The sequence below is a fragment of the Paenibacillus sp. TAF43_2 genome (genome assembly GCF_052113545.1).
Classification (GTDB): Bacteria; Bacillota; Bacilli; order Paenibacillales; family Paenibacillaceae; genus Pristimantibacillus.
Genome location: NZ_JBFRDK010000028.1, coordinates 1 through 47,172, shown reverse-complemented (window position 1 = coordinate 47,172; position 47,172 = coordinate 1). Strand labels below are relative to the sequence as shown.

At 45.7% G+C, this 47,172-nt stretch carries 27 protein-coding genes and 1 rRNA gene; 2 read left to right on the top strand and 26 right to left on the bottom strand.

The annotated features are described in order from the left end of the window. The 10 genes from AB4Z17_RS08770 to AB4Z17_RS08725 all read right to left on the bottom strand — a co-directional run. A 16S ribosomal RNA gene (locus AB4Z17_RS08770) occupies positions 1-351 on the bottom strand; the annotation flags it as partial. A 419-nt stretch (positions 352-770) separates the two neighbouring features. Continuing rightward, positions 771-2,771, bottom strand: a complete 2,001-nt coding sequence (gene ligA, locus AB4Z17_RS08765; RefSeq protein WP_441959305.1) for an NAD-dependent DNA ligase LigA — start codon at positions 2,769-2,771, stop codon at positions 771-773. Between the two features lie 63 nt (positions 2,772-2,834). Further along, positions 2,835-5,234, bottom strand: a complete 2,400-nt coding sequence (gene pcrA, locus AB4Z17_RS08760; protein WP_441959304.1) for a DNA helicase PcrA — start codon at positions 5,232-5,234, stop codon at positions 2,835-2,837. A gap of 234 nt (positions 5,235-5,468) precedes the next feature. Continuing rightward, a complete protein-coding gene (locus AB4Z17_RS08755) occupies positions 5,469-6,164 on the bottom strand; it encodes a heptaprenylglyceryl phosphate synthase (protein WP_430057042.1) in 696 nt (231 codons plus the stop codon). Positions 6,165-6,253: 89 nt separating this feature from the next. Next, a complete protein-coding gene (locus AB4Z17_RS08750; RefSeq protein ID WP_441959302.1) occupies positions 6,254-7,717 on the bottom strand; it encodes a hypothetical protein in 1,464 nt (487 codons plus the stop codon). Between the two features lie 5 nt (positions 7,718-7,722). Next, the gene (locus AB4Z17_RS08745; RefSeq protein ID WP_441959300.1) at positions 7,723-8,064 is read right to left on the bottom strand and encodes a hypothetical protein; all 342 of its coding nucleotides are present in this window, start codon (positions 8,062-8,064) and stop codon (positions 7,723-7,725) included. Then, the gene (locus tag AB4Z17_RS08740) at positions 8,048-8,623 is read right to left on the bottom strand and encodes an RNA polymerase sigma factor (protein WP_441959298.1); all 576 of its coding nucleotides are present in this window, start codon (positions 8,621-8,623) and stop codon (positions 8,048-8,050) included. The genes AB4Z17_RS08745 and AB4Z17_RS08740 overlap by 17 nt, the downstream gene beginning before the upstream one ends. A gap of 140 nt (positions 8,624-8,763) precedes the next feature. Beyond that, a complete protein-coding gene (locus tag AB4Z17_RS08735) occupies positions 8,764-11,295 on the bottom strand; it encodes a DUF3656 domain-containing U32 family peptidase (protein ID WP_441959296.1) in 2,532 nt (843 codons plus the stop codon). 164 nt (positions 11,296-11,459) lie between these two features. Next, the gene (locus AB4Z17_RS08730; protein WP_441959295.1) at positions 11,460-13,385 is read right to left on the bottom strand and encodes a stalk domain-containing protein; all 1,926 of its coding nucleotides are present in this window, start codon (positions 13,383-13,385) and stop codon (positions 11,460-11,462) included. A gap of 56 nt (positions 13,386-13,441) precedes the next feature. After that, the gene (locus tag AB4Z17_RS08725; RefSeq protein ID WP_441910244.1) at positions 13,442-14,557 is read right to left on the bottom strand and encodes a S1C family serine protease; all 1,116 of its coding nucleotides are present in this window, start codon (positions 14,555-14,557) and stop codon (positions 13,442-13,444) included. A gap of 309 nt (positions 14,558-14,866) precedes the next feature. Between AB4Z17_RS08725 and AB4Z17_RS08720 the strand changes: the two genes are divergently transcribed. Beyond that, entirely contained in the window at positions 14,867-15,835 is a 969-nt protein-coding gene (locus AB4Z17_RS08720; RefSeq protein ID WP_441910243.1) for a sugar phosphate isomerase/epimerase family protein, read from the top strand. Between the two features lie 64 nt (positions 15,836-15,899). Here AB4Z17_RS08720 and AB4Z17_RS08715 read toward each other — a convergent pair whose 3' ends face one another. From AB4Z17_RS08715 to AB4Z17_RS08655, 13 genes are all read right to left on the bottom strand, one after another. Continuing rightward, a complete protein-coding gene (locus AB4Z17_RS08715) occupies positions 15,900-16,115 on the bottom strand; it encodes a hypothetical protein (RefSeq protein ID WP_076266151.1) in 216 nt (71 codons plus the stop codon). 297 nt (positions 16,116-16,412) lie between these two features. Then, positions 16,413-20,198, bottom strand: a complete 3,786-nt coding sequence (locus AB4Z17_RS08710) for an S-layer homology domain-containing protein (protein WP_441959293.1) — start codon at positions 20,196-20,198, stop codon at positions 16,413-16,415. A 31-nt stretch (positions 20,199-20,229) separates the two neighbouring features. Then, positions 20,230-21,183: a hypothetical protein gene (locus tag AB4Z17_RS08705; protein ID WP_441959292.1), complete on the bottom strand. Its 954-nt coding sequence runs from the start codon at positions 21,181-21,183 to the stop codon at positions 20,230-20,232. A 712-nt stretch (positions 21,184-21,895) separates the two neighbouring features. Then, the gene (locus AB4Z17_RS08700) at positions 21,896-23,011 is read right to left on the bottom strand and encodes a glycoside hydrolase family 88 protein (protein ID WP_441959291.1); all 1,116 of its coding nucleotides are present in this window, start codon (positions 23,009-23,011) and stop codon (positions 21,896-21,898) included. A gap of 9 nt (positions 23,012-23,020) precedes the next feature. Then, positions 23,021-24,871 (bottom strand): DUF2264 domain-containing protein, encoded by a 1,851-nt coding sequence (locus AB4Z17_RS08695; protein WP_441959290.1) that lies wholly within the window; start codon positions 24,869-24,871, stop codon positions 23,021-23,023. 16 nt (positions 24,872-24,887) lie between these two features. Next, the gene (locus tag AB4Z17_RS08690) at positions 24,888-26,492 is read right to left on the bottom strand and encodes a response regulator transcription factor (protein ID WP_441959288.1); all 1,605 of its coding nucleotides are present in this window, start codon (positions 26,490-26,492) and stop codon (positions 24,888-24,890) included. Beyond that, the gene (locus AB4Z17_RS08685; RefSeq protein WP_441910237.1) at positions 26,467-28,272 is read right to left on the bottom strand and encodes a cache domain-containing sensor histidine kinase; all 1,806 of its coding nucleotides are present in this window, start codon (positions 28,270-28,272) and stop codon (positions 26,467-26,469) included. The genes AB4Z17_RS08690 and AB4Z17_RS08685 overlap by 26 nt, the downstream gene beginning before the upstream one ends. 110 nt (positions 28,273-28,382) lie before the next feature. Then, on the bottom strand, positions 28,383-29,741 hold the full coding sequence (locus AB4Z17_RS08680; RefSeq protein ID WP_076266158.1) for an ABC transporter substrate-binding protein: 1,359 nt from the start codon (positions 29,739-29,741) through the stop codon (positions 28,383-28,385). Between the two features lie 121 nt (positions 29,742-29,862). Beyond that, positions 29,863-30,687 (bottom strand): carbohydrate ABC transporter permease, encoded by an 825-nt coding sequence (locus tag AB4Z17_RS08675; protein ID WP_339205323.1) that lies wholly within the window; start codon positions 30,685-30,687, stop codon positions 29,863-29,865. Between the two features lie 21 nt (positions 30,688-30,708). After that, positions 30,709-31,617, bottom strand: a complete 909-nt coding sequence (locus AB4Z17_RS08670) for a carbohydrate ABC transporter permease (protein ID WP_441959286.1) — start codon at positions 31,615-31,617, stop codon at positions 30,709-30,711. A gap of 241 nt (positions 31,618-31,858) precedes the next feature. Then, a complete protein-coding gene (gene uvrA, locus AB4Z17_RS08665; protein ID WP_441959285.1) occupies positions 31,859-34,741 on the bottom strand; it encodes an excinuclease ABC subunit UvrA in 2,883 nt (960 codons plus the stop codon). A 19-nt stretch (positions 34,742-34,760) separates the two neighbouring features. Next, a complete protein-coding gene (gene uvrB / locus AB4Z17_RS08660) occupies positions 34,761-36,761 on the bottom strand; it encodes an excinuclease ABC subunit UvrB (protein ID WP_441910236.1) in 2,001 nt (666 codons plus the stop codon). A 224-nt stretch (positions 36,762-36,985) separates the two neighbouring features. Then, positions 36,986-38,146: a response regulator gene (locus AB4Z17_RS08655; protein ID WP_441959283.1), complete on the bottom strand. Its 1,161-nt coding sequence runs from the start codon at positions 38,144-38,146 to the stop codon at positions 36,986-36,988. 445 nt (positions 38,147-38,591) lie between these two features. On the opposite strand from AB4Z17_RS08655, the gene AB4Z17_RS08650 reads away from it, so the two are divergent. Continuing rightward, a complete protein-coding gene (locus tag AB4Z17_RS08650; RefSeq protein ID WP_441959282.1) occupies positions 38,592-43,766 on the top strand; it encodes a SpaA isopeptide-forming pilin-related protein in 5,175 nt (1,724 codons plus the stop codon). An 85-nt stretch (positions 43,767-43,851) separates the two neighbouring features. On the opposite strand, the gene AB4Z17_RS08645 is transcribed toward AB4Z17_RS08650, so the two are convergent. From AB4Z17_RS08645 to AB4Z17_RS08635, 3 genes are all read right to left on the bottom strand, one after another. Continuing rightward, a complete protein-coding gene (locus tag AB4Z17_RS08645) occupies positions 43,852-45,147 on the bottom strand; it encodes a PDZ domain-containing protein (RefSeq protein WP_441959281.1) in 1,296 nt (431 codons plus the stop codon). A 105-nt stretch (positions 45,148-45,252) separates the two neighbouring features. Beyond that, positions 45,253-46,710 carry a S41 family peptidase gene (locus tag AB4Z17_RS08640; protein WP_441910232.1) on the bottom strand — a complete coding sequence of 486 codons (1,458 nt, stop codon included), beginning with the start codon at positions 46,708-46,710 and terminating at the stop codon, positions 45,253-45,255. 182 nt (positions 46,711-46,892) lie between these two features. Continuing rightward, on the bottom strand, positions 46,893-47,172 hold a 280-nt coding region (locus AB4Z17_RS08635; protein WP_441959280.1), incomplete at its 5' end, for a M23 family metallopeptidase.

The following is a 47,172-nucleotide window of genomic DNA, read 5'->3' as shown; positions in this document are numbered from 1 at the left end:
GAGTCTGGGCCGTGTCTCAGTCCCAGTGTGGCCGATCACCCTCTCAGGTCGGCTACGCATCGTCGCCTTGGTGAGCCGTTACCTCACCAACTAGCTAATGCGCCGCGGGTCCATCTRTAAGTGATAGATTGCTCCATCTTTCCCGATTCAGTCATGCGACCATATCGCGTATCCGGTATTAGCATTCGTTTCCGAATGTTATCCCAGTCTTAYAGGCAGGTTACCCACGTGTTACTCACCCGTCCGCCGCTAAGTATCAGAGGTGCAAGCACCTCATCAACTCCGCTCGACTTGCATGTATTAGGCACGCCGCCAGCGTTCGTCCTGAGCCAGGATCAAACTCTCCAAATTGGTGTTTGACTTGCTCAATACTTAACTAGCTATTTTAAAACATTATCGGATCGACGTGATCCATTTGTTCAGTTTTCAAAGAACTTGTTTGTCACATTTTGTCGTGACAAGAAATGATATTATCATCTTCGTCCAACGTTGTCAACCGTTTGTTTCACAAATGTTTGTGAGTCAATCAATTGTTTGTCCGTGTCTCAGAAGCGACAAGAAATAATATATCACTTACGCAAACAGAATACAAGTTGAAAAAAATTACAATTACAATTTATTTTAACGCACTCATTATTCTGATTTATGGATAGTAATCCATCATCATTTTACTAAAAACAAAAGGAGCTATTCCTCAAGGTCTATAACCTTAAGGGACAGCTCCTTCTTATTAAAGCATTCAAAACAATGCTTTGAATAACGTCTTATTACTATATAACGGTTTCACCCAAAAGGCGCATTAACTCTGCTTCCTCTTCTATAACAGTAATACCAAGCTCGCGAGCTTTCGTCAGCTTGCYTCCTGCGCTTTCGCCTGCAACAACAAAATCTGTTTTCTTAGATACACTGCCTGAGATTTTGGCTCCGCAAGCTTCGAGCAGCTTCGCAGCTTCATCCCTAGACATCGTCGGCAGCGTACCTGTAAGTACGACTGTCTTCCCGCTGAATACACTATCATTCCTCGCAACCAGCTGCTGTTCCGCTTCAGCTTTCACACCTAGCTCGCGCATTCTGGCAATACTCGCAATAATAATGGGATCTTGAAAAAATCCAACGATGCTCTCAGCAACAATACCGCCAACATCCGGAAGCGTAATAAGCTCTGCAGCTTCCGCCTGCATAATAGCATCTAGATTTCCATAATGATCAGCCAGCATTTTCGTTGTTGCTTTGCCTGTGTTCGGAATGCCTAGGGCAAATAAGAATGACGCAAGCTCTCTATCCTTGGACTTTTCAAATGCGGCAAGCAGCTTGAGCGCCTTCTTCTCACCGAATCGTTCGAGTCCAATCAGATCATCGTAAGCAAGAGCGTACAAATCAGCAGGATCACGTACTCCGCAATCTTTGTATAGCTGTTCTGCTGTCATGACGCTGAACGTATCGATATCCATTGCATCCCGAGACGCAAAATGAGTGATCCGGCCGATAATTTGCGGCTGGCAGCCCAGCTTATTATTGCAGAATAGGTGAGCTCCCCGCTGCTCGAGCTCCGTTCCGCATGATGGACATACGGTTGGGAACACAATTTCTTCACCAGGCACATCATCTGCCTTGCCCAATATTTCTGGAATAACATCATTTGAGCGGCGAATCGTAACAAGTGTCCCTAGTGCGAACTTGAGGTTTTTGCGTTCAATATCGCCAATATTATTGAGCGTACAGTTTTGTACAGTAACACCAGCGAGCTCAACAGCCTCGACGCGCGCGACTGGGGTTATTTTGCCGGTACGGCCAACCTCCCAAGACACGGCTTCGAGTACTGTTGCTGCTTCCTCCGCTTCGAACTTAAAGGCAACCGCCCAGCGAGGGAATTTATCCGTATAACCTAGTGCTTCCCGTGTCCGCATATCTACAACCTTGATTACAGCACCATCAATGAGGAAATCCAGCTGCTCCCGTTTTTCTGTTACACGCAGCAGCTCTTCTTGAACCTCTTCGATCGTATTTTGATACGTTACATATGGATTCACCTTAAAGCGGTTGTCGTTCAGAAACTTCTGCATTTCATGATGATCTGCAAAAGAAACTCCGTCAGCGTAGCCGACATTATAGAAAAATGCGTTCAGCTTCCGCTCGGCTGTAACCCGCGGATTAAGATTGCGCAGCGCGCCTGCAGCGGCATTCCGTGCATTTTTGAGCGGTTCAGCTGCCGTTTCATTATATTTGGCGAGCACCGAAAGCTGCATAATGCCTTCTCCCTGCACTTCAACAATACCATCAGCCCAAGGAATTGTGAGCGGAACAGAACGTATTGTTCGAACCTGCTGCAATATCCCTTCGCCAATCGCACCGTTTCCGCGCGTAGCTGCTTGAACCAGCTGTCCATCCTCGTAGGTCAGATTCAGGGTCAAGCCGTCAAACTTCAGCTCAACGACATAAGTAGGCTGCGGCAAAGGCTCTTCTTCCGGATGTTTTGCATTATAATCGGCGACTGCTTTAAGCAATCTTGTATTCCACGAAAGCAGGTCTTCCGTATTTTGAGCTTTGTCCAAACTCCATAAACGAGCACGGTGTTTGTACGGCTCAAAACCTTTGAGCAAATCGCCGCCTACTCGCTGTGTCGGCGACTCAGGCAAAAGCACGCCCGTCTCCTTCTCCAAAGCGACAAGCTCATCATAGAGCCTGTCATAATCCGTGTCATTTATTGTAGGCTGATCAAGCGTGTAGTAGCGATAATTATGCTCTGCAATGATCGCAACAAGCTGCTGCATTCTCTCTAATTGAGCGTTCACGGAAGGCTCCTCCTTCTAATCGTCAAAAATGGCTGATCAACCTTATACTTTTGTTATCGGGGCAAAGCCGGCAAGCAATCGCTTGATGCCAACCGGAGCCGGGAATGCGATGTTAAGCTCCATATCCTTGCCCGTTCCTTTGACGGAGACGATAACCCCAATTCCCCATTTGCCATGCGACACGCGATCGCCTGACGCAAATGTTCCAGGCGCGGCATCGCCCGCCGCGCTGCTGCCCTGAGCCGCCCGAGCGGCTTCTTGCAGCGGCGTGCTGACACGCACGCCGCCTCCTCTGCCGCCCATCGCGGCCGAGCCCGTTCCCCCCATACCTGGGGAACGGCTGCCTGCACCGGGCGCACCGCCAGCTGGCGCGCGACCGGCAAACCCGCGGCTCGCGCCTTGCGCAGCCGCACCAGTACCGCCCGTGACGCTAACGCCGCTGCGAGTGCCCACGCTTCCACGTGAATAACCGCCGCTGCCGCTCGAAGCGCCTTCTCTTACGCTCTCTGGTATTTCCTGCAGGAAACGCGAAGGCATGTTGCTGCTCGTACGGCCAAACAAAGTCCGCATCCGCGCACATGTCAGATAAAGCCGTTTCTCCGCGCGGGTAATCCCTACATATGCAAGGCGCCGCTCCTCTTCAAGCTCTTCATTATCAGCAAGAGCACGGCTATGCGGAAATACGCTCTCCTCCATGCCGATAATGAAAACGACAGGAAACTCAAGTCCTTTAGCACTATGCATGGTCATCAGTGTAATCGCATCTTTGTTCTTCTCTGCTTCTTCTTCATCCTTGTTCAAGGAATCGATGTCGGCTATGAGTGCCAAATCAGTTAGGAACGCCACGAGCGTCCGATCCTCATTGCGCTTCTCAAAATCCATCGTCACCGACAGAAACTCATCGATATTCTCAAGACGCGCCTTCGACTCCAGCGTGTTCTCTTGATGCAGCTCCATCCGGTACTGCGACAGCTCCAGCACCTTCTCTGTAAGCTCCGTTACCGATAAATATTCAACCATCCGTGTAAGATTGTCGATAATCTCATAAAACTCGCGCAATAGCGTCCGTGTCCGAGCATTCACCTCAACCTCTCCGAGGTTGTTCAATACACGGTAAATGGAAGTGCCTCTTCTCGCAGCTTCATCCGCAAGCTTGCCAACCGTTGTATCCCCGATCCCCCGCTTCGGCACATTAATGATACGCACCAAGCTTATATCGTCATCCGGGTTGGAAACGAGCTTCAAATATCCGAGCAAATCCTTAATCTCTTTGCGATCATAGAACTTAATGCCGCCAACGATTTGATAAGGAATATCCGATTTAATCAAAATTTCCTCTATCACCCGCGACTGAGCATTGGTACGGTATAATATCGCATGATTGGCAAATTTATAGCCGTTATTCACATTTTTGCGAATTTCCCCCGTTACAAAATATCCTTCATCATGTTCAGTATCTGCTTGATAGAGTGCAATGAGATCACCCGCGCCTTGATCCGTCCATAGCTTCTTCGGCTTGCGCCCTGTATTCAGCTTAATAACCGCGTTTGCTGCATCGAGAATATTTGCTGTTGAACGATAGTTTTGCTCCAGCATGATCGTCCGCGCCTCTGGATAATCGCCCTCAAAATTCAAGATATTCGTAATGTCAGCTCCGCGCCAGCGGTAGATGGACTGATCGCTGTCGCCTACTACGCATATATTATGATGTTTATCCGCAAGCATGCGGGTCAGCATATATTGTGCTCTGTTCGTATCCTGATACTCATCCACATGAATATATCTGAACTTGTTCTGATAAAATTCAAGCACCTCTGGTACATCTTTAAACAGCTGAATCGTCATCATAATAAGATCGTCAAAATCAAGTGAGTTATTGCTTCTCAGCTTTTTCTGGTATTTCGTAAACACTTGGGCAACGATGCCCTCAAAATAGTCGCCGACCTTTTGCTCGAATTGCTCCGGCGTGATCAGCTCATTTTTCGCTCCGCTTATTGCAGCTTGAACCGCCTTCGGCTCAACCTTCTTCGTATCGATGTTCATATCCTTCATACAGCCGCGGATTACCGACAACTGGTCCGAAGAGTCCAAAATAGAGAAGCTGGATGTAAAACCGATCCGATCGATATCTCTTCTGAGGATACGCACGCACATCGAGTGGAAGGTAGATACCCAAATGTCCCGCCCTGATGGTCCAACAAGCGCACTGACCCTTTCCTGCATCTCTCGTGATGCTTTATTCGTAAAGGTGATGGCCAAAATACTCCATGGCGCGACACGCTTCTTTTCTATTAAGTAAGCAATTCGATGTGTCAGAACGCGAGTCTTGCCGCTGCCCGCTCCCGCCATAATCAAAAGCGGCCCGTCAGTCGCTTGAACAGCATCACGCTGCGGCGGGTTCAGCTTCTGTACCGCCTGCTCGATACTCATATAATTCAACATGCTCAGACTCCTTTGTTCGCATATGTTCGCCTCTCACCAGTGTAGACAACGGCTACCGCTGTGTCAATTTGAGAATATAGGAATTAGCTTGAATTATGACAGAAAGTATGTCAACGCTATAAACAAATAAAAGCATCTGCCGTTCTGTCCCATTGTCAATTAAGTGCAACTGGATCAGATACAGCGAATGCTTTTTTTCATTGAGACCATGGCTATAGGTAAAACAGGAACAACTCAGACATTCTTAACAGCTGCCACTGTCGATAACGCTGCTTCAAGATCGCTGTAAATAATGTTTCCTACAACGACGGTATGAGCAGCTTCTGCCGCTTGACGAGCTTTGTCTGCATTGTCAATTCCGCCGCCATAAAATACCCGTGCTTGCGTGGCTGTCATTCTTGCCCGTTTCACCAGCTGCATATCGCCGAATCGTCCGCTATATTCCAAATAAACAACCGGCAGGCGCATCAGCCGATCAGCCATTCGCACATGTGCGGTGAGCTCTGCTTCTGTCAGCTCCGTTTGCGCACCCGTAACTTTTGCAGCAGTAGCCTCTTCATTCAAAATAATATAGCCTTGCGCCGCCGTTTCTTCCCAAGGAACGAAGGAGCCATATTCTATTAGCCCTTCGGTTTGCCGTCCGGTAATCCATTCTGCTCTGCTCGTATTAAGGACAAGCGGTACAAAATAGCCGTCGAAGCCGGGAACCGCCCCCTCTAAAGTAGAAACCTCTAATGCACAGTCCACCGCATACCTGCGAATTCGTGCCATAAGATCCACTGTATTCTCAAAAGTAACGCCGCTGGAGCCTCCGACAATAATCGCATCGGTACCCGAGGTACAAATCGCGTCAAGCTGCTCATCGGAAATTTCTCGATCAGGGTCGAGCTTAAACACATGCCTCCAGCTTGAAAACCAAACCTCATTCATGAATGATCACGCCTCGCTTTGTCATAAATCAATTGTCGCATAATTGCTTTCCTTCTATGCTATGCCAGCGAGAAATCCGTGTCAAACAGTTACTCTCCTTCAAGCTTCTCTTTCATTTGCTTCATCAGGTCCTTATCGCTAGCATTGGGAACCCTTACCCGCTCTAAATAAGTCAAGGCTTCCGCTGGATCGCCGTCTGCCTTCGTAATGCCATAATAAATCAGTCTAGCTAGCGGACGCAGTGCGTCATCGTTATCCCCTTCTGACTTGTAAGACGCGATGGCTTCCTCATATTCCCCTTTAATGACCAGCCTGTCTCCAGCAAGCATCCCTTCCTCTGGCATCGTGAAAAACGGGGTTTTCTGGACTAGAGACGTGTAATAGCCGCTAGAGCTCGATATTTTGCGCCCGCCCGCATCATAAGCATCAACTGACCATATGAAATCTCCCCCGGGATAAACCGCGCCAAGCACTCCGATATTAGACAAAGCAACATTTCCTCCCGAGTCCATGCTTTTGCCAAATCCCAGCGTATTTCCTCTGAGTTCCTTCAAGCTGTACTCCGCTGTCGTTCCTTTAAAGCGCTCATCCGAGAGCTGTACTGTATTAGCGCCAACAGTATTACCATCTTTAATACGGAAAATGGACGTTATCGAAAGCGTATAGTAATCCGCACCCGGATAGGCATTCCATTCGAATTGCAATTTATCCCCGGTTAGCTGCTCTTTATTAACTGGTGATATAACACTTACTTGCGGTACAAATTGAAAATCGTATGTTTCTGTTTTGCCTTCTAGAGCGCTCACATACTCTCGGTCAGACTGCGTTAAGTAATATCCATTTACCTCAGCAGGGGTGACACCGACTCCAACCTCATACTTATTAGCATCCACGTCATAAAAACGATAAACACCATGCTCATCTGTAATGGCAACCGGGTAATGAAGATAAGGCGGCGTGCTCCATCCGCTTGCATCCTTGCGGTGCAATATAACAAACACATTCGCAGCCGGTTTTTCGCCAATCTTAACTTTCCCTGTTATAGCAGCCTGCTTATCAGGTATCGCCGTTCTTGTACTCAAAATCGCTTGATAGGTTCGCAGCTCCTCATCCGCATGAAATGTACCGGTATTCACATTTGCTTCAAGCTCTGCAAAAAGCCGTTCTGCTTTATCCCACTCCTTGTTCCACATATAAAGCTTGCCCAAATTAAATTTAACCCCATAAATATATGACGACGTTGAATATTGCTCCACCAAATGTTCGAGCCGGTTTATCTCGCGCATACGTTCCTCTGCCGTTCGTTCTCCTCCGCTGGAGGAGCTGCTGCTCGGGAAAATAAATATACGATCGTCGCCGCTCGAATCCGTAACCAGTTCGGACGCCTCAGACGCTAATAAAAGTGCAGATTCCGCACTCTCGGTTCGAGGAAACCACTTCCACAAAACATCGTATTTCTCCGTATGAAAAAGGAAAAAGGGAATTAGAAAATAGCAAGCTCCCGCTACAATCATAAGAAAAGCGAGCAGCATGGCCATCGTTTTCACTTTCATTCGTATCATTTTTCCTTCGGCCACCCTTCAAGCAGCTCTGATTCATAATAAACGCCGCCTGCGATCATAATTAACCGATCGCTGCCTTCAAGTTCGGGCTTGGCTGCCATCGTTTGCGGAGAATATACGGATGAAGTTAAACGCTGCCAGCCGATTACGGGTACAACGATACACATGCATAGAACTAAAACGACAGCAATCCCAGGTATACGCAGCTCCCGATTCCAAAATGAAGGAGGGCATGCTCGGTCTAAAACAGTCTTTTGAAGCTGTTCAGTGAACTGAACACCCGCCAGCTCTATATCCAAATTTTCACGAATGCTTTTTGCATCATGCTCTTGTTTCATCCTGCCAGTCTCCTTCCTCTAATKGCTGCCTGAGCTGTCGCCGTCCTCGCGCAAGCTTACTCTTAATGGTACTTTCCGGCTCACCGAGCACCTGCGCGATTTCTTTAATGGTCAGCTCTTGATAATAATAAAGAACGATGACCTCACGATATTTGAAAGGCATAACCTCAATGGATTCACGAAGCGATGAGGCCAGCAGCCATTGTTCAACTCCCGCATCGGTCGGCGCTTTAAACATCATGTTATGCACGCTCATTTCTTCTCCTGTTTCGGCTCGAAACAGCAGCCTTTTCCAAGAAGCGAGCCGCATCTTGCTGCGGCAGCGATTAATCGTCATTTGCAGCAGCCAGCCGCGCAGGCTTCCATCGCCGCGGTATTGTTTTATTTTTTGAAAGGCGGTTATAAATACCTCCTGGCTCACATCCTCTGCCAAGTGATGATCCTTTAGCAGCAAGGCGGCTGTACGCAAAATATCGTTGCCGTACTGCTCCATCAGCCACTTCAGGGCGGAGCCGTCACCGCCTATCAGTCGTTCAATCGCTCGTTGCTCCGCACTCATCCATTCACCTGCTCTCTCTATAAGTAAAGATGCGGTTTGAAGCGCAAAAGGTTGCAAATGCGCCTTTTTAAAATTTCACAGCAAAAAAATACCGCCCTCCCATTCGCAGAGAAGACGGTATTGCTTGAAATTTGTTAGATTTATTTGACCAGTTGACCACGCGTCACGCCAAGCTGGTTAATGGCTTTCAGGCTGCGCCATACTTGCGTACCGCTAATACGGCCATCAAGCGCATCACGGTAAAGAGACAACACTTCAAGCACTTTCTCCGGCGTTTCTTCTAGAAACTCGACACGGAAATTGGATACGCCCATTCCTACAAAATTGCGAATGTACTCAGCGCCCGATTGCTCGATTGCATTGTACACGGTATTGCGGCAGCCTTCGTCTACGCGTACAGGATGCGCCATGCCAATACGATCCTGCAGGGAAGCACGTTTCTCCTCACAAGGACGTCCGCAGTTTGTGAAGTCAGTTCCTTCACTCATAAAGGTGCAATATACGCAATGCTCCGTGTGGAACATCGGCAAATGCTGATGGATAACCATTTCCAGCATCGACGTATCTGAGTTTTCCAGCAAGTCAACCATCTGCTGAATGTTCAAATCATACGACGGTGTAATCAGATCAAGACCAACCTCGGTAAACAGCTTCACTGCCTTATGATTGGCTACGTTCAGTGAGAAATCGCCAATCAGCTTAGGAAACGGCTTGTCCGGATTAGCTGCACGGGCGCGCAAGTAGTAATAAAGCGCTCCAGTGTTCCGAACAAGTACGGCATCGGGCTGCAGCTTCAATATATTCGCATGGTAGCCATTTTCGCCAGGCATGTGAATGCGCGGCGTAGCCAGAGCAATCGGCTTGCCTGCTTCACGGGCAGCGGCTACCGCTGCAGGGAATTGTTTAATAAACTCAAAATCGGCGTATACATAAGCGACGTCGGTTTTGACTGCTGCCTGCACCTGCTCCAAGGTGCGGCATAGTGCGATCAAGTTTGCATCTTTTCCGCTCTGAGGAGCCAAAATATCTTTTTTCGCCACATCAGCCAAAACAGCGTCCTCGCTTGCATAAATTGCATTCTTCACATAGACAGGCGGCTTCGGACGCTCGCCTGCAAGCAGCTCTACCGCTTCACGGCGCAGTCTGTTCAGCTCACGGATCGGTACGATCAAATCGCCTTGCAGCTCTACCTCGAGCTTCTCAAGCTGATAAACCGTTCCGCCCAGACGGCCCAGTTGATCCTCAAGCAGCGCTGCATCCATCGGACGCTTCTGTGCCTGCTCCAAATCAATCTCTGACGCGACTTCAACCGTCGTTCCCTTCTGCACATCTGTCCACCAGGTACGCATCGGCTGACCAAGCGCGCCCGTCACTCGAACATGAAGCGGGAATACGCGATATGGCTTTTCTGTTTCAAAAGAAGCTCTGAGGCGTCTGTCCAGCGCCGGATCGTTCGTTTTCCACACACGGTCGCCTACATGAACCTTGCGCAAATCAACATCATTGCGTCCAGCAACCAGTTCGATCAATATGCCTTCCTGCGCTTCGCCCTCGATCTTCACGCCTTGACGGCGAATATCGTAAACGCGGCCGCCCTCTTCCTTTTTCGTCGGGTCGCCTGCATCAAACACAATGCCATCTCCGCGCTTAAGCGGCGCTTCGATCTTCAGCGTAACCGCATCGCGCATAATGCGCTCTACTCGGCCGAGGTAGACACCGCGGCTTTTCGGGAACGTACCCTCAACAAGCATCTTGTTGTTTGTTCCCGACAGGAAACCATGCGTGAAGCCGCGCGAGAAGCTTTGCTGCAGCTCACGCACATCCTCCACAGACGGCTTCGACAAGTCGCCGTCAAAATATTTATCGATCGCGCGCCGATACTTGCTCACGACATTCGCGACATATTCCGGACTTTTTAGACGTCCTTCAATTTTAAACGAGGTTACGCCCGCTTGGATGAGCTCCGGCACAATATCAATCGCCGCCAAATCCTTCGGCGACAGCAAATACGCAATGTCTCCCATCGGCTGTACCTCGCCATCGACCATCAAATCATACGGCAGCCGGCAAGCCTGCGCGCATTCACCGCGATTGGCCGAGCGTCCTCCCCACATCTCGGACGTGAGACACTGGCCCGAATACGATACGCATAGCGCACCGTGCACGAATACCTCCATTGGCAGCTTCGCTTGCTCGCCAATGGTACGAATTTGCTTCAAATTATTTTCGCGGCCTAGCACGACCCGCTCAAGACCAAACGGCTTCGTAAACTCGACAGCCTCTGGCGATGTGATCGTCATCTGAGTAGAGCCGTGAATTGGAAAGTCTGGCGACAGCTCGCGAATCAGCTTCACAAGTCCCAAATCCTGTACAATTACCGCGTCCACGCCTGCATCGATACACATTTCGATTAACTTTTGCGCGTCTCTCAGCTCATCCTCAAATACGAGAATATTAAATGTGAGGAAACCTTTTACCCCGTACGTATGCAAAAATGCCATAATTTCCGGCAGTTCCTCACTGCGGAAATTGTTCGCGCGTGCGCGGGCATTAAATTTCTCCACGCCAAAAAATATCGCATCCGCGCCATTTGCAACAGCCGCTCTCATGCAATCCCAATCGCCAGCCGGAGCCAGCAGCTCTATGTCCGATCTCATTATTGTATCTGTCATATTAACTATCAATCCCTCTCATTCTTGAAACCTGCTTCCACTATCTTAACAAACCACGGACATCTATACCACTACACAATACTGGCATCTCGCTAGCATTCACGTTTGACGCCTCATTTAAATGAAAAAAAGACCGATTCCCAAATAAGGGAACCGGCCTTCTACTAATTAAAACGAATCGATTGCACGGCGTCGTTAATGATTTTGAGGTTGCTTTCTGTAGCACGCACATCGTTGTAGTAGAAATTAAATACTATATTTCCTTGTGCTGATTCAAAAATATAAAACTCTTCTGTATACGGAATATCATCTTTTGGCTTAGAGGTATGGATAACGACATGCTGTGCTGTTTTCCCATTGATCGTAACCGTATTGGATTGCTTCGTCGTACTTCCCTCCGCGCTGCCTTCCGCTGAATTCACATATTGCAAAAGCGAGTTTACAACGCTAGCCGCTGGTGCATCCGACTCAAAAATATTTAAGCTTCCTGCACTAAACGAATACAAAACATCATCTTCGTTAAAGTTTTTCTGAATTCCATACCAGTAGGTTGGGAGTTCAATAGAATAACCATAAGTAGAGCTGCGTTTTGTTGTTTTTGTGCTGCGGTCAGCCAAATCATAGCTTTCCTCGACATTGCCAAAGTTTTTCTCAATTAAAGCAGTATCAATATCTACGGAAGCCAAAACTTGATTGTACGTAAGCTTGCTCTTCGCGCTATTAGCGGTAGGATACATATAAACTAATGTATAACGGTAATTTCCTGAAAATAAAGCAATCTCATTATAGGTAAACCATGCGTCCTCACCTAACGAAAGCTCATAGCTCAGCGCTACCGCCTTGCCATCAATCAAAGTTACTGGTGTAGTAACGAAGTTGCGAACACTTGAGTTAACAAAATCCTCACGAATTCTCGCTTCCCTCTTTTGTGCCCAATTGTCCATCGTAACGCCTGCTGTTAATGAAGTGAGAGAAAAGAAGAAAAGTTCCTTACCGTTTTGGAACGATGGTGTCGTGCTCTCATAATCTTTGTTCCAATCCGTTGGAAGCTTAACAGTGAGCCCGTAATCCTCGTCTTTGAAGGTGATTACGCCATCTTTTACCTTCGTAACATCCTTAAGCGATTTATCTGCTGTATTAAAGGAAGGAGTAAAGCTGTTTAAGAATGTATCATAGCTAGTCAAAACGGACTTATTCGCACCTTTAGCGCCTACAATAACAATGTAGTACTTATCGCCTTTTTGAATACCGCGATACTCGTAGTTCATTTTTGTTTGCTTAGCGTAGCTTATCACCTTCTCGAAGGTTAAACCGCCTACTGTGATCGTGCGTTTGTCTACTGTAATCTCATCTTGATCATAATAGGAAATCATAAGCTCTCTCTGCTCTTCGACAGACAGCAAGTCATCGCCTACACGTTCCGTAATCACATTCACTTGCGCAGCAACCTTGGAATCATCGGCAGTATCTGCCCAAGTAATAAATTCGCCGTTATCGCTTTGATCCACTTGAATCAAGCCTGCTGGATAATTTAATGACCAGCCATGGTAGCTGTCGCCAATTTTTGTTTTGCCAAATTCGGAATCAATAGATGTGCCGCCAGTAGCAGACGATTGCGCACGCACACCAATAATAATGGTTTCTTTAGTCGCATTGTCAGCTGTAATTTTTGCGCCAAAAGCTTCTACAATAACGCGCAGCGGCACCATTGTTGAGCCTTTAACCGCAACCGGAGCAACAGCTACTGCTTTAACTGCACCGTTCACTTTTACCGTTTTGCTGCCAAAAGTTAAAACAATCTTGCGGTCATTGTAAGTAAGTGTGATTACATTGCCGTTTTCCAATTTAAGTCCTGCGCCAAAAGCATTTGTAATGACTTTTAGCGGAACCATCGTTGTTCCGTTGCTTACAAAAGGAGCCTCTACCGTAGTAGCTTTCCCATTAATTTTGACCGTTTTGCTGCCCGCCTTCAAGCGTACTTCAACCTTATTGTCTGCCTCTGCTGCGAATGCAGCTACCGGCAGCATCGCTAAAACAAGCAAAACCGGCAAGAGCATGGTTAACATTCTTTTAAACATATTTAATCTCATAAACTATATCCCCTTATAATTAAATGATAGCTTTGTTCTAAATTTAACTCTGCCGCCTAACCTTCTACTAATGTCAACTTGCGGGTAACAAGGTCGCCGTCGATCTGCAGCATTACCTCTACTTGTTGACCCGGCAAATAACTTTTTAGGAGCTCATTAAGCTCCACCTTTGCGGATACTTGCTTGCCTGCAACTTTATAAAGCAAATCGCCAGCTTGGATACCTGCTTTTTTGGCGGCTGCCGATGTCACCGATTTGACTGTTAACGGGTCGGAGGTCGGGATTCCGATGAGCGCAGACCAGCTTTCCTCAAGTCCAAGGCCAAGCGAGGCGCGTTTCACATGTCCGTATTTGAAAAAATGACTCGTTACGTACTGTACGGTATCCGCAGGAATAGAGAACCCGAGATTATCGACTCCTACCTCTACAAATTTTAAAGAATTAATGCCGATGACCTCGCCTTTCATGTTGACAAGCGGCCCACCGCTGTTGCCTGGATTTATCGATGCATCCGTTTGGAGCAGGTTGTATGCCGAAGAAACACTCCGATTCATGCCGCTCAGGATACCGCTTGTTGCCGTATTGCGAAGGGAGAACGATACAGGTGTGCCGATGGCTACAACCGTCTCACCTACTTGAACCTTGAGCGGTGACGGGGCAAGCTTCGCGATTGGGAGCTTCGATGCCTTAATCTTAACTAATGCAAGATCACTCGCCTCATCGTGATGCGTGCGTTCTGCATCGTATTTCTTGCCGTCTGCTGTAACGACAACCAGATTGGTCATATCCTCAACAACATGCGCATTCGTCACGATCCAGCCATCTGTGCGAATAATAACGCCGGTTCCATGCGCCAATGCATACCTAGGATCTGCCGAGCCAATATCCTTCGGCTTGCCGATAATCGCGACGACGGAAGGCGATACCTTCTTTACAACCGATGGAATGTCGACTGGTGTATACGCGTACGTGTTTGTCTTGGAATCAAACGTACCCGTTCCGCCTAGAGCATTTGTTAATGAGCTTGCTTTGACATAAACCTCTCCATTAATTTTCGCAGCATTCAGCGTATGTGTAGCTGTGTTGCCTGCACCAGCACCCCATACCGTTCCTGCTGCAACAATCGCTCCTAATACAATGAAGCTGCAGACACGTAGCAAGCTGCTTTTCATGAAGCCACTCTCCTAATTTTTGTTCATGCACACCATTCTCTTAATGAAGAAACTATGCTGCATGAAATAGTAGTAATCCGTTGTAATATAGCATAATTTCCCATATACAACAATGAAAATCGGTAGACTTGTTCTCCCAAAAAAATACTAATTATTAATCTCGATTCCTCGTACTGCGCTTGTTTTGTTTAGTTATTATGCGATTTTGCCAAATATGATTTCGGTTATGTGTTCTGAGAATAGAAGTGTTATACTAGATGGGACTACTAAATCAATCCATATCGATGGATTCGGGAGGTAAATGAACAAATGAAATTAGGAGTATTTAGCGTACTTTTTGCACAAAAGCCGTTCGAGGAAGCACTTGACTACATCGCATCCAAAGGACTTGATGCCATTGAAATCGGAACTGGCGGATACCCTGGGAACGCACACTGTGACCTTGATGGTTTGCTTGCCGATGAAGGAAAACTGAAAGCGTTTAAACATGCAGTAGAATCACGCGGTTTGATGATCAGCGCACTTAGCTGCCACGGTAACCCTTTGCACCCTCAGAAAGCGATTTCGTCTGAGCATGATGAGGTTATTCGTAAAACGATTGAGCTTGCTAACCGTCTTGAAGTTTCCGTTGTAAATACTTTCTCCGGCTGCCCTGGCGATCACGAGGATGCAAAATATCCGAACTGGCCGGTTGCACCTTGGCCAAACGATTTCCAAGAAATTTTGAACTGGCAATGGGAAGCGAAAGTTATTCCATATTGGTCTGAGATCGGCAAAATTGCTACAGCTAGCGGTGTGAAGATGGGCCTTGAGCTGCATGGCGGTTTCTCCGTTCACAGCCCGGCTACTATGCTTCGCCTTCGCGAAGCGGCTGGCAATGCAATCGGCGCCAACCTAGACCCGAGCCACATGTGGTGGCAAGGAATTGACCCTGTTCAAGCGGTACATATCCTTGGACGCGCTGGAGCTATCCATCACTTCCATGCTAAGGATACGACAATCGATCCGATTAACGTAAATCACCACGGCGTAACGGACATGCAATCGTATGCCCTTATGCTTGACCGTGCTTGGCAGTTCCGTACAGTTGGTTATGGCCATGACCTCAAAACATGGGCAGACATCCTTAGCGCGCTTCGTCTAGTCGGCTACGACTATGTTGTGAGCATCGAGCATGAAGACGGCCTAATGTCCGTTGATGAAGGCTTCACGAAAGCTGTTCAAAATCTTCAACAAATTCTTATCCGCGAGCCGCTTGGCGAGATGTGGTGGGTTTAATTTCTAGCAACAAAGAAAAAGGTCTGCCGGACTTGTCCGGCAGACCTTTTTTCTATGTATGCTATTACGCCATCCAAACCTTTGTGATCATAATGAAATCAATCAACAAAAACAATGCGAGTGAAACGGTTGTAAAACCGATCGCAAAAATGTTTTTCTTCGGACGAGCGGTCAGTAGTCGAACCAGTCCGATTGCGATCAATACGGTAAAGGCCAACATAAACCAATCGAAAGTTCCAATTTTACTTGCTGTTTGAGCTGCTGCTTCTGCCAAAAACATGAAGGGACCTCCTTTTTTTCGCACGTAACCTATTTTACTATATGTTAGCTTTTTGTGGCTCAAGGCGCAAGTCCGAATCTTCATTCGTAACAACTTTGTCACGATTTACTAAAAAAAATGAATCTTTAGCTTAGAGCCGGCATTTTACTAATAAGCCCTCATCTATAAATTGTCCATCTCTACCAAGATCTATAACAGCATTTTGACGATACTGAATGAGTCTACACCCTTGATGAAATAATAAAATAACTAAAAAAGGAATCGGGAAGTATTTCACTCTTCCCGATCCCTAACGAGCTACTTGCTATTCAGCAATGCTATAATTAAAGTCACCGCTTCTGCCCTTGTTGCCTGATCCGCAGGAGCGAATATGCCGCCATCTCTGCCTTGAAGTAGTCCCGCTTTGAATGCTGCTGCCACATAAGGTTTTGCCCAATTTGGGATTTGATCAGCATCTTTAAACGATAGCTCGGCATTGTTCTCTAGAGGCAGCTTCTTCGCACGGACGATCATAGCTGCCACCTCTGCGCGCGTAATCGCTTGAGCCGGACGATACGTGTTATCCTCGAACCCGCTTGCGATACCTGCGTTCACTACACTCGCAATATAAGGTCTTGCCCATGCAGGAATCATGTCGATATCTGCAAAATCAGCGTCGCCTTTTTCTTCTAGATGCAGAGCTCTTGCCAGCATTGCAGCAAATTCTCCGCGCGTTACACTTGCATTTGGACGGAAGGAATTGTCCGTATAGCCATTAATAAATTTAAGCTTAACCGCTTGCTGTATGGCATCCGATGCCCAGTGTCCTTCGATGTCCGTTAGTACAATGTCCGTTGTCGGTTTCTCAGGATCTTTTCCACCTGGATTCACCGGGTCAGGATTGGTTGTACCGCCTCCAGGTGTACCACCCGGCGATGATGTATCCACGTTCGTTTTCACGACAACACTTGGACCATCCTCACTCCACTTGCCGCCTGCGTTGCCCGCTTCAATCTTGAACGTGTAAGACGTATCCGCAGATAGTCCGCTTACTTGGTAGCTATACACACTGCCTGCAACGCTCGCCAGTTTGACGCCATCCTTGTAAATGGCATATTCTGTGATGCTTGGAGCATCGACAGCCGGTGTCCAGTTTAAGGTTACTCCCGTCTGCGTCACATTCGAAGCGGTCACTACTGCGTTTTCCCATGCTGGCGCCTTTGGCTCTGGTTGTTTTACGTGAAGAGTCAGCGCTTTTGCCCGTAATGGAACTAATTCACCCGTCGAAGAATATTTAATATTGTCGAAAGCAAATGTACGTCCATTTGCACTATCCCATAAATAACCGAGTACGATTCTGTCGAAGCTTGCAATCGCTGCCGTTGTTTTCACCAATTGCCCATCGATATACATCTTTAAATCTGTACCTGATGTGTAATCCCACTTCAGTTCATGCCAACCGACGCTTCGTTTCACAGGAGTGGCTTCCCATGCGGTTGAAGATCCGCTTGCCCTTACTGAATAATACTCCAGCGACCCATAGGTGCCGCCGTCATACAATAAGCCCATGCCTGCAAGCAGGCTGCTTCTTGCATTTCCGACATGCGCGACAACCCGCGTCTTCGAGCTTTCGGAGCCGTCATCATAAAGCATCATCGATACGACGCCCTGCTGCTTGCCGCCAAACACCTTTTGAATGGCATTGCTGCCGTTTCCAACAACAAATAGCGCACTTTGATCGCCATGATAAGCGACCTTATCCGAAATGCTGCCCGTCGTAATACTCGTACCAGTCTCTGGCAGGAAGTCATTCCAGCCGTTCTCGAAGCTCTCCGAGTAGACCAAGTCCTTGTATTCCTGCACCTTAGCAGAAACCTCAACCTCAGTGACTCCTGCTAGATCGCCGATCACCTCAAGCTTGCCTGTCAACGAGTCTATGACGACATTCTCATTATTCGTCGCATACTCTACTTGATGATAATCCGCATATTCAATCGCATTTTGATCCTCCGTCACGCCGTCAATTCTTAGCTGCAGCGTAGTCTTCTCCTCCGACAGCTCCGTTTCGTCTGAAGCAACAAGGTAGGATACAACCTTTGAAGGCGCATGAACAATGACTCGCGCTTCAGCTTTCACATTCGGATTAATAGTGCTTTCAGCTGTAATGATCGTTTCGCCCTCAAGCAGCGGGGATACAAAACCTTGCGCATTAATGGCGGCCACTGCAGGATTGCTGCTCGACCATTTGATTCCTTTAAACCATGCGTTGTCTGGACCAACCGAAGCCGTCATCTTCTCGCCTCTACGCTTTGCATGAAGCTCCAGCACAGGCTTGTCAATGACAATCGTTTGCGGCATTACCTCTGGTGCCTGCTCGCTTGGCGCATCATTCGAATATTCATGCGCTCCGATATCCACATTAGCTGCAGATGTGATCGCATTATTAAAGAAGTCTTTTGTTGCAGGTGCCCATACCGATGGCGTCAATGCTGTCATATCCATCCCTGCATCGATTGCCGGTGAGCCTGGCAGCAATTTGTATCCGTTCAATTTCTCTGCATCAAATGTGCTTTGGCTAGCATTAATGATATCTTTGGGCTCTTCACCCGCTCTTGCGAATTGCGGACTTGCAAACAAGTTTTGATCCAATGATAATCCAGTCAGCTTCAAATCCTTGTACTCGCTGCCCGGATAAAAAATATTATTTTTCACTTCGCCGCCAGCAAAGCGGTCTTGTCCAATCGTTGTATTGGCCTTGGAGTAAAAGATATTATTGTACATTCTTAAGTATTTTCCAGGATCGCTGATCAGCTTCGTCTGCACCTGCGCATCCGTAAAGAAAGTATTGTTATGAATTAATGGAGCATCTCCAAGTGTAGTAGGAAGATAATGGAATATATATCGACCATCTCCATCATTTACACTAATATTATAGCGAACGAGAGAGTTTGTTGAGCCGCTCATAAATAATATGAATCCACCACGGTTGCTGTGGCTGTAGTTATATTGATAGAGAGTTCCTTCGCAAAACATATCTACGTCAAAGGCCTGCCCATCATTGTAGCCATAAATACCGCCATATACTTCATTGTATTGAATGACCATATCCTTCACGCCAATGACCCATAGGCCGGCATAATTGACGTTGCCTACATTTTTCGCCGAATGCCTGACGACCGTATTGTATTCCATTCTGCCGTTGCTGCCCACGTTGCTCATAACGAAGCCGTCACCCTGCACATCGGCAACATAGTTGTTATTGAACACCACATTTCGCAGAACTCTCGGGAAATTTGCTTTCGTATCGCCTTCTCGGTAAAGACCCGCATTTCGAATGCCTTCGATATCGACCCGCTCCACCGTATTTCCTTCAACGAGCACATCCTCAATATTGCCAAGAATCAGAATGCCGCCGCTGCCTACTTTCCAGCCAGTAGGGTTGCCATCGACATCGTGGATATAGTTGTTCTTCACTACGATTCCTCGGTGCGGGTTAGCTTCCCATTCCGTTACATTGGTTGAAGCTGTTCTAATGTTAATGCCTGCCCGCTGCGAGACAACGTCAGGGTTTTTATTCGTTAATTCAAAGTTGTGAAACTGCAGGTAGCTGCCGTCCACAACGTCGATCGTAGCGGATAATGTTTTATCCTTCACGCCTGTATAATTTTGAATAATAGCCGATTTCTCAGTCGTTGTTGTTCCATTGCCGTTAATGATTGGTCTTACAGAAGGATCATCACTGCCATATTTATCGAAGATGATCGGTGCTTCCTTGGTGCCCGATATTCCTCTTAGCTTCAATGAGCCATTCCATACATCGCCAGCCTTGAATAAAATGCGATCGCCAGGCTTCCAGCCTACGCTGTTAACCTTCTCTAGTGATGCCCAAGCCTTATCCTCCGATTTGCCATCATTATCGTCATTGCCCTCATTGCTGACATAATATGTCGAGCCTGTTACCGTCTGCTCTGCTATGGCTAGCGGCTGCGAATCCTCCGGTGGTACGCCCGTTTCCTGTGCTGAAACAGCAGGAATCGCTATTGTCGTTAAGAGTGCGACTAATAGAACCATGGATACAAGCTTTTGCTGCATATAATGCTTCAAAAAAATCATCCTCCTATTATTTTTGATACACTTACGACATGAACGTTATTTTAGGAAACACCTCCTTATTAAATTCAATCTTCGTCTGTTTCAAACGCTTGCCCACTTCTTCTTCCAGCCGCTCCTGCACATACAGTTGAACGACGGCGTTCTTAACATCCTCATACTTTTCCATGCCTTTATCTCGCTTTGCTAGAAGCCTATACCTATACATTCCCTCGCCTGATTGATCGATATCGCTATACTCGCCTTCCGAGAGGCCAAGAAATAGGGTGTAAAGATTTTGCGATAGTGTATCCTCTTTGGAGGTTTCCGCCAGATTAAGTGTCAGCACCTCCTTCATACCCGCTTTGCTATCCAAGGAAATTTTCTCGTAATCGAATTCATACCCTTTGTGAAAATACTGCTGCTTCACCTTGTCATAATAAAGTTTAAGCTMTTGGTCGGGCAGTGAACGTTGCGCTTCCTTCGCCCATTTATCGATGAGCTTCTGAACGTTCATGCTTTGATAATAGGAGTAGTACTCTGCTTTCCCATACTTCTTGGGGCCGTAAATAGGCTGATTGTTAGCTGCTTTTTTTGCTCTATCCTTATTTTCTTGATCATAGCTCTTCAAGAACGCTTCGTAAGAAATGTCACTGAGGATACCATTCTCCTTCAAAATGATTTGCTCCATTTTCACCTTCACAAGCTCATCCATAGCTTTTTGCTTCGCATACTCCAGCGGGTTTTCACCGTTGAACGATGCTGCCCAAAAATCCTTGTCATAATCGGCATTGTAGGTTCGCTTGAAATAACTTGTCGTTAAAGCCTTGTTGCTTTGTAAAAAAGCTTGAAATTCACTTTCCGATACATCGTAATCATCGATAGTAAACACAGTCTTATCCGCAGGGTTTAGAGCAGGCATGTTACCAAGCGATAATGCTCCTGCAATAAGTACAATAAGCATGCTGCATACGACGAATAACAGCTTTTTCCCTTTCACGTTGTCCTTGCCTCCTCCCTCTATGTAAGCACTTACAATTAAACTTTGTACTATTATAGACAGAAACCAAACTTCGCTATAATGAACAGATTTGACTGATATCGTATAATTTTTACCTATTGCTAAAAATGCAGCTAAACCGCTTTGCCAATGCATCAACATAACCAATCCATTTCCTCCCCTCCATAAAAAGGAGCTGTCCCAAAAGAGATTAACTCGCTGTAGAGATAGCTCGATACGATAATTGAAAAGATGGCGTTACCGAGATTTATTCCTATGACGCCATTTTTCTCTTTTTGGTCTGTTGATGCTCGATTAAGCAAACGGTGGGCAAGCGAATTTTGGAGTATAGATGAGGCGGGAAGTGGAGCTGTAAACACACATAGGTTCTTACAGCGTGTGAAATGGCTAGGCTTGCTGTCTGTAAGCACATATATGTGCTTACTGCGGTGCTGAGGCGTCTGATCGAGGTGGGAATTGGAGCTGTAAGCACACATAGGTTCTTACAGCGTGTGAAATGGCTAGGCTTGCTGTCTGTAAGCGCATATATGCGCTTATAGAGTTGCKGCGGCGTCTGATCGAGGYGGGARWTGRAGCWRTAAGCACACATAGGTTCTTACAGCGAATAAATCGATTAGATTTGTTGGAGGGTGCCCCTGAAGCTTAACGCTTTTGGGACAACCTCTTATTTATCAATATATGAATGGAACTTCTACCAATACCCTTTAATTCCATTGTTCATACGAATTAACGCTTCTAAATAATAATAATCGCCCCAAATCATATAATCATCCGGCGCGTGATCGCCCCGCACATGATAAGAGCCATGCTTCAGCAGCCCCTCCGCATTCGGAAGATCTGTTGTTGCATAATGCTGAGCTAATGAATTCATGCTGCTATGAATGGCCTTTTCGAATATAGCAAGATCGGCATCCCCTTCAGCAAGCAGCTCCATCAGCTCCAACATGCCGCATACTGCAATAGCCGATGCTGAGCTGTCACGAGGCGTATCCCATTCCATCGGTACATCAAAATCCCAATAAGCGACATGATCCTCGGGCAAATGCTCAATGAAGTAATGAGCCAGCCGTTTGGACGTCTCCAAAAAAGCGGCATCCTTTGTATAGCGATATGCGAGTGCAAATCCATAAATGCCCCAAGCTTGCCCTCTTGTCCAAGTCGAGCCATCCTCATAACCTTGATGAGTCCCGCCTCGAAGCGCATGCCCCGTCTTAGGATCGAAGTAAAACGTATGATACGATGATCGGTCGCCACGAACCAGAAATTTTTGACTGGCACAAGCATGTTTGTAGGCAATATCATAATATTTTTGTTCGCCTGTCTGTTCATAGGCCCAGAACAATAGTGGAAGATTCATTAAACAATCAATGATCATTCGTCCCCCGTTTTCCGGGTCATCCTCTTTGCCCCAGGCTTGAATGATCCCTATCCTCGGCCGCCAGCGTGAATAGAGCCTCTCAGCAGCTTCAAGCGCCACCATCCGGGCCTCTTCGCTTCCTGTCACTCGCCACTCTGCAACGGCTGACAACGAATATAGGAAACCAATATCATGATGATCGAGCGCTACATGGCGATCAAGCCGGTCTTTAAAGCTCGGCAAAAAGGACTGTGCTGCTTCCTTATAGAAAACATCTTCACTAGATTCATAGGCAAGCCACATCATGCCAATATAAAAGCCTTCGATCCAGTCATCATTCTCTCCCCACTCATAACGCTGCCCCTCCGAAATATGCGGCAGCTTGCCTGGATGTTTACCTATATTTTGCTTCACTTTAACTATCGCATCGTCAATTGCTGTTTGCCACATCACTATTTATCACCTCAGAAGAATGTCATTATGAAGTATATTTCCGATTATTACTTTCCCCGAGCTTTCCCGCTCAACGCTAGGAGGGTTTAACCACTCCAGCTCGTTCTCTTTGCTGTTCGTCGCACCAAAGACAGCGGATATGAGTATATGCTCACCTTGAGTCAAACGAGCGGTTAGCGTGGGTATCATCGTTCGAGGCTTAAGCACATTTGTATTCGCCTCTGGATAAACCATCATCGCTTGTTCGAAGCCGGAAATGTTAATCATTCCACTCATTCCATCCGGCATTTTTGCCAGCACGCCTCCCGTTGCCGTTAGGACAACTGCTTGATCCTTTGCGTCACCTGCCAACGTCTGAACCGCAAATCCACCCTCGGCGACATCAAGCTCGCGCTCCGTTTTGATTCGATGTACACGAACATGCCACAAGCCCGCCGGGATAATCCATGTCTGTATCTCTACATTTGCCCATGGCAGCCAGCGGGAGTAGACCGATTGCTCCTGAATTCGGAATTCCTCACAAAATCGCCGAACTCGGTAATGCTCATCGCATTCACTTAGCGCAAGTGTCGAATCATAGGCCCCCTGCGTAAGCCCGTAGTAACCTTTTGGCACGCTGAAGCCGAATAAGGTCGAATAGGCGAATTTCGAATATTTTGCCGCGCTATGCGACATATCGAAGTTAGCCATTTGGCCTGAGCCATAGGCAATAACATGCTTATGACCTTCCGGACGGCTAATGGTCATACGTGCATGCGGCTGAGCGACAAGCGGCTTAAGCTCAGGCAATGCCTCTTCCTCTGCCTGCCAGAAGGGATGCTCATCCGGCAAAGCTAAAATAAGAAATGCTTTATACGACCAATAAGGAGATCCTGGCGCATTATAGCCTTCGCCCATCAGTAAATTCGGATAAGCATATCCGATACTTAGCAAGCCATCAGGCGTAAAGATCGGCTGTGAGAACCACCAGCGCAAATGGCGCATAATAATGCCTTTCATCACTCCCATGGAGTAAGGCAGCACATCCGCAAATACTAACGCACTCCAGAAAGAAACTTGTGCAAAACGATACGTGAGGCTGCGCCCGAATGGGATGCTGCTTCCATCCTCCGAGAACCAATGTATGAAATCCTGAGCGAACAGGCTTGCACGCTCACGGTAACGCGCAGCCCGCTCCGCATCCTCTTTCTCCATCAGCTTGGCATAGAGGAGTCCATAATAATGCATGGCGAACGGAATATAATAGTCCCGCTGATCCGTCTTCCCATCCGAATACCAGCCGTCGCTTAAGTAATAGGAATCAATAGTGTCCAGGTAGGTGTCCATTATGTCCYGATCATGCGGCAAACCTACTTTTTGGAAGCCCACATTCACTAGCACCGTAAACATCAGCCAGTTATTCGGATTGGAACGATCAACGAGATTTATCTGGTTAAGCCAGCGGTATACATTGTCTTTTTGCTTGTCTGTTAGCGGTTCCCATATTTTATGGGGAGCAAGCGCGAGTCCTAAGCCAAGAATAGATTGCTCTACCATTCTCTGATCTTTCGTTCCGAAACGGCCCCAATACTCCTCATGATCCGGATCGGTTCCGTGAATGATGCCCTGTACATACATCGGCCACAGCTCTGATTCTCCCCCGCCGCAGGCATGCGGAACTAGTCCCCATAATGGACGGGCAAAAGCTTCCATCAAAGCGATAGCCTCACTATGAATCGCTCCTGTCGCACCGAGATCCAAACCAGCGTATCCGGGAGTGAAGCGCTCCTTCAACGGTTCAAAGGCCTCGTTAACTGCTTGCTGCAAATCTGCTTTCGATTGTAATCTCACCTGATCTATTGCTCTCGCTGCTGTCATAAAAGCTCTCTCCGTTTCACTCAAAATGACCTTTGCTCCAAACCGAATATTCGCTAGGTCTCATGCCCATCTCACGTTTGAACAACTTAATGAAATAACTTTTGTTGGCATAACCCAAATAATCGGAAATCTCTTCAACGCTTTTGCTGGATTGCTGGAGAAGCTCCTTCGCTTTCTGAAGCTTGACCATATTGACATATTCGATGAAATTTTGATTTGTCTCTTTTTTAAACAAGCGGCTAAAATAACTGGAATTCAAGTTCAAATGGTTAGCCATATCCTCCAGCGTCATTTTCTCCGTTACATGCGACACAACAAATTGCTGAGCCTTGATTACTTCCGTACGTTTAGAGCTGATCGCATATATACTTAACCTTCTGGATAGCTCATTCAAATGCTGGATCATCCATTCTTCCAAATGATCTAATGTTTCAATCGCATTCACCGCATCGTACAGCTTCTCTTCCGATAAGAATGGGTGATACTGCAGTGTAACTTTTGTTTTCATTTGCAGGTCCATAAGCAGCTGCAGCACTAATTCCTTTACGTTGCTCGGATGAAACCTTCTTGCTCGAACCTCATGCGTCCACGCCACGATCGTATTCCGCAGCTCATCTGGTTCATTTAAAGCGATGCTTTGATTAATGCTCGCAAATAATTGAGAATACTCTGTGTACATATCATCTTTGGAGAATGACACTACTCCGAAATTGTGTACTGCCGATTCTTTGAGATAAAAGCAATGCTCCGGCTCTTTCAGCATCGGAAGCAGGACCCCTTGCATTTCTTTCGGCCCTCTCGTTTCTCTTCCTTGTATACAGGAGACGGATATTTTTAAATACTTGTAGATCACGGCAATAGCTTCCTGCATCGCATAATAAATCTCTTGCTGCTCTTTGGCTGGATCATTGCTGCCRTACAAAATAACTAACTGCTTATTGCTATAACGAAAGGTCACCCAACGCGAAGCATCCAATAAGTCGTGCAAGACGTTTTCAACGGAGAACGCAATCGTATAATCGTTCAACTTCCTGTTGCTTGCAACGGTCGACATGCGATCAATAATAACGACTAGAGGAATATAGCTTTTGGCATCGAGTGAAATACCGTTCGTCCGAGCTTGCTCCAACCATGCTTCCTTTGTCCAATAGGATTGAAACAAGGTGTCTTTCAAAAACTTTTCTTTAAACGCGGATTGATTCTTTTGCTTGTACAACACCATATCCGTCGCTTTTTTGTTCTCTAATTGCAAATCGGTCACGATATTTTTCAATATGGCTTGTAATTGCTCGACATCCAAGCTTTCTTTCAAAATATAATCTTTCACATTCAATTTCAGCGCTTGCTGTGCATATTTAAATTCATTGTGGCAGGACAGAACAACGGCTCTGCCTTTTGGATTAATTTCACAAAACTTCTCAAGCATCTCAAGCCCGCTCATTTTTGGCATGCCAATATCGGTTAGTATAATATCGGGCGGACTCTGGCATGCTGCCTCCCAAGCCTCAAGACCGTTTGAATAACAGCCGATCAAATGGATATCAAGTTCATGCCACAAAACAGTTTGAGAGAGATAACGTACTACCGGATAATCATCATCCACTAGAATTGCCGTCAACATGCTGCGCACCTGCTCTCTTACACTCGAATGGGAATATTAATGTTATCTTCGTTCCGACACCTGACTCGCTTTCAATTGTGGTTTTGACATACTCTCCATAAACGAGCCGCAGCCTCTGAAACACATTTTTTACGCCGATGCCCGAAAAGCTTTTATTTTCGCTTTCCTGCGGGTCGCGTACATCCTCACTTTTCGCTTGAAGCTCTTTCAGCTTATCTTTAGTCATTCCAATTCCGTTATCTCGCACCACAATTCGAAGCAGCTCACGTCCATTGTCATGCTCTTTGTTCGCATCGATAAATATTTCACCGTCAAATTGCTCGAATCCATGAATGATCGCATTCTCTATTAACGGTTGAATCATGAATCGCGGAACCAATGCTTGCTCGCAGCCAGCCTCAAAGTTATAAGCGACCCTTACTTGGTTGGCGTGTCGGAAATTCATAAGCTTCACATAATGGAGAACGGTGTCTCCCTCTTCCTCCAGAGGAATAAACTCATTATCCCGATTAATCGTCATTCGCAATAAAGAGGAAAGCGATTTGATTAATTCCGCATTCTCCTGATCCCCTTGAATCAGTATATTGAGCCTTATCGAATTGAGCAGGTTAAACATAAAATGCGGATTAATTTGAGCCTGAAGCATTTCTAGCTCCGCTTTTCGTTTTTTCGCCTGCTCTAATGTAATTTGCTCGAACATCTCTTGAATGCGATCCAGCATAAAATCTATCGTTTTCGCTAAATGGCCGACTTCGTTATGCCCGCGTATATTATTGCGCTCGTCGAGCTGGCCACGTCCAATTTTCGTAACAAACACGCTTAAATCACGAATAGGCTTCGTTAATGCAGATATTCGGATCGTCAACAGCACGAAAAATAACGAGAAGAACAAGGCTTGAACGATGAAGCTAACGAACAACACCTGTTTGTTTTTATCAATGGCAGCAGACATTGGAATAAGGCTAACGACCCGCCAATCGTTGCTCTCTAATTTTTGCTCGACATACACATATTTTTTTCTTTCGATTTCGATCGTTCGGCCCATCCCCTCCGGCTTCCACCAAAGCAGCTTTTCTCCTATTTTGGATGGGTTCGCTTGCGAGATCACAACGCCGTTTGAGTCTAACAAAAACATTTCCTGATTTTCGTTTGTTGTAAGATAGGGGCGTATTAAGCGCTCATTTATATTAACGATCATATAGCCAATTGGAATACTTGCCGTCTTCTTGATCGGTCTTCCCATCGTTACGTAATTCGTCGTCATCTTGTCTGTTTGAATTTGTTCGCCAAGCCAATAGGTAGAAAATATCGGCAGCTCATTTAATTGATGAAACCATTTTCTCTCGTACCACAATCTCGGGTTCAAATCACTGTGTGAATAGTTTGTATAAAAGGGTTCCTTCACCCCTAAAATCGTAACTTGAAAATCATTTTTTTGAATAAAAAGATCATCCAAAATTCGCGACAGCTTACTGAAATTAACCGCATATTCCTGCTTTTGCTCCTGCAGCGTTAATTCAGCTTTGTTGACCATTAGCATTTGACGTATTTCAGCATTCATTAACACAAAATTCGATAAATTCAATGTCTGCTCAAACACGCTGTTAATTTCAGATTTAGCAACCTTGAGCGAGTCTTCCGCATTCATGACCACTTTGTCCAAAATAATATCTTTCGTTAAATAGTTGGTGACGAGGTAAATAACAGCTAGCGGAATGACAAAACAAATCAATGCTGACCAAACTAATTTCATCCGTAATGAATCTTGTCGAATTAACACAAGTGCAGGCCTCATATCTGAATAGAATAGGGACAGAAATTGATGCTCTTTCTGTCCCAAAACATTGTAAGCCCTTTAATACGAAAGATCAATTTCAATAAAACTCGTCATTAATTTCCGTTATTCTTAACAACCTCTGCGATATTTTTATCAATGTTCGCAATCGTTGTATCCACGTCTTGTTTGCCTAAGATATACAATTCCGCTTCTGGAATAACTGTATTTTTCGCTTCATCTGCATATTTGGCAGGTACTGGCGCATTTCCTGGAACCGTAGTGCTCATCGTATATTTCAATGACTCTACATCGATTTTTGAAGGATCTTTTGCTGCCGCCACAATGGTATCGATAAGCTTGCTGGAATCAGACTTCGCCCAGCCGGAGAATACACGGCCGCTGACAGCAAGACCTTCAGAGGTATACCATCTTACAAAGGTATAAGCTGCTTCTTTGTTTTTCGATTTCGCTGCTACTCCCATATAAGTCGGTTGTACTGGAGAATAGTGTTTGCTTTCGCCATCCAATTTCGGAAGCGGTGCGAATGCAGTTACGAAATTAGCTGGAATGGCATCCGTACCTCCGGACTCAGCTACCATCCAGTCACCCATCGGCAGCATTGCGGCTAGACCGTTGAAATATTGGTTGCGGTAAGCAAGCTTTTGCGAAATAATATCCTCGTACATATTAGCGCTCTTGTCTTCATACATCATTTTTTTCATCATTTCCAAGTTTGCTTTAAGCACAGGGTCCGTCGCATTGGATGTGCCATCCGCTTTCAGGAATGTATTTTCCGAAGGCTTGCTCATCATTTGCAGCTGGAAGTAATCCGGCCAGTTATGCAAATAAGCTCCATAACGTTTCGTTGTTCCTTCGCCCTTCGTTAATTTTTGCGCATATTCCATAAACTCTTTCCAAGTCCAGTCCGTTGGAACGGGCAATCCAGCCTCGTCGAGCATTTCTTTATTCAAAAGCACGAACCAACGCTGCATGGAGGAAGGCAAAGCGTAGATTTTATCGTTTACCTTTGTGTCTACAAGGTACTCGTCTTCGTATTTATAGCCATCCTTTTCGATATAGCTATCCAAAGGCTCCAGCAATCCAATATCGGCGCGCTGTGAATAGTTCGTGTAAGGCAATTCGATAATATCAAGCTGATCATTGGATGCAGCCATTAGATCCAGCTTTTGCATGGAAGCAATGGAATCACCTTTTTCATTCAAGAGGTCAAGTTCTACCTTAATATTCGGATGTTTTTCTTCAAAAGCCGAAATAACTTCCGTCCACTTTGCCTTGCCGTCCGTTTGCCACGTGCTTAGCTTCAGTGTTACTTGCTCTGCTGCTGGCTCTTTTGGAGCATTAGTCGCGTTTGTCGCACCGCCAGCATTTGAATTTCCACCATTATTGCCCCCGGAACAAGCCGATGCGAATACTGCTAACCCCAATAACATCATCGATAATCTCTTTTTCATCGTAACCCTCCTAATATTTATAACACGACTAGTTATGAAAACGTCTACAAACAAATCCTACCACGTTCATTTCTGATTCGAAGTTCCCATATTTTACTGAAGAGAAACTATTTTGACTTTGTTACCCTTTTACACCGCCAAGAGAAATGCCTTCGATAACCTGTTTTTGACCAATCGCAAAAATAATGAGCAAAGGAACGATCGCCGATACTGCGCCTGCCATCATAAGGGAGTAAATATCACCATATTGGTCTCCAAAAAGCCTAATGCCCAACTGAATCGTAAATAGATCCTTCGACTTCAAAAAGATAAGCGGATACTGGTAATCATTCCATGTCCATATAAATCGCAGAATCGCGTAGGTTGCTAGACCCGGACGAATGAGCGGCAGTGCAATTTGAAAAAAGGAACGGAAATGGCCTGCACCATCCATGCGCGCTGATTCCATATATTCATTATTTACGCCCATAAAAAATTGTCTGAGCATAAACGCTCCAATAATACTAAAGCTGTTAATAAGAATAAGACCAATATGCGTATCGATGAGGTTCAACCAGTTGAACAATAAAAATTGCGGTACCAACGACGCTTGTGGCGGCACCATATATAAGGCAAGAACAAGAAGGAACATCGTGTCTCTGCCTCGGAAACGCAGTTTAGAGAAGCCGAACGCTGCCAGTGCACATACGAATACATTGATCACGGTTGTCGTTAAAGTAATGTATATGGAGTTTGTGTAATACCGGAGAAACCCTCCTGTCCACACTTGTTTGTAATTTTCGATCAGATGCCATTTCGTTGGAATCCATTCAATTGGAAAGTTGAATACATCTGCTTCCGGTTTAAATGAGGTGGTCAGCATCCACAAGAATGGGAGCAGCGACATCATGCCGAAGGCGGCCATAATAATTGTCCATACGATTTTGGACACATTCACATTTTTCATTGCCAATTCCTCCTTCCTGAATTAATAATTCACCCATTTTTTTTGTGCGAGCATCTGCAAGCCCGTTATAGCTAGGCAAATGACAAAAAGTACGAGAGCCATACTCGATGCGTAGCCTGTTTTTAATTGATTGAATGCCGTGTCATATAATTCATATACGATAACGGTCGTTGAGTTAGCGGGACCACCCTGTGTTAACACTTGAATCAAATCGAAAATTTTGAAAGTACCAATAATTCCAGTTACGAGCAGGAAGAACGTAGTTGGCGATATGCAAGGCACCGTAATTTTACGGAATTTAGTCCATGTATTCGCGCCGTCAATGTCAGCTGCTTCATAAAGATCTTTCGGTATGCCCTGCAAGCCAGCTATGAAAATAATAATGTTATAGCCCAGCAGAATCCAAATTTGAATCATCATCAACGATGGCATCGCATAATCGATATCAGCCAGCCACTTCGGTGGATTCTCGAATCCGATCGAAATTAAGAAATTGTTTACCGGTCYATACGAAGGATGGAAGAGCACCTGCCATACCATAGCTACAGCCACAACACTAGAAATGTACGGTAAAAAGTAAACAACTTTAAACATATCCTTCAAGTACACATGCTTATCAATAATGATCGACAGCACCAATGCCAGTACGATCGTAATGGGCACCGTAATAATGAAGATGAGATTGTTTACTAAACTTTTCATAAAAACAGAGTCATTAAACAGCCGTTCAAAATTATCAAAACCTACAAATTTTATTGCATCAATTCCCGCAACAAAATTCCAACTCGTAAAGCTAAGCAGCAGTGATCCTAATACAGGAATCAATGTAAGTACAACGAGTCCGATCATTAAAGGAGCAACGAATAAATAGCCTGCAATTTGCTCCCTTGCTCCCATACTGAGCTGGACTAACGTTTTTTTCTGTCTCATGAAGCTCCTCCTTCAAACTTTGTTTATATGCTTCATTTTAGAAAAAAAACGGGAGGCTCATAAGAATTAGATCTTTGTATTTTGGAACATATTTTACTTTTTATCTGTTCACACGTTTTTTTGAGCTTAATCACTTTCGTTTATTCTTAATTGTTGTTTCATTTTATTTAGGTTGAAAATATGCAAAAAAAAGAGAGAGCAAACTGAGTGAATACTCAGCTTGCTCCCTCTTTTCACTTCTTTATTCGGCTGCCGCAGCAACCTTCAGATTCTCTTTATGACGCGCTGTTGTACGTTCGCGGTCACGCTCAAGAATCGGTTTTAAATATTTGCCCGTATACGATTGCTCAACTTTGATAACCTGTTCCGGCGTGCCTGTTGCCACAATCATACCGCCGCCATTGCCGCCTTCTGGACCTAGGTCTATCAAATAATCCGCCGTCTTAATGACGTCCAAGTTATGCTCAATAACGAGCACGGATTCACCTGAATCAACCAAGCGGTGAAGAACGGTCAACAATCTGTCGATGTCATGTACGTGCAAGCCCGTTGTTGGTTCATCCAAAATGTAAAGCGTCTTGCCCGTGGAACGACGATAAAGCTCAGCAGCCAGCTTAACGCGCTGCGCTTCACCACCTGATAATGTGGTAGCTGGTTGACCCAGCTTCATATAACCAAGACCTACATCAAGCAGCGTCTGGACTTTCCGATGAATACGAGGAATGTTCTCGAAGAATGAACAGCCGTCCTCTATGGTCATTTCCAGCACTTCCGCAATATTTTTACCTTTGTATTTCACTTCCAGCGTCTCTCGATTATATCGTTTACCTTTGCAAATCTCACAAGGCACATAGACATCAGGAAGGAAATGCATCTCAATCTTAATAATTCCATCTCCGCGACAGGCTTCGCAGCGTCCGCCCTTCACATTGAAGCTGAATCTTCCCTTCTTGTAGCCGCGTACTTTCGATTCCGTCGTACTCGCATACAAATCACGGATATCATCAAATACTCCGGTATACGTAGCTGGATTAGATCTTGGCGTTCGGCCGATTGGCGATTGGTCAATATCGATGACCTTCTCCAAATGCTCGATGCCTCGCATTTCCTTGTACTGTCCAGGACGCGTCTTCGCTTTGTTCAAATCACGCGCTAACGTTTTGTACAAAATTTCATTAACGAAGGTCGACTTCCCAGAACCCGAAACACCGGTTACCGCTGAGAATACACCAAGTGGAATCTTCACATTTACGTTTCTTAAATTGTTCTCCTTCGCGCCACGAACCTCTAACCACTTGTCGCTTGTCTTGCGGCGCTCGGAAGGCACTTCAATAAACTTGCGTCCACTCAAATATTGGCCCGTCAATGAGTTTTCATTCGCCATCACTTCCTCTGGCGTACCTTCTGCAATGACCATGCCTCCGTGTATACCCGCTCCAGGCCCGATGTCGATAATATAATCGGCTGCCAGCATCGTATCCTCGTCATGCTCAACGACGATGAGCGTATTTCCAAGGTTGCGCATATGCTCAAGCGTCTCAATCAAGCGATCATTATCTCTTTGGTGCAGCCCAATGCTTGGCTCGTCCAATATATAAAGGACGCCCATAAGGCTTGAGCCGATTTGTGTTGCCAATCGAATACGCTGTGCTTCTCCGCCTGACAGTGTACCCGCTGCGCGGCTTAATGACAAATACTCTAATCCTACATTTACAAGGAAACCTAGTCGGCTGTTGATCTCTTTCAAGATCAAGTTTGCGATTGCTATTTCCTTCTGAGACAGCTTTAACGAATCAAAGTACCGCTGTGCATCTCCAATAGATAAGGAGGTGACTTGGGAAATGTGCTGCGCGTTGATCGTAACCGCTAAAGTTTCCTTGCGAAGACGTTGTCCCTTACAGCCTGCACATGGCTTAGCACTCATATAGTTCTCAATATGCTCGCGCATCATATCCGATGCGGTATCTCTATAACGCCGCTCAAGGTTATGAACGATGCCTTCGAATGGAACATAAGCCTCTTTGCGGTGCCCAAAATCGTTCTCATATAAGAAACGTACACGCTCTCCGCCTGTTCCATATAATATCTTTTTCATCTGCTCCGGCTCAAGCTCGGATACCGGAACATCCTGCGGTATGCCATAATGCACGCAAACCGCACTTAGAAACTGCGGATAATAATTTGACGTACTGCCCGCCCAAGCAAGGAAAGCAGCATCCGCAATCGACTTGCTCATATCAGGTACGAGCAAATCTGGATCAACGATCATTTTCATGCCTAAACCATCACAATCCGGACATGCCCCGTAAGGACTATTGAACGAGAACATGCGCGGCTCCAGCTCTTCGATACTAAAACCGCATTCTGGACAAGCCAGATTTGAGCTGAATAGAAGCTCCTCCTGATCGATGATATCAACGAGCACGCGGCCCTCAGAAATTTTCAGTGCAGTTTCGATTGAATCCGCAAGCCTCGTTTGAATATCTGATTTCACGACGATACGGTCGACAACCACTTCGATGCTGTGCTTTTTATTTTTTTCCAACTCAATCTTCTCGCTGAGCTCTCGCAATTCACCATTCACGCGTACACGAACAAAACCTTGCTTCTGAATGTCTGCGAGCAGCTTGGCATGCTCCCCTTTGCGGCCTGAAATAAGCGGAGCCAAAATTTGCAGCTTCGTCTTCTCCGGGTATTCCATAATTCGGTCAACCATTTGTTCAACGGTCTGCGACGTTATTTCGATCCCATGCTCTGGACAATGCGGCTTGCCGATACGGGCAAATAAGAGCCGCAAATAATCATAAATTTCAGTAACCGTTCCGACCGTAGAACGCGGATTGCGGCTTGTTGTCTTCTGATCAATAGATATAGCTGGTGAAAGCCCATCAATAGAATCAACATCCGGCTTTTCCATTTGCCCAAGAAATTGGCGTGCATAAGCGGATAATGATTCAACGTAACGACGCTGTCCCTCTGCATAGATGGTATCAAATGCAAGTGAAGATTTACCGGAGCCGCTTAACCCCGTCAGTACCACAAATTTGTCGCGCGGTATCGTGACGTCAATGTTTTTTAGATTATGGGCGCGAGCGCCCTTCACAACTATTTTATCGCTAGCCAATCGTTTCTCCTCCTACTTCTTAGCCCATCTCGGCACGCAGTTCAAGCAGCGCATCCCGCAGTTCTGCTGCACGTTCGAACTGCAAGTTTTTTGCTGCGTCTTTCATTTCCGCTTCCAGCCTTTGAACAAGCGCCAGACGGTCTTTCTTGGTCATTTTGTCCACGCCGGCACCGGTTAAGTAGTCGGCTTTCTGCTCGGCTACCTTCGTCGCTTCAATTACATCGTGAACCTTTTTCTTTATCGTTTGCGGCGTAACGCCGTGTTTCTCGTTGTATGCCAGCTGAATGGTACGGCGGCGCTCTGTTTCTTTGATCGCGCGATCCATAGAATCGGTAATCTTATCACCGTACATGATGACGCGCCCTTCACTGTTTCTCGCCGCACGTCCGATCGTTTGAATAAGCGCACGATCCGAGCGAAGGAAACCTTCTTTGTCCGCATCGAGAATCGTAACGAGCGACACCTCAGGCAAATCAAGGCCCTCTCGAAGCAGGTTGATTCCAATGAGCACGTGGAAAACGCCGAGCCTAAGGTCACGCAATATGGCCAATCGCTCCAACGTCTTAATATCGGAATGGAGATATCTTACCTTAATGCCTATCTCCTTCATATAATCAGTTAAATCCTCTGACATCTTCTTCGTCAGCGTTGTAACAAGAACCCGTTCGTCCTTCGCAATGCGATCCCGAATCTCGTTCAGCAAGTCATCGATTTGTCCCTTCGTTGGGCGGACATCAATAATCGGATCAATTAGACCGGTAGGACGAATAATTTGTTCGATCATTTTGTCGGTATGCTCAATTTCGTAAGGACCTGGCGTTGCAGATACATAAACGAGCTGCTTGGCCTTCGCCTCGAACTCCTCGAAGCGCAGCGGCCTGTTATCCATCGCTGACGGAAGGCGGAAGCCATGATTAACGAGCATCTCTTTACGCGCCCGGTCACCGTTATACATCGCTCGAATCTGTGGCAGCGACACATGGGACTCATCAATAACAATAACCATATCATCAGGGAAATAATCAAGCAGCGTATAAGGCGTTGCCCCTCGCTCTCTAAAAGTGAGCGGCCCCGAATAGTTCTCAATGCCTGAGCAAAAGCCCATCTCCGCCATCATTTCCAAATCATAGCGCGTCCGCTGCTCCAGCCGCTGTGCTTCGAGCAGCTTGCCTGCTTCGCGAAGCTCGGCGAGTCGTTCCTCCAGCTCCCTCTCAATATTGACGAGCGCTACCTTCATCGTCTCTTCTTGAGTAACGAAGTGAGAAGCAGGGAAAATGGCAATATGATCGCGTTCGCCAATGATTTCGCCGGTGAGCACATCAATTTCTGAAATGCGCTCAATCTCATCACCAAAGAGCTCTACACGAATAGCCCGCTCATTATTGGCGACTGGGAAGATCTCAACAATGTCGCCGCGAACACGGAACGTTCCGCGCGTAAAGCTGATATCGTTGCGCTGATATTGAATATCGACCAGCTTATGCAGAATCGCATCCCGCGACTTCTCCATCCCTACACGGAGCGAAAGCACGAGGCCGCCGTATTCCGTCGGAGATCCGAGACCGTAAATACAGGAAACGCTCGCTACGATGATCACATCACGGCGTTCAAACAAAGAGCTCGTCGCTGAATGTCGAAGCTTATCGATCTCATCGTTTATGCTGGAGTCCTTCTCAATAAATGTATCGGTTGAAGGAATGTATGCTTCCGGCTGATAATAATCATAGTAGCTCACAAAATACTCTACTGCATTGTCAGGGAAAAAAGTTTTGAACTCACTGCACAGCTGTGCTGCCAGCGTCTTATTATGGGCAATTACAAGCGTTGGCCGGTTTAGCTTCTCGATCATGTTCGCAATTGTGTACGTCTTGCCTGTACCCGTTGCTCCCAGAAGCGTCTGATGTCTCTTACCTGCATGAATACCTTCTATAAGCTGTTCGATTGCCTTTGGTTGATCGCCTTGCGGCGTATAATCCGATTTTAACTCAAACAGCCTTGTTTCTTTTGCGAGCTCACTCACGCCTATCATCCACCCCCATCATTCCGAAATATATGCTCTTATCATTATAGTCAAATATAGTCATTTCATTTCATCTGATATTTCAAAATAAGAATGTTTGTTCCCATCTATTATAACGTTATCCTTAAAGTCGCGCAACGTCGGAAAACAAAAAAAGAATACGTACAGCATAGTCAGTTGCTCGCCTGCGCTGATGTATTCTCATTTATGCTGTTGTTCCTCTTTCATAAAAGCATTTCCTTGCCGTTTTTCTTCTCCTGCCATTGCTTGTACCACTCCGTCACCTGCAAAGGAACGGTAAGTCCCAGATCATTTTCTATCGTTTGAAGAAGACGCTCATAGTGGAAAGTCACCTTATCGTAACAGCCCAGCTCATCATAAAGCCTCATCACGATCAGCCCCTCCTCCTCCTGGTAAGGGTCCATCGTTTGTATTCTTTCATACAATTGCAATGCATCGCTTGTTCGATCGCCGCGCTCCAAATAATAAGCAGCTAACATCCTCGCCAAACTCAGCCATAGCTGACGCAAACGCTCTCGCTCATACTCCGCCCATAGATATCCGTAATCCTGTAAATAGTCGCCCTCATATTCACCTAGCAGCCGCAAAGCCTGATCCTGATCCTCTGAAATCGAACCGCTAAGCTTTACCATACCTTGCTCCCACTGCTCCATATCAAGAACGACTTGTCCCATATCGAGAATATAACCTTCTTGAATACTGGAATTATGAATCGCTATGTTCATGTTCATTTTCTGAAGGCATTGCCTAATTTGATAGATAGCCGTGTACAGCTGTGTCATCGCTCGCTTCATATCCATCTCTGGAAAAAATAAATCGAGCAGTATCGACTTGTGTACAATTTGCCCGCGGTGATGCAGCAGATAACAAAAAAGCTCCTGGGCTTTAGCGGTTCGCCATTTCGGCAGCTCTGGAAGCTGTCCATGGGAGGATTGAAAACGCAGCGTTTTAAAACAATAAACGGTCTGCTCCTGCTTCTCAATTTCTTTCGACAACGGTTTTATGCTCCTGCGCTTCAATAAACGTTCGATTGTTATCTCAACGCGCGATTTCTGAAGCGGTTTTAACAAATAATCAACTGCATTCAGCTCAAACGCCTTTATCGCGTATTCATCATGCGCCGTGACAAAAACAATATCTGCTTGCGGACATATTTCTTGAATAAGCTCGGCTGCTTGAATGCCAGATAATTCAGGCATATGGATATCTAGAAAAACAACATCAGGCTGCAGCTCACTCGCCTGCTCCACTGCTTGTTTTGGATTTTGAAACACATCAATGCTCGTTATTTCCATCGATTGGCGGAGCACCCGCTCCAGTTGAACGAGAGCCAGTCTTTCATCATCGATTACAAGAACCCTCATTTTTCTACACTCCTATCACGTTCACAATCATCCAAATTTGTTTACAATTAGAAATTTTCGTTTATCTATTTTCATATCGGCTTTTTTTCCAAAATCATTCATGCTTTTGTAACTATATATGAGCAAAAAGACCTAACTTGTTCAGAAATTGTATAGTACTGTTCTATAGAATAAGAACTATGTTGGAATAGATCGTAATATGCCGAAATCGTGTACGGTTATCATGCATTTTTAACCAAAAATGCCATCAAGTACTCCTACCTCTCTGTCAGGTCGGCGCTTTTCTCGCAAAGCACCCTTATATACATAACTCTCCCAACTAACAGCAGGCCGATCACTACATGAAGCTCATTTTAACAGAGAAAGGAATGATGTTTTGCTGCTAGCTCCAAATAACTAGAAATAAATGAATACTTGAGCATTTTAAGATGGAGGATACCAAGAAATGAGAAAAAAGACAACCGCACTCATGATCGCTTTTTTGCTAATTTTTCAATACGTAAACTTTGCCGGTATTTTGAAGCCGGTAGAGGCAGCTGCTATTAATGATAATATTATTACTAAAATGACTTTGACTGACACAGCTACACCTAATTCAGTTATCGCTTCAGTTTATAATTCTGTTTATTATGTCAATCCTGAAATCCGTGTCAACCTTGACAAAGATATTCTCTCGTTAAACTACGAGTGGGAGCTTCCCGAGGATCATAAGTACTCCATGGGTGATCAATTCACATTTGATCTGCCTCCAGAATTAGTCATGCACAGCGGAAATATTACAGAGAAACCCTTAAGTGCTCCACCTGGTGAACCTAGCGTTGGAACCTATCAGTTAAATGGGCATAAGGTTACTGTCACATTTAATGAGCAGATCAACAAAGGGACACCTGTTTCCGGAACACTCAGTTTCTGGAGTTTTTTCACAAAAGTAAGCGTCGGCAACCAAACGGAAGTACCTATTAAATTTAATATCGGCGATACCATCACCATTCCGATTGCACCTAAAGGTGTGACATCTCCAATTAGCAAAAAGGGAACACCGGATAAGAGCTTTAATGCTGAGAATATTACTTGGACAGTTGATGTGAACAAGGATCTCAAAAAAGTTAACGGAGCCGTTGTCACGGATACGATTCCTGCTGGTCTGACTTTCACGCCGGGCTCGCTCAAGGTTTACAAAATGACTTCAGACACCGATGGCGTCTTGTCTAATCCAATACTACAAAATGCGCCTGCTGACTATCAAGTGACTGCACCCGTTTCACCTGATAATAAATTGCAGCTAGACTTAGGAAATATAAATTCGGTTTATCGCATTGTATTTGATACAGCAGTTACCGACATTACAAAAGCAAACTTCAAAAATACCGCTACATTAAAGGGCAGCAATATTACCGATGTTTCTGCTTCAGACACGATAACGAACAGCCGCGGCAAACTGCTTGAGAAATCAGGTACATATAATGAAGCTGCTCAAGTCATCGATTGGACCATTAAATACAATTTTGGCGAAGATACGATAGCAAGCGCTGTTTTGACTGATTTGTTCGATAAAGGCCATGAGCTTGTACCAGGTTCCATTAAAGTATTCCCTGTGGCCGATCCGGTTGCTGGCACGCCAGGAACTGAAATACCGTCGACTGACTATACTCTGGACTATGATGTAAGCAGTCATCCCAAAAATCAAAACACCAAGAACGGTTTTAAGCTGTCCTTCAATAACCCAATCACTGGCGCTTATAAAATAACCTACCAAACCAAGCCAGTTGGCAATTTGTATGACGATAAAGCAATTAAAAATACGGTTTATTCGGATAGTAAAGAATCCAATACGGTCACCGTAGATGTTAAGCAGCACTTTTTGCATAAAACAAATAGTAATGCTAACTACAAAGATAGAACGATAGACTGGAATGTTGAAATCAATAGAGATAAATACAATTTGTTTGGTTTGAAATTTGAAGATACTTTCGTCAGCGGCGGCTTAAAGCTTGTACCTGGCACCCTGGTTGTTAAGCAAAATGGTATTGTCGTGAATAGTCCGCTTTATACCATCACGTATGATCCGGCCGGTGCAACTGACACTACAAAAGGCTTCAAAATCGATTTTCCAGATGGCAATTCTACTTATACTATCTCATATACAACGAAATACGACTATACGGACGGATCCTATTTCTCTAATACAAATTTCTCYTTCAAAAATACGGGCAAACTGATCTGGAAAGAGACTGCTGTAGGATCAGAGAAAAATCAATCCGAAACGTCAACTTTTACGCCTAATAAGAACACACAGGATAACGGCTATAAGAATGGCAGCTATAATGCCACAGACAAAAAAATCACATGGAACATCGGCATTAACTACAATAGCAAAACAATTGCCAATGCCGTCGTAACAGATACGCTGGAATCGGTGCAACAGCTCGTGGCTGGATCGATTGAAGTACGCAAGCTGACTGTGAACAGCAATGGTTCTACGACCCCTGGTGCACTCGTTGCTCCAACAGGAAATTACAGCATTGTACTTCCAACGACTGCCAACAATAACCAATGGCAGATTGCATTTACTAATCCAATTACTGAGCCTTACCTCATCACATTCAAAACGGATGTGGATGGAAAAGTGCTTGGCGCAACGGAAAAAACAATTAACAATCATGCTTATTTAAGCGGCACTGGTTATACAACGAAGGATCTTACTGCTTCCGTGACGATACCAAAAGCCGGTGAATATGTATTCAAAGAAGGCCAGCAAAACGATGACTCCGTCAATTGGACAATTTATATTAACCGTGGTCAGTCCACTGTTGACGAAGCAAAAATTTATGATGTGCCTAGCAAAAAACAAACGCTTGTCAAAGAATCATTTAAGCTTTATCTTACAAGCGTAAATAGCAACGGCAATGTAACCAAAACTGGTTCGGCTATTAGCCCTACAGATCCGGTTCATGGCTATAAACTAACTTTCAAGGAAAATACGGATCCAGCTATTTCAAGTGATGAGACATTTGAGCTCAGCTTCAACAATGAAATATCCAAACCTTATATTCTTGAATACCAATCCATTATTGATGCTAAAGACAAAGAAACCATTTCAAATACGGTTACTTTTACTGGTGCTGGAGGTATTTCCAAGCCCGTTGACAATGCGACAGAGGTGAAAATAGCATTATCCGGCGGAGAAGGCACTGGCAGTATCTATAAAGGCGACTTAAAGGTAGTTAAAGTTGACAAAGATGATCCAACGCTCAAGCTGTCCGGCGCTGTTTTTGAATTAACACGCAATTCGACCGGCGGTGTAATCACACCATCTAAAAACGCTAATGGCGAGCTTGAATATAACGGCTTGCGTTACGGTAAATACACTTTGAAAGAGAAAAGTGCACCAGCTGGCTACGCAATTGATGGTACAGGCATCTACGAGGTAACGATCAATTCAACGACCGTTCCTGTTGTGAAGGAAATCAAAAACGCGAAGCTTTTAGGCAGCTTGGAAGTAACGAAAGTTGACTCCGCTAATGCAGCAACTGTTCTTGCTGGAGCGACGTTCGAGCTTTTCAATAGCGCAAATGTAAGCCAAGGTACACAAACAACAGCCGCAAACGGCAAAGCAGCTTTCACCGGCCTTCCTTATGGCAGCTATGTACTGAAAGAAGTTTCAGCGCCTGCCGGCTATAGCATTATCGGCAACGGTGAAGTTAATGTTACGATTAATGCTTCTGTTGTTACGAAACAAGTGGGAAATACAAAGCTATTTGGTACTTTGGAAGTCACTAAAGTAGACAGCGTTAATCCTGCAATCGTTCTTTCAGGAGCAACATTCGAGCTGTTCAACAGCGCCAATGTAAGCTTGGGTCAAAAGACCACAGACACCAGCGGCAAAGTATCTTTTACTGGCCTTTCTTACGGCACTTATGTACTAAAAGAAGTTTCAGCACCTGCAGACTACAAAATAATGGGCAGCGGCGAAGTGAATGTGACCATTAATGCAGCTGTAGTATCTGAAAAAGTGAAAAATGAAAAGCTAGAAGGCAGCCTTGAAGTAACCAAGGTAGACAATGATCATACGTCAATCGTTCTTGCCGGAGCTACGTTCGAGCTTTTCAATAGCGCGAATGTAAGCATGGGCAAACAAACGACGGCTGCAAACGGAAAAGCAATATTCACGGCTCTTCCTTACGGCAGCTACGTGCTGAAGGAAATCTCGGCACCTTATGGCTACAGCATCATCGGCAACGGTGAAGTAAATGTTACGATTAATGCGTCTACTGTATCAAAAGAGGTTAAAAATATTCAGCTGCTCGGAACCTTGGAATTAACGAAAGTAGACAATGATAATACTGCCATTGTTCTTGCTGGAGCTACATTTGAGCTATTCAACAGCGCCAATGCCAGCCTAGGCAAAAAGACAACTGATTCAACCGGCAAACTAACTTTCACTGGTCTTCCTTATGGCAGCTACGTGCTGAAAGAAATCTCAGCACCATTCAACTACGGCATCATTGGCAGCGGTGAGTTAAGCGTTGTGATTAATGCCTCTACTGTAAGCAAAGAAGTGAAAAATGCTAAGCTGCTCGGAACCTTGGAAGTCACTAAAGTAGATTACGATAATACAACGGTCGTTCTTGCTGGGGCTACGTTTGAGCTATTCAACAGCGCTAATGTAAGCTTAGGCAAACAAACAACGTCTTCTAGCGGTAAAATATCGTTCACAGATCTTCCTTACGGCACCTATGTGCTGAAGGAAATCTCAGCTCCATCCGGCTACAGCATGATTGGCAATGGCGAAGTAAACGTTACGATCAATGCGCCTGCTGTATCAAAAGAGATCAAAAATACAAGAGATCCTCTTGGCAGGCTGGAAGTAACCAAAGTAGACAGTGCGAATACAACAATCGTTCTTGCTGGCGCTACATTTGAATTGTACAGCAGCTCTAATGTGAGCTACGGCAAACAAACGACGGCTGCAAATGGCAAAGCAACCTTCACAGGGCTTCCTCTCGGCAGCTATCTATTGAAGGAAATCTCAGCACCTGCTGGTTACAGCATCATCGGCAGCGGCGAAGTAAGTGTCACCATTAATTCTATATCGGGAAATTCGGTCACGGTTAAAAACAACAAAGTAATCGTGCCAACACCGACGCCAACGATAGCACCGACACCTACACCAAAACCAACGACAACGCCGAAGCCAACGACAACACCAGTTGCGACGCCTGCGCCGACTACTTCTACAGAAAAGGAAGTTACGGAAGTAGACAAACCAGTTGAAGGTGAAGTGGAAGTCCCTGATGGCAGCGTGCCTGTTGGAGGCGTAAAGCCTGATCATGGTAAAGTTGTCATTACACCAGATGGCAAATGGGTTTACACTCCTGACCCTGGATTTAAAGGAAAAGATACATTCTCTATTATCGTTAAAGATAAAGATGGCAATGAAGAAGAAATCTTCTTCGAAATTGATGTAGAGGAACCGCCTCGCGGCGGAATCACAACACCAGACGTTCCTGTATTGCCTAAAACAGGCGAGAACAGCTACCTGCTTATGCAGCTGCTCGGACTAGCAATGATCGTTGTAGGTGTTTCGACAATTGTAGTCAAAAGAAGAACAAGACGCTAAGTGACTAAAACGATGCAAAAAAGGTGAATCAGGAATATCCTGATTCACCTTTTTTTATTTAGAACCTTTTTATTTCGAGCTATAACTAGCTATCCATTCTCTCCGCCTGCGCATCGCGCCGATTAGAAGCATGATAGCTGCGCAGCAGCTGCAGCAATGACGCTGGCCCAGCCGATGCATAATAGTTGGCCTGTTCATCGGGAGCTAGAATGACCCCGAGCTGATGGTGCTCACCAGCAAATCGCGCCCGTTGCGCAAATTTTAATTCACCTTCAAGATTTAATACTTCCAGCTTGCAAAATGCGGAGTTTTGAACAAGTGCTTCATAAAGGTCTTCTTTTGTCCGCACACGCACACCATTAACCTTGTGCAAAATCTCGCCTGTCAAAAGCCCCATTAATGCCGCTGGAGTGCCTGGCACGATTCCTAATATTCGCAGCCCGCGTGAGTCATGCACATATAATGGCGATAAAGCCGCTTCTCTCACCCGGCTTCTCCATATAATAGCCTCATGCAGCAGCAGTGAAACCAGTGCAGCAAGCGGCAGCAGCATAGGCTGCCACCAAGCCAGAATTGCTGCTCCAGCTAAGCATAGGCTGTACAGCAGCAGCCCTTTCGAGGCATGCTTCGCTTTTTCACGCGGCAATAAAGAACGTGTCATTTCCGTAAATCCGATAATCATAGGCAACGCTACGAACGACCAGCCTTGCGACCAATCTGCTCCAAATAATGGTGTCCACGGCAATGCCGTCATAGATGATCCGCTCGCCCCTGTCGGTACCAGCATAAGCAGCGGAACTGGCCAAAAGCCCTGCAGCATATAGCCGCCAACGAGCTTTCCACGTTTACCCTCAAGAAATAATGGCGTTGATAATCGATCACCTTGCCAGCGAACAAGAACAGCTTCTGCAAGATGAAGCAGCGCAACAAGCACAAGCAAACCAGCAGCATCAATTCCTGCAAGGGAGACAGCCAATGAACCGAGCCAATCCGTCCGCTCCGTAAGCGTTGTCCACCCGAGCAGCCACTGAAGAAGAGTAATGACTCCTGCACTATACGCAAAACATAAGTATCTGATTCGAATCAGCATTAAGATAGCCGCAACTGCCCAAAGCCAAAGAACAGCTTTTCCTGTCAACGATACGCCAACGAATGCTCCTGCAATGGAAACCGCCACACCAATCAAGAGACCCGTTAACATCGCCTTAAAAACCAAGCTTGGCCAATGATGCAGCTTTACTGCAAACATCTGCCTCTCCACCCGTATTTGCCTTGTATACTGTAAAATAATGAATAACACCGCAATATAATAAAATGGCTGTGCAACTAATTGGACAGCCGCTTGCCCGAGCATTTCCAATAACTCGATCGCCGTTTCCAAAGCTAACACTCCTTCGCTCGTTCCCCATATCCTTATTAACCTAAAAAAATAAAAGGCCGACCCTGTTAAACAGAGTCAACCTCTTATTCATTCGACATGCGCGTATTATTTCCTGCCTACCGCCTTAATTGCTTCAAGCAGCTGCTTATCATTCTTTTTATCCTGAATCCATTTAATAACTTCCTTCTCAAGCGTTTCACCCGTTTGCTTATCGACCTGTCCCGTGGCCGTCAAGCTATGCTCGGATTGGAATTTCTTAACGGCTTCTGCCGTCTCCGCTCCAAAGTAACCATCCTCACGCTTTGGTTGGTATCCAAGACCATGCAGCATAATTTGAACGCTCCGTACTTGTTCGCCCAGCATATCCTGCTTTAACGTATCGGAAAGAGTAAGTCTTGCAACGGTATACAAATCCGGCGGCTGCACCGTAAGATCTGGTTTTATGCCATTTTCATGAATCCAATTGCCCTTAGGCGTTAACCATTTGGCTATGGTCATCTTGAGCAGGCTTCCGTCGCCAAGCGCTTTGTTGTAGCTTACTTGAACAGTGCCTTTGCCAAAGGAGGTTTCGCCAACGAGCTTCGCTCCCGCGCTTTCCTGCAGAGCTCCTGCCAATATTTCCGATGCGCTTGCGCTCCCTTTATTCATAAGAACCGCTATGGGGTACGTTTTTTCTTGTCCCTTCGACAGCGTTTTTTCCCGGTTTCCTTCACGATCCTCTACCTGTACAACTGTCGTACCTTTGGCTAGGAAGGTTTGAGCGATCTCTACAACAACGGGAAGAACGCCCCCAGGATTGTTGCGCACATCAAGAACAAGCCCCTTCATCCCTTGCTCCTCCAGCTTCGCGAGCTCCTGCTTAAACCGCTCTGCCGTATGCAGTGAGAATTGTCTGATTTCAATGACGCCTGTACCATCCGGCTGCAGGCTGCCATATACCGTTTCCACATCGATATCGTCGCGAATGAGCACGAGCTGGATCGGTTCAGAAAAGCCGACACGCTGTACTTGAATTTTCGCTTTGGTTCCTTTTGGACCACGAATCTTCGCTACCGCATCCTGCAAATTCAGTCCATCGAGCTTCGCACCGTTAACCGAAAGCAAAATATCCTTCGCTAATAGGCCAGAACGTTCTGCCGGCGAGCCTTTAATCGGAGAAACGACGACAACGCGTCCATTTTCAAGCGTAACCTCTGCACCGATACCTGTAAACGAGCCTTCGATCGATTCCGAAAAGTGCTTAGCTACGTCCTTCTCCATGTAAACGGAATAGGGATCATCCAGCGACGACATCATTCCGCTTACAGCACCATCAAGCAGCTCCATGCGATCGACCTTCTGATAATATTTTGTTTCAATTAATTCCAGCACCGCATTAAGCTTCGTCAGCTCTTCTTTTTTAAGCCTGAAGCGATCACCGTCATCAGCTGCCGCTGCTGAAAGAGCAGTCGCTGCTGGCTTGTCCGGTTTAATCATTTGGTCCGCGATCGTTAGCGTAACGAGTACGGATGCAATCATCGTTAGCATAACGAACGCGAATACTGTCCGTCCTTTGAAATGCACCTGTCTACACCACCTTCTCATCTTACACGGTCTTAGATTTAAGACCACTCTAGTATATGACAAGCCGCTTACAATTATTTGCATTATTCGGTAAAAATGATCACTTTATCATTTATTTTATGTTTGATTTTAAACAAGGCAGCCACAGGGGCTGCCTCTTGATGTATTTTATGAAAGATTGCCTATTTTAAATATCCGCCTGGATTAACAGGAGTTTGGTTTTTACGCACTTCAAAATGTAAATGTGGTCCCGTCGAATTGCCTGTACTGCCAACCTCAGCAATTTTCTGGCCTTTCTTGACGGTTTCGCCTTTTTCAACTTTGATTCCACCATTACGAATATGTCCGTAAAGCGTCCACAAGCCATTACCATGGTCAATAATGACACAATTTCCGTATGTGCTCCACTTTTGGGCAACGAGTACAACACCGTCTTCCGCTGCGAAAATATCGGTTCCCTGC

What these genes read in the sequence shown, in the direction of transcription:
- AB4Z17_RS08680 (WP_076266158.1), bottom strand. Translation starts at nt 29,741, where the DNA reads ATGAAAAAGAGATTATCGATGATGTTATTGGGGTTAGCAGTATTCGCA.
- pcrA (WP_441959304.1), bottom strand. Translation starts at nt 5,234, where the DNA reads ATGTTGAATTATATGAGTATCGAGCAGGCGGTACAGAAGCTGAACCCG.
- AB4Z17_RS08755 (WP_430057042.1), bottom strand. Translation starts at nt 6,164, where the DNA reads ATGAATGAGGTTTGGTTTTCAAGCTGGAGGCATGTGTTTAAGCTCGAC.
- AB4Z17_RS08730 (WP_441959295.1), bottom strand. Translation starts at nt 13,385, where the DNA reads ATGAGATTAAATATGTTTAAAAGAATGTTAACCATGCTCTTGCCGGTT.
- AB4Z17_RS08745 (WP_441959300.1), bottom strand. Translation starts at nt 8,064, where the DNA reads ATGAAACAAGAGCATGATGCAAAAAGCATTCGTGAAAATTTGGATATA.
- AB4Z17_RS08700 (WP_441959291.1), bottom strand. Translation starts at nt 23,011, where the DNA reads ATGTGGCAAACAGCAATTGACGATGCGATAGTTAAAGTGAAGCAAAAT.
- AB4Z17_RS08735 (WP_441959296.1), bottom strand. Translation starts at nt 11,295, where the DNA reads ATGACAGATACAATAATGAGATCGGACATAGAGCTGCTGGCTCCGGCT.
- AB4Z17_RS08720 (WP_441910243.1), top strand. Translation starts at nt 14,867, where the DNA reads ATGAAATTAGGAGTATTTAGCGTACTTTTTGCACAAAAGCCGTTCGAG.
- AB4Z17_RS08750 (WP_441959302.1), bottom strand. Translation starts at nt 7,717, where the DNA reads ATGAAAGTGAAAACGATGGCCATGCTGCTCGCTTTTCTTATGATTGTA.
- AB4Z17_RS08715 (WP_076266151.1), bottom strand. Translation starts at nt 16,115, where the DNA reads ATGTTTTTGGCAGAAGCAGCAGCTCAAACAGCAAGTAAAATTGGAACT.
- AB4Z17_RS08675 (WP_339205323.1), bottom strand. Translation starts at nt 30,687, where the DNA reads ATGAAAAATGTGAATGTGTCCAAAATCGTATGGACAATTATTATGGCC.
- AB4Z17_RS08655 (WP_441959283.1), bottom strand. Translation starts at nt 38,146, where the DNA reads ATGAGGGTTCTTGTAATCGATGATGAAAGACTGGCTCTCGTTCAACTG.
- AB4Z17_RS08725 (WP_441910244.1), bottom strand. Translation starts at nt 14,557, where the DNA reads ATGAAAAGCAGCTTGCTACGTGTCTGCAGCTTCATTGTATTAGGAGCG.